This window comes from Photobacterium sp. GB-210, assembly GCF_003026075.1.
Lineage (GTDB): Bacteria > Pseudomonadota > Gammaproteobacteria > Enterobacterales > Vibrionaceae > Photobacterium.
The window spans coordinates 1-57,671 of record NZ_PYNU01000009.1 but is presented as its reverse complement, the minus strand read 5'-3'; the positions used below and the strand labels follow the sequence as shown (position 1 = coordinate 57,671).

The 57,671-nt window shown below is 39.4% G+C and carries 46 protein-coding genes, 2 tRNA genes and 1 pseudogene (1 of these 49 running past the window's edge); 26 read left to right on the top strand and 23 right to left on the bottom strand.

Translation table 11 applies throughout. From position 1 onward, the window contains the following. On the top strand, nt 1–1,176 hold the 3' portion of the coding sequence (locus C9J38_RS12380) for a sodium:alanine symporter family protein (RefSeq protein ID WP_107207366.1). Its footprint begins 354 nt before the window's first position; 1,176 of the gene's 1,530 nt are visible here — the last part of the coding sequence; its start codon lies off the left edge, out of view; its stop codon occupies nt 1,174–1,176. 58 nt (nt 1,177–1,234) lie between these two features. Here the strand turns inward: C9J38_RS12380 and C9J38_RS12375 are convergent, their stop codons facing one another. Further along, a complete protein-coding gene (locus tag C9J38_RS12375) occupies nt 1,235–1,792 on the bottom strand; it encodes a type II secretion system protein (protein WP_045083127.1) in 558 nt (185 codons plus the stop codon). Between the two features lie 386 nt (nt 1,793–2,178). Between C9J38_RS12375 and dbpA the strand changes: the two genes are divergently transcribed. Further along, complete coding sequence (gene dbpA, locus C9J38_RS12370; protein ID WP_107207365.1) at nt 2,179–3,564, top strand: ATP-dependent RNA helicase DbpA; 1,386 nt, start codon at nt 2,179–2,181, stop codon at nt 3,562–3,564. 98 nt (nt 3,565–3,662) lie between these two features. Here the strand turns inward: dbpA and C9J38_RS12365 are convergent, their stop codons facing one another. Together C9J38_RS12365 and C9J38_RS12360 are read right to left on the bottom strand one after the other, a co-directional pair. Further along, complete coding sequence (locus C9J38_RS12365; protein WP_107207364.1) at nt 3,663–3,881, bottom strand: hypothetical protein; 219 nt, start codon at nt 3,879–3,881, stop codon at nt 3,663–3,665. A 274-nt stretch (nt 3,882–4,155) separates the two neighbouring features. Then, the gene (locus C9J38_RS12360; protein WP_107207363.1) at nt 4,156–4,377 is read right to left on the bottom strand and encodes a hypothetical protein; all 222 of its coding nucleotides are present in this window, start codon (nt 4,375–4,377) and stop codon (nt 4,156–4,158) included. A 383-nt stretch (nt 4,378–4,760) separates the two neighbouring features. Between C9J38_RS12360 and C9J38_RS12355 the strand changes: the two genes are divergently transcribed. The 5 genes from C9J38_RS12355 to C9J38_RS12335 all read left to right on the top strand — a co-directional run bounded on the left by C9J38_RS12355 (nt 4,761) and on the right by C9J38_RS12335 (nt 14,106). Further along, nucleotides 4,761–6,587 carry a sodium:proton antiporter gene (locus C9J38_RS12355; protein WP_107207362.1) on the top strand — a complete coding sequence of 609 codons (1,827 nt, stop codon included), beginning with the start codon at nt 4,761–4,763 and terminating at the stop codon, nt 6,585–6,587. Between the two features lie 198 nt (nt 6,588–6,785). Then, nucleotides 6,786–8,189, top strand: a complete 1,404-nt coding sequence (locus C9J38_RS12350) for a phosphoethanolamine transferase (RefSeq protein WP_107207361.1) — start codon at nt 6,786–6,788, stop codon at nt 8,187–8,189. Between the two features lie 751 nt (nt 8,190–8,940). Beyond that, a complete protein-coding gene (ygjK, locus tag C9J38_RS12345) occupies nt 8,941–11,601 on the top strand; it encodes an alpha-glucosidase (protein WP_107207360.1) in 2,661 nt (886 codons plus the stop codon). Nucleotides 11,602–12,068: 467 nt separating this feature from the next. Then, nucleotides 12,069–13,703 carry a phosphoethanolamine transferase EptA gene (gene eptA, locus C9J38_RS12340; RefSeq protein ID WP_107207359.1) on the top strand — a complete coding sequence of 545 codons (1,635 nt, stop codon included), beginning with the start codon at nt 12,069–12,071 and terminating at the stop codon, nt 13,701–13,703. A gap of 43 nt (nt 13,704–13,746) precedes the next feature. Continuing rightward, nucleotides 13,747–14,106 carry a diacylglycerol kinase gene (locus C9J38_RS12335; RefSeq protein ID WP_008988692.1) on the top strand — a complete coding sequence of 120 codons (360 nt, stop codon included), beginning with the start codon at nt 13,747–13,749 and terminating at the stop codon, nt 14,104–14,106. Between the two features lie 91 nt (nt 14,107–14,197). Here the strand turns inward: C9J38_RS12335 and speB are convergent, their stop codons facing one another. Both speB and speA read right to left on the bottom strand, forming a co-directional pair. Then, nucleotides 14,198–15,130 carry an agmatinase gene (speB, locus tag C9J38_RS12330; protein ID WP_107207358.1) on the bottom strand — a complete coding sequence of 311 codons (933 nt, stop codon included), beginning with the start codon at nt 15,128–15,130 and terminating at the stop codon, nt 14,198–14,200. Nucleotides 15,131–15,225: 95 nt separating this feature from the next. After that, entirely contained in the window at nt 15,226–17,145 is a 1,920-nt protein-coding gene (gene speA / locus C9J38_RS12325) for a biosynthetic arginine decarboxylase (protein WP_107207357.1), read from the bottom strand. Between the two features lie 712 nt (nt 17,146–17,857). Here speA and C9J38_RS12320 point away from each other — a divergent pair. Further along, nucleotides 17,858–18,772 (top strand): DUF808 domain-containing protein, encoded by a 915-nt coding sequence (locus tag C9J38_RS12320; protein ID WP_107207356.1) that lies wholly within the window; start codon nt 17,858–17,860, stop codon nt 18,770–18,772. Between the two features lie 190 nt (nt 18,773–18,962). Continuing rightward, a complete protein-coding gene (locus C9J38_RS12315) occupies nt 18,963–19,433 on the top strand; it encodes a glycine zipper 2TM domain-containing protein (RefSeq protein ID WP_107207355.1) in 471 nt (156 codons plus the stop codon). A gap of 345 nt (nt 19,434–19,778) precedes the next feature. Here the strand turns inward: C9J38_RS12315 and C9J38_RS12310 are convergent, their stop codons facing one another. The 3 genes from C9J38_RS12310 to maoP form a co-directional block, all read right to left on the bottom strand. Continuing rightward, nucleotides 19,779–21,758: a flavohemoglobin expression-modulating QEGLA motif protein gene (locus C9J38_RS12310; RefSeq protein WP_107207354.1), complete on the bottom strand. Its 1,980-nt coding sequence runs from the start codon at nt 21,756–21,758 to the stop codon at nt 19,779–19,781. Continuing rightward, nucleotides 21,745–22,770: a glutathione synthase gene (gene gshB / locus C9J38_RS12305; protein WP_107207353.1), complete on the bottom strand. Its 1,026-nt coding sequence runs from the start codon at nt 22,768–22,770 to the stop codon at nt 21,745–21,747. Before gshB ends, C9J38_RS12310 begins: the two co-directional genes overlap by 14 nt. Before the next feature lie 115 nt (nt 22,771–22,885). Then, entirely contained in the window at nt 22,886–23,239 is a 354-nt protein-coding gene (gene maoP, locus C9J38_RS12300; protein ID WP_107207352.1) for a DUF413 domain-containing protein, read from the bottom strand. Between the two features lie 219 nt (nt 23,240–23,458). Here maoP and hdfR point away from each other — a divergent pair, with 219 nt between their 5' ends. Further along, a complete protein-coding gene (gene hdfR, locus C9J38_RS12295) occupies nt 23,459–24,322 on the top strand; it encodes an HTH-type transcriptional regulator HdfR (protein ID WP_107207351.1) in 864 nt (287 codons plus the stop codon). A gap of 224 nt (nt 24,323–24,546) precedes the next feature. Then, nucleotides 24,547–24,708 (top strand): hypothetical protein, encoded by a 162-nt coding sequence (locus tag C9J38_RS21905; protein ID WP_198038485.1) that lies wholly within the window; start codon nt 24,547–24,549, stop codon nt 24,706–24,708. Nucleotides 24,709–24,798: 90 nt separating this feature from the next. Here C9J38_RS21905 and C9J38_RS12290 read toward each other — a convergent pair whose 3' ends face one another. Further along, nucleotides 24,799–25,248 carry an exoribonuclease R gene (locus C9J38_RS12290; RefSeq protein ID WP_107207350.1) on the bottom strand — a complete coding sequence of 150 codons (450 nt, stop codon included), beginning with the start codon at nt 25,246–25,248 and terminating at the stop codon, nt 24,799–24,801. A 430-nt stretch (nt 25,249–25,678) separates the two neighbouring features. Here C9J38_RS12290 and mrcB point away from each other — a divergent pair, with 430 nt between their 5' ends. Next, complete coding sequence (gene mrcB, locus C9J38_RS12285; RefSeq protein WP_107207349.1) at nt 25,679–28,024, top strand: penicillin-binding protein 1B; 2,346 nt, start codon at nt 25,679–25,681, stop codon at nt 28,022–28,024. Nucleotides 28,025–28,135: 111 nt separating this feature from the next. On the opposite strand, the gene C9J38_RS12280 is transcribed toward mrcB, so the two are convergent. The 3 genes from C9J38_RS12280 to C9J38_RS21725 form a co-directional block, all read right to left on the bottom strand. Further along, nucleotides 28,136–29,188, bottom strand: coding sequence for a succinylglutamate desuccinylase/aspartoacylase family protein (locus tag C9J38_RS12280; RefSeq protein ID WP_107207348.1), 1,053 nt, complete (start codon nt 29,186–29,188; stop codon nt 28,136–28,138). A 316-nt stretch (nt 29,189–29,504) separates the two neighbouring features. Further along, on the bottom strand, nt 29,505–30,830 hold the full coding sequence (locus C9J38_RS12275; protein ID WP_107207347.1) for a peptidoglycan DD-metalloendopeptidase family protein: 1,326 nt from the start codon (nt 30,828–30,830) through the stop codon (nt 29,505–29,507). 354 nt (nt 30,831–31,184) lie between these two features. After that, nucleotides 31,185–31,490 (bottom strand): hypothetical protein, encoded by a 306-nt coding sequence (locus tag C9J38_RS21725; RefSeq protein ID WP_146144065.1) that lies wholly within the window; start codon nt 31,488–31,490, stop codon nt 31,185–31,187. A gap of 188 nt (nt 31,491–31,678) precedes the next feature. Between C9J38_RS21725 and C9J38_RS12270 the strand changes: the two genes are divergently transcribed. Then, a complete protein-coding gene (locus C9J38_RS12270; protein WP_107207346.1) occupies nt 31,679–32,119 on the top strand; it encodes a bifunctional diaminohydroxyphosphoribosylaminopyrimidine deaminase/5-amino-6-(5-phosphoribosylamino)uracil reductase RibD in 441 nt (146 codons plus the stop codon). A gap of 110 nt (nt 32,120–32,229) precedes the next feature. Here C9J38_RS12270 and C9J38_RS12265 read toward each other — a convergent pair whose 3' ends face one another. From C9J38_RS12265 to C9J38_RS12245, 4 genes are all read right to left on the bottom strand, one after another. Continuing rightward, nucleotides 32,230–32,544, bottom strand: a complete 315-nt coding sequence (locus C9J38_RS12265) for a hypothetical protein (protein WP_045083097.1) — start codon at nt 32,542–32,544, stop codon at nt 32,230–32,232. A 584-nt stretch (nt 32,545–33,128) separates the two neighbouring features. After that, nucleotides 33,129–35,123: a transketolase gene (gene tkt / locus C9J38_RS12255; RefSeq protein WP_107207344.1), complete on the bottom strand. Its 1,995-nt coding sequence runs from the start codon at nt 35,121–35,123 to the stop codon at nt 33,129–33,131. Nucleotides 35,124–35,200: 77 nt separating this feature from the next. Beyond that, a complete protein-coding gene (tal, locus tag C9J38_RS12250; protein WP_107207343.1) occupies nt 35,201–36,151 on the bottom strand; it encodes a transaldolase in 951 nt (316 codons plus the stop codon). A gap of 470 nt (nt 36,152–36,621) precedes the next feature. Next, on the bottom strand, nt 36,622–37,191 hold the full coding sequence (locus C9J38_RS12245) for an outer membrane protein (RefSeq protein ID WP_107207342.1): 570 nt from the start codon (nt 37,189–37,191) through the stop codon (nt 36,622–36,624). 262 nt (nt 37,192–37,453) lie between these two features. On the opposite strand from C9J38_RS12245, the gene C9J38_RS12240 reads away from it, so the two are divergent. The 3 genes from C9J38_RS12240 (at nt 37,454) to C9J38_RS12230 (ending at nt 38,044) form a co-directional block, all read left to right on the top strand. Continuing rightward, nucleotides 37,454–37,702 (top strand): hypothetical protein, encoded by a 249-nt coding sequence (locus tag C9J38_RS12240; protein WP_233218503.1) that lies wholly within the window; start codon nt 37,454–37,456, stop codon nt 37,700–37,702. 135 nt (nt 37,703–37,837) lie between these two features. Further along, a tRNA-Ser gene (locus C9J38_RS12235) sits at nt 37,838–37,928 on the top strand. Between the two features lie 39 nt (nt 37,929–37,967). After that, nucleotides 37,968–38,044: transfer RNA gene (locus tag C9J38_RS12230), tRNA-Asp, on the top strand. Between the two features lie 158 nt (nt 38,045–38,202). On the opposite strand, the gene C9J38_RS12225 is transcribed toward C9J38_RS12230, so the two are convergent. Beyond that, nucleotides 38,203–38,517, bottom strand: coding sequence for a cupin domain-containing protein (locus C9J38_RS12225; RefSeq protein WP_107207341.1), 315 nt, complete (start codon nt 38,515–38,517; stop codon nt 38,203–38,205). Beyond that, on the bottom strand, nt 38,501–39,976 hold the full coding sequence (locus C9J38_RS12220; protein WP_199195418.1) for a PLP-dependent aminotransferase family protein: 1,476 nt from the start codon (nt 39,974–39,976) through the stop codon (nt 38,501–38,503). Before C9J38_RS12220 ends, C9J38_RS12225 begins: the two co-directional genes overlap by 17 nt. A 91-nt stretch (nt 39,977–40,067) precedes the next feature. On the opposite strand from C9J38_RS12220, the gene C9J38_RS12215 reads away from it, so the two are divergent. Beyond that, nucleotides 40,068–40,724: a pyridoxamine 5'-phosphate oxidase family protein gene (locus C9J38_RS12215; protein WP_107207339.1), complete on the top strand. Its 657-nt coding sequence runs from the start codon at nt 40,068–40,070 to the stop codon at nt 40,722–40,724. Nucleotides 40,725–40,804: 80 nt separating this feature from the next. Here C9J38_RS12215 and C9J38_RS12210 read toward each other — a convergent pair whose 3' ends face one another. From C9J38_RS12210 to C9J38_RS12200, 3 genes are all read right to left on the bottom strand, one after another. Beyond that, nucleotides 40,805–40,909: a 30S ribosomal protein THX gene (locus C9J38_RS12210; protein WP_005366407.1), complete on the bottom strand. Its 105-nt coding sequence runs from the start codon at nt 40,907–40,909 to the stop codon at nt 40,805–40,807. 340 nt (nt 40,910–41,249) lie between these two features. Beyond that, complete coding sequence (locus C9J38_RS12205) at nt 41,250–42,902, bottom strand: AMP-binding protein (protein ID WP_107207338.1); 1,653 nt, start codon at nt 42,900–42,902, stop codon at nt 41,250–41,252. Nucleotides 42,903–43,231: 329 nt separating this feature from the next. Further along, nucleotides 43,232–44,494, bottom strand: coding sequence for a leucine-rich repeat-containing protein kinase family protein (locus C9J38_RS12200; protein ID WP_107207337.1), 1,263 nt, complete (start codon nt 44,492–44,494; stop codon nt 43,232–43,234). Between the two features lie 257 nt (nt 44,495–44,751). On the opposite strand from C9J38_RS12200, the gene C9J38_RS12195 reads away from it, so the two are divergent. From C9J38_RS12195 to C9J38_RS12170, 6 genes are all read left to right on the top strand, one after another. Beyond that, nucleotides 44,752–45,453, top strand: a complete 702-nt coding sequence (locus tag C9J38_RS12195) for a murein L,D-transpeptidase family protein (protein WP_107207336.1) — start codon at nt 44,752–44,754, stop codon at nt 45,451–45,453. A 220-nt stretch (nt 45,454–45,673) separates the two neighbouring features. Further along, nucleotides 45,674–46,135 (top strand): TetR/AcrR family transcriptional regulator, encoded by a 462-nt coding sequence (locus tag C9J38_RS12190; RefSeq protein WP_045083083.1) that lies wholly within the window; start codon nt 45,674–45,676, stop codon nt 46,133–46,135. A 259-nt stretch (nt 46,136–46,394) separates the two neighbouring features. After that, nucleotides 46,395–47,822, top strand: a complete 1,428-nt coding sequence (locus C9J38_RS12185; RefSeq protein WP_107207335.1) for a TolC family protein — start codon at nt 46,395–46,397, stop codon at nt 47,820–47,822. 5 nt (nt 47,823–47,827) lie between these two features. Next, nucleotides 47,828–48,805 (top strand): HlyD family secretion protein, encoded by a 978-nt coding sequence (locus C9J38_RS12180; protein ID WP_107207334.1) that lies wholly within the window; start codon nt 47,828–47,830, stop codon nt 48,803–48,805. Between the two features lies 1 nt (nt 48,806). Then, nucleotides 48,807–49,976 (top strand): ABC transporter permease, encoded by a 1,170-nt coding sequence (locus C9J38_RS12175; protein WP_107207333.1) that lies wholly within the window; start codon nt 48,807–48,809, stop codon nt 49,974–49,976. After that, nucleotides 49,977–51,128 carry an ABC transporter permease gene (locus C9J38_RS12170; protein WP_107207332.1) on the top strand — a complete coding sequence of 384 codons (1,152 nt, stop codon included), beginning with the start codon at nt 49,977–49,979 and terminating at the stop codon, nt 51,126–51,128. Between the two features lie 74 nt (nt 51,129–51,202). Here C9J38_RS12170 and C9J38_RS12165 read toward each other — a convergent pair whose 3' ends face one another. Further along, the gene (locus C9J38_RS12165) at nt 51,203–51,925 is read right to left on the bottom strand and encodes a YebC/PmpR family DNA-binding transcriptional regulator (RefSeq protein WP_005366395.1); all 723 of its coding nucleotides are present in this window, start codon (nt 51,923–51,925) and stop codon (nt 51,203–51,205) included. 366 nt (nt 51,926–52,291) lie between these two features. On the opposite strand from C9J38_RS12165, the gene C9J38_RS12160 reads away from it, so the two are divergent. Beyond that, nucleotides 52,292–53,074: an IclR family transcriptional regulator gene (locus tag C9J38_RS12160; protein ID WP_107207331.1), complete on the top strand. Its 783-nt coding sequence runs from the start codon at nt 52,292–52,294 to the stop codon at nt 53,072–53,074. Between the two features lie 34 nt (nt 53,075–53,108). After that, complete coding sequence (locus C9J38_RS12155) at nt 53,109–54,149, top strand: arginase family protein (protein WP_107207330.1); 1,041 nt, start codon at nt 53,109–53,111, stop codon at nt 54,147–54,149. Between the two features lie 52 nt (nt 54,150–54,201). On the opposite strand, the gene C9J38_RS12150 is transcribed toward C9J38_RS12155, so the two are convergent. Beyond that, nucleotides 54,202–55,803 (bottom strand): bifunctional aspartate transaminase/aspartate 4-decarboxylase, encoded by a 1,602-nt coding sequence (locus C9J38_RS12150; protein WP_107207329.1) that lies wholly within the window; start codon nt 55,801–55,803, stop codon nt 54,202–54,204. 664 nt (nt 55,804–56,467) lie between these two features. Here C9J38_RS12150 and C9J38_RS12145 point away from each other — a divergent pair. After that, nucleotides 56,468–57,671 (top strand): annotated as a pseudogene (locus tag C9J38_RS12145) (hypothetical protein); the annotation flags it as partial.

The window sequence follows — 57,671 nt, the reverse complement described above, 5'->3', positions numbered from 1 at the left end:
ATTGCAGGTGTTGCTGTTGCTGTGACAATTGGTGGTGCTGGTGCAACGTTCTGGATGATCCTTGCAGGCTTACTGGGCATGTCGACTAAGTTTGTTGAGTGTTCACTTGCCGTTAAGTACCGTACTTATAATCCAGATGGCACTGTCTCTGGTGGTCCTATGTACTACCTAAGCCAAGGTTTAGAAAAACGTGGCAATGCAGCATTAGGTCGTACGCTTGCGGTTCTGTTTTCAATCTTTGCGATTGGTGGCGCGTTAGGCGGTGGTAACATGTTCCAAGCCAACCAAGCGTATAAGCAAGTTGTTGGTGTAACGGGTGGCGATTTATCTTTCTTTGCTGATAAAGGTTGGTTGTTTGGCTTGATCCTCGCGCTATTGGTGGCATTCGTTATCATTGGTGGTATTAAGTCGATTGCTAAAGTAACAGCGAAAGTTGTTCCATTCATGGCGATTACTTATGTTGGTGCAGCAGTCGTTATCCTAGTGATGAACTACAATCTGATTGATGATGCCTTTGCCCAAATTATTAATGGTGCATTTACCGGTGAAGGTATTACTGGTGGTGTGATTGGTGTGCTAATCCAAGGCTTTAAACGTGCAGCGTTCTCGAATGAAGCGGGTGTGGGTTCAGCGGCGATTGCTCACTCAGCAGTTAAAACCAAAGAGCCAATTTCTGAAGGTTATGTCTCTCTGTTAGAACCGTTTATCGATACGGTTGTGATTTGTACTATGACTGCCTTGGTTATCATTATTACGGGTCAATTAGGTTCAGGCCTTGCAGGTGTAGAATTAACTTCAGCAGCATTTGGTAGCTCAATTTCTTGGTTCCCATTGGTACTTGCTGTCGCGGTTGTTCTGTTTGCTTTTTCTACCATGATCTCTTGGTCTTACTATGGCCTTAAAGCGTGGACGTACCTATTCGGTGAAAGTAAGAAAGCGGAGATGGCGTTTAAACTGATGTTCTGTACTTTCGTTGTTATCGGTGCATCAATGAACCTAGGTCCTGTTATCGACTTCTCTGATGCAATGATCTTCTCAATGGCACTGGTTAACATTGTCGGTCTATACATCATGGCACCAGAAGTAAAACGTGATTTGAAAGATTACCTACTACGTTTGAAAAACGGTGAGATCAAAGAACAAGGTAAAGCTGCAGCGAAACTTGCTAAGCAATAAGGTATAGCTGTTAAATAGAAAAATGCCGAGCAATATGCTCGGCATTTTTATGTTTGGGCTATTTGCAAGGAGTAAACGTTAGCTTATAACCTGATGCTGTTGATGATGCAGGAGTATAGGTTAGGTAACAGTTATCACGATTCATTTTATAACCGATGAAGTGACCTTCATCATTCTTTGCTTGTTCAGCAAATTGTTTAAAGGTGATTCTGTTTTCTCCTGCATGATTGGTAATACGCCAGTCAGTATTAAAATTATCAATTAAGTTCTTTAATGTGCCGCTATCATTAAGTGGATAGCCATAAGCAAATACACAGTCATGACCAGGTTTACTCGAACAGCCGGGGATTTTTAGATCTGCGGCATAAACTCCCGCACCGTCATAACTACCTTTATTTCGTGTTGCAACGTAAGGCTCATTCTCTAGTCCTGCAACGGCTAGTTTAGAATACGTTGTTCCAAATACGGATTTTAATGATCCTTCAAGCCCTCTTAATGAGGCATCTCTGGCATCATTTTGTAGGTTCATAAACTTAGGCGCAGCGACTACTGCTAAAATACCTAAGATAACAATAACAACGACAAGTTCTATTAACGTAAAACCATTCTTTTTCATCGGGGATAACTCATACATCATTCAATTGAGTGGTGTTTTTTGTGGATTGTATTCTTAATGAGTATTTTGGCAATATATTTATTGATTATAATGGTTTTATTTTGATTTGTTATTCATTTTAAGCGTTATTTGTTGGATTCTAGTGAATACATATTGCTTAACGTTTTAAAAGATAACGTTGATATGACGAAAGTTTGGTTTTGGTCGGTCAATGGAAAGAGATATTAGCGCAGCGCTAAATAAACAAATGGGTTGATCCTGTTGAAGTAGATTGTCAGCATGCCCATTAGCTGTTAGTGTCGCACCCCTTACGCATGCTTGCTAAATCAACATGCTGATATTCTAAAAACACGCTATGGTGTGTTAGTTGTATACAGGAAATAATTTTGAGCCAGACTGCTTTTTCTACGTTAAACCTTAACCCTGATTTGCTCAGTAACTTAACGTCATTAGGTTACGACGCAATGACGCCGATCCAAGCGCAAAGCCTACCTTTAATTCTTGAGGGAAAAGATGTTATTGCTCAAGGTAAAACAGGTTCAGGTAAAACAGCAGCATTTGGCTTGGGATTACTACAGAATCTAAAAGTAAAACGCTTTCGTGTGCAGACGCTAGTATTATGCCCAACGCGTGAGCTTGCCGATCAGGTAGCGAAAGAGATTCGTCGCTTAGCTCGTGCAATTCACAATATTAAAGTTTTAACATTATGTGGCGGTACACCTTTCGGGCCACAGATTGGTTCATTAGAACATGGTGCGCATATTATTGTGGGCACGCCTGGTCGTGTAGAAGAACACGTGCGTAAAGGCTTTCTATGTTTAGATGAGCTAAATACGTTAGTGCTTGATGAAGCTGACCGTATGTTAGAAATGGGGTTTCAAGACTCATTAGATGCCATCATTGATGTTGCGCCAAGCGATCGCCAAACACTGCTGTTTAGTGCAACCTATCCAACTCAAATTGCTTCTATTGCAAAACGTATTATGCGTAACCCTGTTGAAGTGAAAGTTGAATCTAACCACGATAATAGCAGCATCTCTCAGCACTTTTATAAAGTAGAGAGTAATGATGACCGCTTACGTGCTGTACGTTTGTTACTTAGCCAGCATCGCCCTGAGTCATGTGTGATTTTTTGTAATACCAAGCGTGAAGCACAAGAAATTTCTGATGATCTTGAAGATTACGGCTTTAGCTCAATTGCATTACACGGTGATTTAGAGCAGCGTGAACGTGATCGTACTTTAGTATTGTTTGCTAATAAAAGCCGTTCAATTCTAGTGGCAACTGATGTGGCTGCACGTGGCCTTGATATTGATAATCTTGATGCGGTGATTAACTATCACTTAGCACGTGATACTGAAGTGCATGTGCACCGTATTGGTCGTACTGGTCGTGCAGGTAGTAAAGGTATTGCTTGTTCGTTATTTAGCGATAAAGAACATTATAAAATCGCATTACTTGAAGATTACCTAGATCGCCCAATCTCAGGTGAAGCGTTACCAGCCGAGCATCTATTAGATCAACCAACGTTCCGCCCTGAAATGGTAACGTTAATGATTGATGGCGGTAAAAAACAGAAAGTCCGTCCGGGGGATATTTTAGGTGCATTGACGGGTGAAAATGGTATCGCTGGTAGTGATGTGGGTAAAATTAATGTCTTTGACTTCTGCGCTTATGTAGCAGTGAAGCGTGAAGTTGCACGTGCTGCATTGAAGAAGTTAGAAAACGGTCGAATTAAAGGTCGTAACTTCCGCTCTCGTCAATTACGCTAACTGCACTTTTAATCAAATAAAAAATCTAAAGAAAAGCCGATAGTAATATCGGCTTTTTTCCAATTCAATAGTAATAAATCACGATATAACAAAGTGTTTTATAAGAAGTAGTGTTGGTATTGAGAGTAAATTAACTCACTAAGGTAGTAAGTCAATTGGAATGAATGTTCATCAATACACAAGGTACAGTCACGCTCATCCTCATCAATGGAGTTGATAGCTATCGCAATTGTTTTCCATAATTGTAATTCACGATTTAGTGGTATATCAGCGATGAGTTTTTCATCACTATTGAAATTTATTGTTAAAATGGCCATGCGGAATAATACAGTGGTAAAGTTGAGCGATGATATGCATAACTATTCCTTTAAGCAATAGTTATGCGGTTTTTATGGCATTAATATCCCAAAATACCGCTTGCTTATCAGAATTTTTTGAATAGTTATTATAAATAAGCTGGTTGAGGTTATGAATATTTAGAGTTAGCTATTAGAGCCGTTTAAATAAGATAAGATGATAGAAAAAAAGCCGATGCAATATCGACTTTTGTAAAACAGGTTGAATAACTTCATTTAGAGATTCAGGAAAAGGCTATAAAAAATAATGTTGGTACTGAACATAAATGGTTTCACCTAGGTGTTGAGGCACTTTAAAAGAGTGATCATCAATACTTAAAAAGCTGTAGATGTCATTAGCTTCATCTTCTTCTTTTAAAGAAATTGCAACCATCTTCCAAAGTTGCAGTTCGTGAGTTGGAGGGATCTTAGCAATGAACTTTTCATTTGCAGCGAATGTAATATTTAATGTAGCCATACTGATAACCTTATAATCTTCCTGTGCAAGAAGAATAGCCCTAAGATACCCACAGGCAATTATTTATGCTTATAGCGTTATTGAGATCTCATTTTTTACTTTTGGTTGTTTGTTTCTAAGTGACTTATTTGCGTAAAAATGGCAACAAATAGTCTCGTCTCTTTATCTTATCCTTGTTTTGAAATCCTCATTTTTGTCATCTATTTGTTCTAAATATGAGCAACAAAATGATAAGGTTGAACTCAGCACCCATTTATTAGTCAGGTAGTGGCAAACAATAGCTTTAGTTATATTGGGCAGATAAGAATATAGCGAGCTATATTCGTTATATTTTAAAATCACATAAATAATGTGATGTGTATTAAGCTATAGAGTATGACCTCATGCATGAAGAAATGATTGGCCTAACTATCGCGGGATTAGGTGTTTTAGGCCTGAGCTGTCAATGGTTAGCATGGCGAATGAAATTGCCAGCTATTTTATTATTATTGATGGCTGGATTAATAATAGGGCCTGTGACAGGAGTATTTAACCCTAATATTTTATTTGGTGATTTACTGTTTCCATTAATTTCATTATCAGTTGCTGTGATTCTATTTGAAGGCAGCTTGACCCTAAATTTTGATGAAATTAAAAATGTAAGGCGTAATGTAAAATCTATTGTCACTGTTGGGGCAATCATTACATGGATGATCACCAGTGTCGCTACTCATTACTTATTGGATTTTAGTTGGCCATTAGCCTTGCTGTTTGGTTCTATGACAGTTGTAACAGGGCCGACGGTGATTGTGCCGCTATTACGTACCGTTAGGCCACAAGCCAAACTTGCTAATATTTTACGGTGGGAAGGGATTTTAATTGATCCCATTGGTGCAATTTTCGTTGTTATTGTTTATGAGTTTATCGTCTCTAGTAGCACCATCCATAGTGTTGAAGTTTTTGGTCTTATGTTGCTGGTGGGTCTGGTGCTCGGTGGTGTTGCAGGTTGGCTATTAGCGCATGTATTACGTCGTCATTTACTGCCAGAATATCTCCAACCGTTTGCTGTTTTAGCATTAGTACTTGGAGTATTTTCAGCGGCTAATGCGTTAGAGCCAGAAGCTGGATTATTGGCTGTTACAGTGATGGGCATGTGGCTGGCGAATGCGAAAGACGTCAATATTCAGCATATTTTGCACTTTAAAGAAAACTTAACAATCTTACTGATTTCTGGTTTGTTCTTGATCCTAGCATCACGCATTCAAATGTCTGATTTCCATGCATTAGGTTGGGGAGCTATCGCTGTATTTGTGGTGATTCAACTGGTGTCACGCCCAGTATCTATTTTCATTTCCACTATGTTTAGTCAGTTAGCCTTTAAAGAAAAACTGTTTTTAGCTTGGGTAGCGCCACGAGGTATTGTTGCGGCAGCTATTTCAGCGTTGTTTGCGTTAAAGCTTTCAAACGATGGGGTAGCAGGTGCAGAACTATTAGTCCCACTAACCTTTATGGTGATTATTGGCACAGTGGTCTTGCAAAGTTTAACTGCGCGACCAATGGCTAAGTTACTGGGCGTTGCGGAGCCTTCACCTAAAGGCTTTATAATTGTTGGTGCGAATGACGTTGCGCGCACTATTGCGTTAGCATTAAAAAAATATGATTGCCGTGTCGTGGTGACAGATTCTAATTGGGATTATATTCGTGCCGCACGTATGGCTGGGCTTGAAACCTATTACGGTAATGCCGTATCAAGCCATGCTGATGAGTATTTAGATGTGATTGGTATTGGCCATTTATTAGCGTTAACACCAGATAAGCATTTTAATGCAGTAGCAGCTATGCACTTTGAAAGTGACTTTGGTAGCCGTAATGTGTTCCGTTTGAACGGGCGTCGGCATAATAGTGGTTTAGAGAAACACTCAGCATCTCAAGCGCATAATGGTGCTGCTTTATTTGGTGAAGATATTAGCTATAAGAAATTAGCGAGTTTGATTAACCAAGGTGGTGAGATTAAACATACTAAGTTGAGTGATAACTTTACGTTAGAAGATTACTACGCGCAGTATAAAGCAAGTCAACTTATTCCAATGTTTGCGATTGATCCTAAAGGTTATATTTATACATATACGGTTAACGATGAATTTGCTGTGAAGGCGGGATGGACGATAGTTTCTTTAATTAAAGAATTAAAAGTTTCAGAAGAAGTTAAAGATATAAAAACAGAAGTTTAGCTCTTCTAGCTATCATCATAATGATAAAGGCACGTTAAACGTGCCTTTTTCTTTTTCTTATATGTTAATATCTTCCACTTAGTTTTTAGAATATCGTGGCTTACCGTGAAACAAAAAATAAGAATGCTTATAAAAAATAAGCGCTTTCTCTTTGATCTTATAATATCAATTTTTCTTGTTGTATTATCGACCACTGCAATGGGAGCAAAGCACCACAATTACTTGTTATCATTATTGGTGTATTGTGTTGGTGTTATGATCCTCGCTGGATATAAGCAAGTAAAATACTGCTTGTTATTACCATTGTTTATTATAAGTTGGCTTTATTTACCAGTAGGTATGATTTATGGTTCACCTAATATTGGATCTGTTGCGTCATTATTAGATACGAACAAGCAAGAAGCATTAGAGTTTATTTCAAATATTCCATCGGATATTATTCCTTGGTCAGCCAGTTTATTTATTTTAATTCTTGTCTTTGCATTTAAGAAAACATCTTATCAACTTAAACATGATATTCCGTTAGTCATTGGATTGGTACTTCTCTATTTTTCACCTTATAACCATCTTTTTGTACGCGGCTATCAATCTGTTACTGATTACTTTGTGCAAGAAAAGGCACTTGAGGCTGCTTTCTCGCATAAAGTGAATTTGGATATTCAGCAGGTTACACCTCAATATCAAAACTATATTGTTGTTATTGGTGAGAGTATGCGTCGTGACTATATGTCATTATATGGTTATCCAGCGAAGACAACCCCGTACTTAGATACTGCCAATGGCTTGTTTTTAAATGGCTATATTTCAACGGCACCAAATACAACAACTTCATTACCACGTACGCTTTCTTTAAGCCAAGGGATAACGTTCAAGCCTAATATTAACTTTATTAATCTTGCTAATAGCGCAGGGTTTAAAACGTACTGGTTATCTAATCAAGGAAAAATAGGACGTTATGATACGCCTATTTCAAAATTTGCAATTTTAAGTAATGAAACGCATTTTTTGAAAAATGGCAGTTTTAATGGTTCAATTAATTATCAAGACTCCGATTTGTTACCTTTATTTAAACAGGCTTTGCTGGAACCAACGAAGCAGCATAAGTTGATTGTTGTGCATTTAATGGGATCACACGCAAAATTTTGTCGTCGAATAAAGCATGATGATTATCATTTAAAAGATAAACAACTGTCTTGTTATTTATCAACATATCGAGAATTTGATGCGCTAATGAAAAATATGGTAGGGATATTAAAAAATAGTCAGCAATCATATTCATTAATGTATTTCTCTGATCATGGCTTAAGCGATAAAAATAACAAAGGTAAAGATGTTTATTTAGTACACGGAGAGGATCATAAATCAAATTATGAAGTGCCATTCTTTATTTTATCAAGTGATAGCAAGCAACATGAGATGTTGAAAAAGCAAGTTAGTGCTTATCACTTTTTATCGTTATTTTCAGATTGGACTGGGATTGAATCAAAAAAAGTAATGCCATTAACTTTAGATCAGATACACGATAAAAATATTCGTGTGTTTAATTACAGCAAAATGGTTGATTTCAATCATCTAGCCCCCGATCCTGCGGTGAAAATATAAAGTAAACATTCGCTTATGTTTCGTTCTTTAATAGGTTAATGATTTTAATGAAGGCCAAGTGGGTAACACTTGGCCTTTTTCATACGCTTGATTAGGGTTTTTATCGTCAAATATAAATGGTGATGTATGTTGTTATAAATGTAGTCTATTTATCAACGAGGTTATTTTTGAGCATTAATGCAATAAAAAGGAAGAATTTTTTGTACATCAATAGTTAATTTTTGCTGCTTTTTCCGAAAAATTAAAGGATTGGATAGTTAATGGAAAAGAATTAAGGAAGTATATTTATATTATGTAAGTAAATGACTGTGATATTTATCAAGAAATAAAACAAAAAATAGTAATTTCAATTGTTACTTTACACCTTGTTCTTGTTACTAATGTTACATAACTTATTTTTAATAAGGGATGTTTGTAGAACAAATATCATAGTTAACATGATTATTTGAGGAGAAGATCTAATTTTTATTTATCGTTTTTATTCAGATTAAAAGATAATCAACCTATATAAATTAATAGTGTGAATTTACTTCAAAAATATAATGGATTTTATTTCTTATACTTGTATATGATTGTTACATTCCATACTTAAGCTGAATTTAAGTAGGTTTATTTATGTGATTTACTTCAATTTTAGTGTTTTTATTTGTCTTTAATATTCCCTCCGCTTATAGCGCAATACCAAAATACTCTACCCATAAAAATAATATTAATTCCATGTGGAATGTCTCTTTATATTGAAGGTGTAACAATGACGAATAATCCAATAGTAACTAAGAAAACATTACTTGCCGCAGTGATCGGCTCTTTATTATTGACTGCTGGCTGTAATAGTGATGATTCGTCTAGTTCATCGTCTGAAGAGAAAAAGAAACCAGAATTAGCCCTGCAGTTTAAAGACATTATTGATCGCACAGGTACACCAAAACACCTTGCAGAAGTTGGAGCGGGTAATCACATGGCTTATACGCCATTACATGATGACGGCGCGTGGCATGGTCACCTATTACCAGATTTAAAAGCAAATCCAGAAAATAAAGGTGGCTTTGGTGTGACGGCTATCGCTGAAGAATATAATACTTCGGTAGCAGAGTATTTCGATAAATTATCTATTTTAAAAGATGGTCAGCCTGTTGATTTTAAAGCTGTTGCTTACAGTATTCCGGGCGCATTAATTCAAACATTAACCGCCGATGATATTCGTGTTGAGATGACATTGCAGTTTGTTTCTTCTCGTTCCTCATTGGTTGAGACGGCCGTTACTAATAATAGTGGTCAAGATCTTACGTTATTGTGGGACGGCAAATTAGTTGAACGTTTCTACGCCCTAGATGGTGTTGAAAAGCCAGTATGCAGTGAATTAGATAAAGATGATAAGCAAGAATGTTATGAAGCAACAGTCGCTGAACAATTACCTGATTTAACGCGTACTTTAACAACGGATAATCATGGGAATATTACTCTACAGTTTGGTAAAGAGCGTGACTCATGGTGGGTGAGAACCCGTGGTGATTCAGCTTTTTATATTGATCGCAGTATTGCCGCTAAAACAACAGTAAAGGGTTTGGAATATCAATCAACGTCAGATATTGGTAATGAAAAAGAAACCAAGATCTATACCGTCTTTAGTCATACTTTAACGGCGGATGAGTGGAAACAAGAGCAGCCAGTTGTGGCTGATATTTTGAAAAATCCTATTAAATATATGAATGCGACCACTAGTCGTTGGGAAAGTTACTTAAGTCATGGTTTAGTAAATGACAATGCAACGACAGAACAAGAGCGGGTTGCAGTGAAAGCGATTGAAACCTTAACTGGTAACTGGCGCAGCCCCGCTGGTATGGTAAGCCATGATACAGTAACGCCATCGGTAACCGCACGTTGGTTCTCTGGTAACTTAACGTGGCCGTGGGATACGTGGAAACAAGCGTATGCAATGGCGCATTTCAATCCTGATCTTGCGATGGAAAACATTCGCACAGTGTTTGAACACCAAGTGAAAGCTGACGATGTGTTACGTCCATATGATAAAGGCTATTTGCTTGATGTGGTGGGTATGAACATGTCTCAGCAACGTGGAGATGCATTGGGTATAACCGAATTTAATGATGCACAAACATGGAATGAGCGTAATACCAAACCATCACTGGCGTCATGGGCGGTATGGGAAGTCTACACAGCGCTGAAAGATAAATATAACCGTCCAAGTGATGCCAAAGCATGGCTTGAAGAGATGTACCCACAGTTAGTGGCATACCATGATTGGTGGTTAACTGCACGTGATACTAATAAGAACGGTATTCCTGAATACGGTGCGGCAGTGGATCCTGAGCACACGAAAGATGGCCAGCTTATTTACAAATATAAGTTAGAAGGCGATACAGAATGGCAAGTGGCTTATGGTATTGATAATTACAATGCACTGTTAGAGTCGGGCAATTACGTTGATATTAGCAGCCCTGCACAGACTGCAGCGTCTTGGGAGTCAGGTCGTGATGATGCCGCGGTATTTGGTTTTATCGACACTATTGCTGATGCGCAAGGGCTGACTGATTCTGACGAAATTGCTACCATCGATCAGCTAGGTCGTTATGCGAAAAAGAAGTACGAGTTTGATAATAGTTATAATATCAATGCTAAGACTGTGACTTACCGTAATACTGATGCGGTTAATACTGCAAAACTGAATCTGGCGAAAAAAGATTGGCAGGTGAAGTTCAGTGAGAACAAAGACGCATCTGGTGAAGTGATTGGTTACTCACTGATGCAAGAATCGGTCGACCAAGCTTCATACTGGTACAGCGATAACAAATATCTTGCTCAAATTGCTGAGGTATTAGGTCATAGCGATGCCGCAGAAACCTTTACGCAAAAAGCAGTAGAGACTAGGGACTACATTAATAAATGTATGTTTGATACTGACACTGGTTTCTACTACGACATCAATATTGATAGTTCTGAAGCGAAAGAATTAAATAATGGTTGCGCGGGTAAGCCAATTGTAAAACGAGGCATGGGTGCTGAAGGTTGGTCACCGCTGTTTAATGGTGCTGCAACAGAAGTGACAGCTAAAGCGGTCGTTGCAAACATGATGGATACCAGAAAGTTTAATACGACAGTGCCACTGGGGACTGCATCGGCTGATAACCCAGCTTATGGTGCCGATATTTACTGGCGTGGTCGAGTATGGATTGATCAGTTTTATTTTGGTGTGAAGGGGATGGCGAATTATGGCTATACCAAAGAAGCGCATGAGATGGTAAATAAACTTTTTACTAATGCAGAAGGTTTAACTAAGCAGCTTCCGATTCAGGAAAATTACAACCCTGAAACAGGGGCGGTGCAGGGCGCAAATAACTTCTCATGGAGTTCTGCTCACCTTTACATGCTATACAACGACTTTTTGAAATAAGTCGTTCAGTGAAAAGTTAATTTGATTCAGCATTAATCCCCCTAATGTTGATAACTCCAACGCCAATACAGAGAACGTATTGGCGTTTTTTATATCAAAGCGGTGAAAACTGTATCTTGTTCTATCTCCTGTCAGGATGTAAACAGCTTATTTATTCATAATTCAACGCGTGAATATATTGCTTTGACCTTTTTTCGACATGGGTGCAGTTATCGTACATCTTCTATATTTACTAAAAGGTGAAAAGAAGATGGTATGAAAACGTCACTATCCATTAGCTGAATCTTTGTTTGCATTTAAGATATAAAGCAATTTATATAGTTATTGGTTAATTGTATGAATTTATAGATATAATTCGCCGCCAAAATGGAACAGATTCGCCAAGGTTGGCATGACGTTAATTGTGAACTGGAATGCCAATGTTCACGCCATACCAAATGATGATAAATACTCTTGGGAATAGACACATGAAATTTCGTTTAACGAGTGTGCTATATACGCTTTTAATCGCACTGTTTTTTACGGCGATACAAAATATTGCGTTATGGCGACATATCACTGAATTATTTGAAGCCAATCCGCCAAATAGTCTTATTTTTGCCATATCCATACCGATCTTTATTTGTGCGGCATTAAATATCATCTTTACCTTACTTATTTGGCCGAAGATATATCGTGTTTTGATCCCTGTACTGATTATTCTGTCGGCACTAGCAACCTATGGTATGTACAGCTATGGCGTATTTTTCGATTACGGTATGATCGTTAATATTTTTGAGACGAATACCGGTGAAGCGACCAGTTATCTATCGCTCGGTGGTGGGATATGGTTATTGGTTATCGGGATTATTCCTGCCATCATCTTTACGTCGATGAAAGTACAATTTAAGCCCTTTTTTAAAGAATTACTGTCAAAATTAGGATCGATTGTTGTCTCGTTGCTAGTGATTGGCTTGATTGCTGCTGGGTATTATAAAGATTATGCGTCTTTGGTTCGTAACCACTCTGAAATTAAGGCGCTGATTAACCCAACTAACTATTTGTCAGCCACTTATCGTTATGCGCAGTACCAGTTAATTGAAGCGAAGATGCCGTTTAAACACATTGGCACTGATGCGGTAAATGAACACGCTGTTATCTCTGAAAAAACAGGTAAACCGAATGTGGTGGTGATGGTATTAGGTGAAGCATCACGTTCGATGAACTATTCACTCAATGGTTACGATCGTGATACCAACCCTGAGCTGGCAAAATTGAATGTGATCAGCTTTAAAGATGTTAAATCTTGCGGTACGGCAACGGCAGCTTCTGTGCCTTGTATGTTCTCTGATATGACTAAAGCGAACTACAACCCAATGACCGCACGTCACCAAGATGGCGTATTAGATGTGATGCACCACGCGGGGATTGATGTGTTATGGAAAGATAATGATGGTGGTTGTAAAGGGGCATGTGATCGCATTAAACATGTTGAGATGAGTGCTGAAATTGATCCTAGCTTGTGCCATAACGGCTCGTGCTACGATCAAATCTTATTGAAAGGCCTGCAGCAATACATTGATGATGCGAAGCAAGATACCTTTATTGTGCTGCATATTATAGGTAGTCATGGGCCAACCTATGACGATCGTTATCCTGCTAAATTTAAAGTGTTTACCCCTACCTGTGATACCAGCGATTTGCAAAACTGTACTCAGCAGCAGGTAAAGAATACCTACGATAACACCATTGTTTATACCGACTATATCTTGAGCCAAGTGATTGATATGTTGAAGCAAGATGATCATCATGCCAATACAGCGATGTTCTATATGGCCGATCACGGTGAATCTTTGGGTGAAGATGGCGTGTACTTGCATGGTTTACCTTATGCTATTGCACCGAAAGAGCAAACCACTGTGCCACTGATATTATGGTTATCACCTGAATACCAAAAAAATCAGCACATTAACCGTGCTTGCTTAGAAAAAGAAGCACAAGCCGGTGGATATTCACAAGATTATCTGTTCCATTCACTACTTGGCATGATGGACGTAAAAACCAACGTTTATGAACCTAAACTAGATATATTTTCACAATGTCGTAGTATTAGCGCCCATTAATGCAATGCTAGCTAACTGATTATAAATAGAGAGAAAAATAATAATGAAACCGGGTGCGACGGGAATAACTCGAATTATTAATGCCGCAGGCTATTCTGTTCAAGGATTGAAAGCTGCATGGAAGAACGAAGCGGCATTTCGCCAAGAGTCAGTGCTACTGGTGCTAATGACTGTGATTAGCTTTTTCTTACCGGTGACTGGGGTAGAGCGAGCAATCATGATTGCTTCATTGTTGTTAGTGATGATTGTTGAGTTGATTAACTCAGCCATTGAGGCAGTGGTTGATCGTATCGGTCCTGAACACCATGAGTTGAGTGGCCGAGCGAAAGACATTGGTTCGGCAGCGGTATTTGTTGCGATGGCACTGGTTGTTGTTGTGTGGGGCGGGATCTTAATTAGCTAGCGACGACACAAAATAATAAAACAGCACACTTAAAGAAATGCCAGAGTGAAAGCTCTGGCATTTTTGTATTTCTAGGTATGTGCTTTATCGTTTATTTAATATCTGCTTTCTTATGAGTTAATGCCCATAGGTGCAGCATATCGGTTGCAATTGTTGCTGCTGCAAGGGATGTCATATCAGCGTGATCGTAAGACGGTGCTACTTCAACCACGTCCATACCAACTAAGTTAATACCTTCTAGCGCACGGATAATTTTCAGTGCTTTATCTGATGTTAAACCACCACACACAGGAGTACCTGTACCCGGTGCGAACGCAGGATCTAAACAGTCAATATCAAAGGTTAAGTACACAGGCATATCACCCACTTTTTCTTTGATAGTTGAAACGATTTGCTCAACCGACCAATCATTAGCAGTGCCAGCATCAATCACGTTAAAGCCTAAGCTGTCGCAGTGATCGGTACGAATACCAATTTGTACCGAGTGGTGAGGGTCAATTAACCCTTCTTTCGGTGCATGGTAGAACATGGTGCCGTGATCAAACTTACTGCCTTGATCATAAGTGTCAGTGTGGGCATCAAAGTGGATCAATGCCATTTTACCGAACTGCTTAGCGTGAGCACGAAGCAGCGGCAGGGTCACAAAGTGATCGCCACCAAAGCTTAACATTGCCTTACCTTGTTCTAATAGGCCGGTTGCGTGTGCTTCTAGACGCTCACACATTTGTGCGGCATCACCACAATCAAATACCAGATCACCACAGTCAGCAATCTTGATAGTTTTAAATAAGTTAAATGTCCATGGCCAACGTTTACCTTCCCATGCTAGGTTGGTTGAAATTTGGCGAATCGCGCCAGGTCCCATGCGACTCCCAGAACGACCCGTGGTTGCCATATCAAATGGAATACCAGTGATCACCACATCAGCATCAGACTCCATTGGTGAGAAGTTGAGTGGTTGACGCAAAAAACCAAACGCATTTGCGTATAGTGAGTAATCTGGGTAGTTAGCTAATGTTGCCATGGTTCTCTCCAACAACAATCTTGGGCAAAGCCCTGTTAAGACATCCTATCACACAGGATTGACGTGATAGGGACCTTATTTAGTCTATAAATTAATTAGATAGCACGAACATCTTCGAGGTAAGTGTAACCTTCTAGACCTTCAGCCAACTCTTGTAAAATCGCATCACGCTCGTGAGCAGTTAAATGTTGCTCAGCCATTGTTTGGTATTGGCGTAAAAACTCTTTCGAGTCTAAATGCACGTAGCGCAATACATCGCCAACACTGTCACCGCGATCAATTTTTTCTATTTCATAACCACCGTCAGCACGAGTACGAACAACAGCGGTGTCGGTATCACCAAAGAGGTTATGCATATCACCTAAAATTTCTTGATAAGCACCGACCATAAAGAAACCAATACGGTAAGGCTCTTCAGCTGACCATGTTGGAACCGGTAGTGTGGTTTCAATACCCTGGCTTTCAACATATTGATCAATGGCACCATCTGAATCACAGGTGATATCTAAAATAATCGCACGACGTTCAGGGGCTTTATCCAAATTGCTTAAAGGCAATACAGGGAAGATTTGATCAATACCCCATGCATCTGGCAATGATTGGAATAAAGAGAAGTTCACAAAGAACTTATCCGCTAAACGCTCATGCAACTCATCTAAAATCGGGCGGTGAGCTCGGTTTTTATCTGAGAGTTTTTTCTGTAATTCGTAACATAGGCGTAAGCTAACTTGCTCTGCCCATGCACGGTCGATAAAGCTGATCATCCCAACCCCAAATAGGGCGTGAACTTCGGCTAAATCGCTTTGGTTATCATGGTAGATCTCAACTAACGAGCGTTGATCGGAATGCTCAGAGAGCTCTTTCCACGACATCCACATGTTCTGTAGCACTTGTGGTGCATCTTCAGTAGGTGCACTAATGCTTTCTGGTTTGTAGCTTTCTACACCCACAACATCGGTGATTAAGACTGCGTGATGCGCCGTTAAGTTACGCCCAGATTCTGAAATAATGCGTGGCATAGCAATATCATATTCAGTACAAATATCACCTAATACATAAACAATGTTGTTTGCATATTCGTTAATACTGTAGTTCATTGAACAACTGCTCTGGCAACGGGTACCTTCATAGTCCACGGCCAAACCACCACCAACATCTATAGTTGTAATACCAACACCGATTTTTTTCAATTCTGCGTAAACTCGGCCGGCTTCACCCACACCATTTCTTACATCACGAATGTTGGCGATTTGCGATCCTAAGTGGAAATGCAACAATTGCAGACAATCTAGCATATCGCGCTGGCGCAGTTCATCTACCACAGTTAAAACCTGAGATGCCGATAATCCAAACTTAGACTTCTCACCACCACTGGCTTGCCACTTACCTTTCCCTTGCGAGGCTAAACGAACGCGTAAACCAAGACGAGGAGTAACGCCAAGCTCTTTTGCTTGCTCTAAGATAATGCGTAGTTCTGATAGTTTTTCTAGGACGATATACACTTCGTGTCCTAGCTTTTCACCTATGAGTGCAAGGCGAATGTATTCTTTATCTTTATAGCCATTACAAACAATGACTGAGCTCGCCTCTTGCGCCATAGCCAGCACAGCCATGAGTTCTGGTTTACTGCCCGCTTCTAAACCTAACTGACGTTGTTGCTTAGCGTATTGGCTTTTAAGAATTTCGCTAACGACTTCTTGCTGTTGGTTGACTTTGATGGGATAAACCGCAAGGTAGTCACCAGTATAGCCATAATTCTCAATAGCTTGGTTAAACACACTACATAAGCTATCGACACGGTGATGCATAATTTCTGGAAAACGCACCAATACCGGTAATGAGGCACCAGCGGCAATCAGTTCATCAGCAAGTTGCGATAAACCTATGGTATTGCCGGGAGCCTGTAAATTAGGACGTGCAACCACGGAACCATCTTGTGCAATATCAAAATAGTTTTGGCTCCAGTAAGGCGTATTATAAACGTCACGTGCGTTATTAATTGTCCACTCACTCATAGTCTTAATCCTTGCAAAGTACGCGTCAGTTTTTTAAGGCGAACAAAAGCCCTACAGAACTGCAGAAAATATAAATAAAATAGAAGGTTATGATTACTGACGTAATAAAAGTCAGGATCTAAAGGTTACCTTAATAAAAAAGCAATCCACATCTAACAGTAGTGTGTTGCAATTAATTACACGTAACTGGGACTATCCGAATTCGTTTCATCATTACTATTAATGAACATACGTGTCGATCGTCTAGATTGGGGTGGTCTGATGCTGTTGGCTGCGTTGTCGCATACTTTATTTAGACAAGAAAATGCCTGTAGGTATAGTGCTGCGAATAATTTCATTGTCATTTCCGAACAGGTCGTGCTGCTACTAGCACGGTATGACATAACGTAAAGAGAGGAATTCCAATCTCAGTCTACACCTCAAACCAAAAAGAGGGTGCTTGGCGATTAGACAATTGAATGAGGCTAACTGCAATCAAAAAAGATTTATCGTTATGATAAGAAAGATTAGCAATTAGGCTTTATACCGACTTTAATTGAGAAGAGCGCTAAAGTGCGGTAAAAAAAACACTGATTTTTATTTTTATTGTATAGGCAGTATAATGCTTAACTGTATGTTGAATGCAGTCAGTATTAACAGTTTAGTATTAACATCTTATTGTTAGTTTGTGTATTTAAGAGCAATGAGCTCTTAATGGAAGGAGTAGTAACCTGTGGCAGGTGCAAGTTTATTAACTTTGTTAGATGATATCGCGACCGTATTAGACGATGTTGCTGTAATGACAAAAGTAGCAGCACGAAAAACAGCGGGTGTGTTAGGCGATGATTTAGCATTGAATGCCCAACAGGTAACGGGGGTACGTGCTGAACGCGAAATTCCTGTTGTATGGGGTGTCGCAAAAGGCTCATTTAAAAATAAGCTGATCTTGGTTCCCGCAGCGTTATTGATCAGCGTAATAGCCCCATGGCTGATTCAACCAATGCTGTTATTAGGCGGTTTATTCTTATGCTTTGAAGGTGTTGAAAAAATCGTTGAGAAATTATTTCATTCAGAGGCAAACACGGAAGATAAAGTTGATGTGTTAGCGCAAAGTGATGTTGATATCGCAGAGTATGAAAAAGAGAAAATAAAAGGGGCTATTCGTACTGATTTTGTTCTTTCTGCTGAAATTATTGTGATTTCTTTAGGGGTTGTACAAGATCATCCATTTTTAACTCAAGCCATTGTTGTCAGCGTAATTGCCGCGGTTATGACGGCAGGTGTTTATGGCTTGGTTGCAGGTATTGTGAAGCTAGATGATGCGGGTTTATATCTTGTAAATCATAGCGAACAAGCGAGTTTGAAAAACCGTTTTGGCTCGCTATTGGTGAACATAGCACCTTATCTTATGAAGGCTCTGGCGTTTGTCGGCACAATTGCGATGTTTCTTGTCGGTGGCGGTATCGTTGTACATACATTGCCGCATTCCCATGAAATTGTGGAGAACATTGTACAAGCTGTCAATTTGCCTGGTTCAGCGTCTATTCTACCACCATTAATGAACGGTATTGTGGGTGTTATTGCGGGAGCCGCGGTGGTTGCTGTGGTGACGTTGATTAATAAAATTCGCGGTAAAAAAACACACTAGATTGAGTATTTTTTACCTTTTAAAAGAGAAACTAATTGTAAAGCTTTGCTTCTTCTTACGCGAATAAATTGTAACATATTGTTTTTATTAGTCCATTCAGTGTAAATACAGGATTTGTGAGCAAAATGTTAATTTAACGTCCAAACTTATATCGTTGTAATAGCAGATTGCTTTATTGACGGAGGTTATATTGAAAAAGTATACAGTAGCATCTTTATGTCTAGTCGCAGCACTTGGTGTATCAGGTTGTGCGCAAAATCCATATGGTAATGCTTATGATGTCGGTGAGGCACGCACAGTACAAAATGTATTAACCGGTACGATCATCAAATTAGATGCCGTAACCATGAGCGGTGGCGGTGAAAATATGATTGGTACTATTGCTGGTGGTGCCATTGGTGCCATTCTGGGTTCGAAAGTTGGTGGCGGTAGTGGTTCTGATATTGCGGCTATTGGCGGCGGTTTAGCTGGCGCAGCTTTAGGTAATAAAGCGGGTGATGCAATTAGTCAGCGTAATGGCGTTAATATCGTGATTAAACTTGATAGCGGTAGAACCATTGCGGTTGTGCAGGAAGTCGATCCAAATATGATTTTCCGTGTAGGCCAACGTGTTGATATTTATCAGCAGGGTAATACGACACGCGTTGTGCCTGGCAACTAATCGCTAAAAATGAAATGTTTATCAATTTGAAAGGCAGTCTATCAGGCTGCCTTTTTTATATGTTGTGAAATTATAGTTGGATAAATATTTATATCGCTTACACGAGAAATAGACGCTACGCATTCTACATCCCTGCTGTTATTACCGTGGTATAGGCCATTATCGCGGCTGTACTGATGCGTGGTAAGCCTAAAAACGACTGATTACCTAATGTTGGTGTTATTGATTTGTACGATTATCTGGGGTGATCGTAATTACATTACCAATGTAACGTTAATGCGTTAATAACGTATAAAAAAAGCGACCGATTAGTCGCTTTTTGTTTAGGGTTGATGTGCTTGTCGATTAACGAATCGAGTTAAGCATAAACTCCATCACTGGATCGATATCCGCATCTATCTCTAGTGCTTTAGGTAAGTAATCGGGTTGTTTTAAGATCCCGCGCTCGATGAGTTCATCAAGCAGGGGCTTAAATTCAAAGCCAGTCTTACCAATAAATAATGATGTTAAATCTTCATTCTTATACGCTTGAATCGCATCTTTTAAGCCACGAAGATATAAGAAATCTTTAGTGAAACCACCACCACGATACACACGTGCCGTTACGGTAAATGCTTCATCATTACTGATGCCATACTCATGTTTTAAACTATTAAAACAATCGTTAAAGCTATCACCATTGACCATCATCTCTACAGCGACAACACGCAACGCCAATGTTTTTAGGCGGTGTAGTGGGAAGCTACCTGATAAGTGCTCACAAAGAATCGCAAGGCCTTCTTGTGTATGCGTATTACCAGGTAAACCCAGTTGTAGGATCTTCAATGGTTGACGTTCAGCATTGACTGACGTGACTAAGTGCACTCCCAGTTCGTGATGAATTAACGCATCTAAATCACCTTGTGTAAAACGACTGTTTGGGTTCACCTTGATCGTTTTACCACTGACCATTGCACGTGCAATTAGCTGTTTAGAAGAAACGATTTTACAAGGAATGTCGTACTCTTGCGCCGCTTCTTTAAACGCTTCTATTGCTTCATTGGCTGTGATTGTGGCAGGTTGCTGCTCTTTGTATTCACAAGCATGAAGAATAAATTTTGCATTAGCAATATCACGTTCATCAGGCTGACCGTAGTAACGTAATGAATTATATAAGAACTCATCAGTACCAATACTACAAAGTAGATCAATACGTACCGCTAATTGGTCGATAACTTTGCGATACATTTTTTGTACGTCAGCATCACGGATACCTTCTACGGGTAGTCGGTAAAGTTGCTCACGGAACTTGTATGGGTCTAAATCAAGTTGGCGATAAGTGAACTGTGGCTGATAGCTATGCGGCTTACTTAAAAAGCGTCGCTTTTCTTGCTTAAGGTTCGTTGGGTTGATGTAGCTAAGCGTATTGATACCACGAGCAATACGATATAGCTGTCGATCCAGTTTGACTACTTCTTTGGATAAGTTCGAAGCAAGCAGATCATTACCTGTTAAACCTTTGGCTTTTGTGCGTTTAGTGATAGTGAAAGCAGCATGTTCCGTTATCACGGTTTTCATGGATTCTTTCAACTTTTCAATCACTAATGGATACGCTTCGCCGCCTTCCTCATTCATGAATACTTTTTTTACTTCAATCGGTAGGATTAATGTGTTTTTAAAGTTTTCTTTAATGAAAGTAGCTTGGTAACCCATGCCTTTAAAGACATCGTTTTCTAATGCTGTTACTTCAAGGTTAGGTAGCTCTATGCTATTTAAACCTTCAAGCATGGCATCAATCTCTTTCCGCCAACGACGACAGTTAATTTGCTTAGTACCGACATTGAATGTTGGTGTTTTCTCGTCAATACGTTGGTAGTTATATGAATGGATGTCATATAACAAACATAACCCAAATTCTTTTTCTAATGTTTCAATAAGACATTTAAGAATACGATAGTAGCGGTTATGTTTTTCATGTGTTTCCGCACGCTCTTCTACCGTTAATGGCTCAAGCCATACTTTTTTACCCCACGCATCGTCATAGATGCAATTGCTTGGGTCACGGTTAAGATCGTATTCGTAACGTGAATCTTCACCCTGAAGAATGATTGGCAGAGATGAAATAAAATCGCCAGTAAATGGATCTTCTTCAAAGTAGCGCTCTTCTTCTGTTAGCGCACATTTTTCTTTTAACTCGCCACGAAGGTTGTGTCCATGATGAATGGCTGTAGCAATATAAGGCTGATATTCGCTAACACGAATTATCAAGCTGCCATCATCAAGTTCCGCTTCAAAGGGAGTCAGGCTGCGGATTTTCTCCAGAACCTCTAACTCAGTATGCAGCATCAGCAATCACCTTTCGAAAATCATTTTTACGTGCAATGCCGACTTCTTTCGCCATTACTACGCTCTCAGCAAAATCCAGGACATTACGTTGAAGTTTCACACGGTTAAGACGATTGATACGGGTAATACCGCCAGGGCTTAATACATTTACTTCAACCAGTTTGCCGTTAATAACGTCTAGTCCAACAAAGAACAGGCCGTCGCGCACAAGCTTAGGGCCAATGTGTTTACATAGGTTAAGTTCTTGCTTTGTTAGTACGTGTTTTACTTCACGGCCACCGGCATGAATGTTTGAACGTACATCGCCTTCTGCTGGTACACGGCGCATTGCACCAATAGGTTCACCATTAAGCAGTAGAATGCGAACATCGCCTTGTTCTGCACCTTCAATGTAATCTTGTAAGATCACATAGTTTTCATCGTCACCAATGTAGAAATCAAGTAATGATTTAACGCTTGATTTTGCACTCTTTTCAACCAAGATAACGCCTTTACCACCGTAACCATTTAGTGGTTTTAGGATCATGCGATCTTGCGTTGATTCGTCTAATACACGCTCTAAGTATTCACGGTTCTTTGATACGTGTGTTGCTGGAATATATTCATGGTTTGGATCGGGTAGCGATGCTGTATATAGCTTGTTATTAGCCACACGCAGACCATCAATATCATTGATAATGAAAGTATGTTCACGCACAGAATCTAAGAAATTAAGTGCCATGGTATCTAGAGGTGGGTTAGCACGCATAAAAATAACATCAAAGCCCGCTAATGGTAGCTCGGCTTTGTTAAATTCAGCTTTGCGGTAAAAGCTTGGAATATTGTTTGATACATCACCTTTTTTTAATACGTTACAGAATGCAATAGCCATGCTGTCACGCATAGTTAAGTTACTTGGTGTTGTTATAGCAACCGTGTGACCGCGGCTTGCGGCTTCATGGATAAGACGTAGTGTGGAGTCGTTTTCGGCTTCAACTTTGTCCCACGGATACATAACAAAACAAATTTTCATAGCTCTACCAAGAAAGTGCCTGTTTTACAGGCTATTAAAAAGAAATAAGCCATCGCACGAGAGTGGGATGGCTTCATTGTTACTCGATAAACAGAGGTGAGCCCTCTGATAGTAATTAATAGTCTAAATCGCTATCACTACCACTATCGGCATCATCATCGTCGCCGTATACGCCATTGTTGGGACGTTGCGACACGCATAAGGTATAACTGCGTGCTTTATGAGTGGTGTGGTTCAGGTATTTTAACCAACACTTACCAAATTCAGACACTGCTGCTTGCTGACCTAACACTTCAGCAAGGAACTGAGTTTCAGACTCATCGATTGGTTGAGTAGTCCCTTCATGTAAGGCACGCATAATACGTCCGTAATTTTCTAAGACGCTGGCTTCACTAATTGTAAAAACCCCCGAGCGATTAAAGCCACGTGGGAAATTTTTATCGTCGTAAAATTTACCTTCACTTCTCATTCATAAAGTCCTTGATGTGATTTGCGGTGATATTTATCCAGACTTGGTGAGTTGTAAATCAAACATTTTTTATCGTTCTAATGAATTTTTTTAATGATTTGATACCATAAATCATCATATCGTTTAAGATCTAGATTAAGCTCTTGCTTATTAGATATATAATGCTTAAATAGCACGATAATCACGCAACTTATCCTTCTTATTCTTGAGAATTTCGCTGTGGATACAGAATTACTAAAAACATTTTTAGAAGTAACTAAGACTCGTCACTTTGGCCGTGCAGCTGATAATTTATATTTAACGCAGTCTGCCGTCAGCTTTCGTATTCGACAGCTTGAGTCTCAGCTAGGTAACCCGTTGTTTTCTCGTCAACGAGGTAATGTCCATCTAACTGCAGCTGGTGAGCGTTTACAGCCTTATGCTGAAGCTATTTTGCAAACATGGGGGCGTGCGAAGCAGGATGTTGCATTAACAGATAGCCTCAATACCCAATTAGCCATTGGTGCATCTCCTTTATTCTGGGAGTTTGATGGGATTTCTGATTGGATTAACCATATCTATGCCAATATGCCTGGGCTAGCATTACGCTTAGAGTCGGTTAAACGTGAAGGGATGGCAAAACGCTTGTTTGATCAGAGCATCGATCTCTTTATTACCAGCGAACCACCGAAAATTGAAAATCTCAATGTACGTAAAGTTCGAGATTACCAATTACAGTTAGTGACTAATAAAAGTAATTGTTGCTTACATGATACGCGTGATATTCCACTTGTCTTTTTAGATTGGGGCACACGATTTTCTGTTGAGCACAGTCGTATTGCTGAGCTTCAGCGTACACCAATTATGCATACACATTCTGTTAAAATGGCGCTTGATTATATTTTAGCGAATGCTGGAGTTGGTTATCTGCCATCGCCTGTTGTCGAAAGTGCTAAGAAAAAAGGCTTACTTCATGTCGTAAAAGACGCGCCAGTTATGGATCAAAGCTTATATTTAGTATGGCGAGAAGATAACGAAAAAGAGGACTTGATCAACGCTTTGGTCGAAGTTCCTTTTAAGAATGTGACCGAAAACAATGGATAAGTTTTTTTGCTGATAAGCAGTAAAATATCTTGTTGTACAGAGAGCGAGTTCCTGAATTAGTCTTAGAAAAAATACGAATTAAGCAAAAAATCAAGTGGAAAACAAACAAGGCAGTTGTCACTGATTTTACAAAAAAGCGACGTATTTTTGTCACAATAGAGCATTAATATTGCCTGTGTTCTATTTATTAATTACTTACTCTGGATGTAGTTCAGGAATCGCAAATGGCTAAGTTAGACCAAAAGTTTCACAAGGGCAGCAAATCAAAATTCAACTCTGAATTTAATGATGATTTTCAAGATTTGAATCAATCTCGTAACAAAAAGAAACGTCGTATGACACGTTCACGTTTTGAGAGTCCGGAGTACAGCGATTTCGATTATTAATAGTATTTAGTATCGGCAATAAAAAATTTAAAAAAAGGCGTATCCTAAGGGTACGCCTTTTTATTTAACTATTAATGATGCGAGGAATGGTTATTTTTCTTCGCTTAATGCTGCGTAACGATGAAGTAATTCTGTCAGTACACTTATCCAACCAAATGCGTTGTCAGGAGGCGCATTGGCTAAAATCTTTTCAACTTCAGCACAGTGCTGCTCTAATGTGACAGCTTCCTCTAGCTGGAATGAGATAGCGTAAAAATGCCAAAGAATTAAGCGTGTCATACGTTCAATATTTTGCTTAGCGTTATCCGATTCTGAAAATGCTTCCTTGACTTCACCCAAAGCAACCGCTGTCATGCGTAGCATTGCATCAAATTGTGCTGACTTAAGGCGTTCTTCACTATCCACTTCTTCTTGTTCAAAAGTGAATATTTCCTGCATTACATCTTCCGGCACCATGCGGCTGATTACGCGTAAGCTAAATTCTTCAAGCTCATGGCGAGGCATTGTTAATAGGCAGTTTAAAGTATAATCACGTTGCATAGCTATCTCATGGTACCTGTGCCCGATCGGAATTGATCGCTGGCTTTCTTAAAGGCGTTATTGTGGATGATTTGCGAATAAATTGCGACCCAAAGCCAGATGAATTAACCGCTTATTACGCCACAAAGCATTTGTCATGCCTAATGATACGAAATCAAACGCTGTCTTTTGAGGATAGGTTAATCTCATTATTACAGAGATAGATGTTCAACGAACGCGCCATATAAAATAATGTTTTTTGCCAGCCTTGATAAAAAAGTCATACAATATAGAACTGACACTAGGATGACATGATCATTGATAATTAGGATTATGTTTAGCCCAACTATATTGATTTTATATAAGGTAGTAATTTAACAGCCATCTTATTTATCTTATTGTTTGATAATTATTTTTTAGTAAAGTCGTAGTTGTTAAATTGGAAAAATGAATGACATCAAATAAACATCAGCCTGATAATCAACAGGATAAGCCACAGCCATCATCAACGCGTAAATTAATTAAGCGTAGTATTCTTACTGTTGCCATTATTGGTGGCTTGGGCATGGCTTATCTTGGGAATAACTTAAACAAAACCATCAGTGAGAAGTTTTCAGGTCAACTGTGGCAATTACCTTCGGTGGTTTATGCTCGCGAGCTTGCCCTTCAACCAGGAGCGCCAGTTAGCTATAACTCGTTAGTGAATGAGTTAAAAGTATTGGGTTATCAAAAGGTCGCGAAGCCTGATCAAAGTGGTGAATATAAAGCGAATGGCTGGTCTGTTGAATTTGTTCGTCGACCATTTAACTTTAAAGAGGGTGCAGAAGGTGCTCGTCATGTTGTTGTGACATTCAACAGCGAAGGGATCAGCCAAATCAAGGATCTTGATACAAATAAAGAGCTTGGTTTCCTTCATATTGATCCTAAAATGTTGGGCATGTTAGAAGCGAAAAATGACCAGCAACGAATTTATCTCCCTGAAGATAAAATGCCTAAGTTATTAGTCGAAGGTCTGATTGATACTGAAGATCGTCACTTTTATGAGCATGATGGTATTTCTTTAGTGGGTATTGCTCGTGCTTTTGTCGCTAATATCAAAGCTGGGCACACAGTTCAAGGTGGTAGTACGCTAACACAGCAACTTGCTAAAAATATGTTTTTATCGAGTGAGCGCAGTTTATGGCGTAAATTTAAAGAAGCCTATATGGCGATTATCATCGATTATAAATATGGTAAAGAAGAAGTACTTGATGCTTACATGAACCAAGTTTATCTCGCTCAATATGGTGGACGTGGTATTCATGGCTTTGCTTTGGCATCTCGTTATTACTTTGATCGCCCATTGTCGGAATTGCGTCCTGATCAATTAGCACTGTTAATTGGTTTGGTAAAAGGTCCGTCTTACTACAACCCTTGGCGCAACCCTGAGCGCGCGAAAGATCGTCGTAACGTGGTATTAAAAATCATGTTAGACAATAAATTGTTAACGGATAAAGAATATCAAGCAGCAATAAAATTACCGTTGGATGTTCAATCAAAAGGACAACTTGCGAAACGTCAGCCTGCGTACTTTGATCAACTTAAACGTGAGTTAGAGCAAAAAGTAGGTGATGCTTTTGAAGAAGGTAAAGGCTTACGTCTGTTTACTTCACTCGATCCTCAATCGCAAAAGTTGGCTGAAGAATCTGTCGAGAAAATGATCCCGTTAGTGGAAAAACGTTCGGGTAAAAACTTACAAACCGCGATGGTGATTGCTGACCGTACAACAGGTGAAATTCGCGCTATGATTGGAGGAAGTAACCCTAATTTCCCTGGTTATAATCGTGCAATAAATGCACAACGTCAAATTGGCTCGGTAGTGAAACCTTCTATTTACTTATCAGCATTAGAAGACCCAGAGCAGTACACGCTTGCAACTTCACTCAAAGATCAGCCTCTTTCTATTAAGATGCAAGATGGTGCGGTATGGAGTCCTCGAAACTATGATCGTAAATATCGTGGTGAAGTGCCTTTATTTGTGGCGTTAGCCAAATCGTACAATGTTCCGACGGTTAATCTAGGTATGGCTTTGGGGGTTGAAAAAGTCTCAAAAACATTAACAAAATTAGGGATTCCGTTTGAAGAGATCCCTCAAGTACCGTCGTTATTTTTAGGTTCGATCGCCTTGTCGCCATTAGAAGTTACTCAGATGTACCAAGCCATTGGTAATAATGGCTATTTAGCGCCATTAACGGCATTAAATGCGGTGGTTAATGAAGATGGCAAAGTACTCTACCAAAATTGGCCTAAAGCTTCATCGGTAGTGCCAAGTCAGGCTGCATGGTTAACTATGTATGCACTGCAAGATACGGTAAAATTTGGTACCGCACATTCATTGAATAAATTGTTCCCAAATAGCCATTTGGCAGGTAAAACGGGCACGACAAACGATGGTAAAGACAGTTGGTATGTCGGTATCGATGGGCGTGAAGTGGTAACAGTATGGATGGGACGTGATGATAATAAAACTGCCCACCTAACGGGTGCGACAGGCGCATTGCGTTTATATACTGATTACATTCAGCATCGTAAACCTGAGCCATTAATCTTAACTCAACCTTCAGAATTGGAAGGAGAGAAATATACGGTAGCGGCGAACGGTACCTATATTGAAGATTGTTCAGGTACAACACGAATGCCTATTTGGGATCCGAATGGTGATCTTAAACAAAACTGTCAGGTACAAGCTGTGAAGCAACAAGCGAAAGAAGTGCAGAAAAAAGTCGAAGGCTTCTTTGATAAGTTGTTTGATTGGTAATGATATTTTTTGTTTTGCCATTATTGGCTTAATATAAAAATGAAAGGCTAAGTGTTCGCACTTAGCCTTTTTTATATCTGTATGTTTTACACTGAAGATCGAACTGCTAAATCAGTTTGTCATACCCCATTTTAGCTCATCATCTAATTCTTCGATGGCATCATCAAGGTAACTTTCCACTTGCTCTTCAACTAAGCCATCGGGCTCTTCAAAGAAAGCAATATGGAAAATAGCATCACCTTCGTTAACTAAAGGCAATGTTTGCTGGCCAATGACGATCCCACCTTGTGGCGCAATAACAGGTGCTTCACTGCTGCCAGCAGGATCGCTAATAGTGGCGATGACTTGATCTTTCGATACCTTCTCCCCCAAGGCCACATGGGATCGAAGCAAGCCATCATAGTCGGCACGAATCCAACGGGTCGCTTTTGGCACCATTGGTTCAATAACTTTTTTGCTACGGCTAGTGCGCAGCATATTTAGATGACGCATTACCTTTAATACGCCTTGAACGCCAGATCCTACTGCATGTGGATCAAGACGTAACGCCTCACCTGCCTCAAATGTGATCACGGGTATGTTAAATGCTTCAGCAGCTGCTCGTAATGAGCCCTCGCGCAGACTTGCGTCAACGACAACTGGCGAGCCAAATGCCATTGCCATCTCTTTAGCTAATGGATTTTCAAGGTTAGCTCTAATTTGAGGTAAGTTAGTACGGTAAATTGCAGCGGTATGTAGATCGATAACATGCGATGCACGACGAACCACTTGATTAAAATATTGGTAAGCCATGCGTCCTGCAATTGAGCCCCGTTCAGAGCCAGGGAAACAACGGTTCAAATCTCGACGATCGGGTAAGTAGCGAGATTTATGAATAAAGCCAAAAACGTTAACCACAGGTACCGCAATAATCGTTCCGTGAAGTTTGTTTAAATCTATTTTTTCAATAACTTGACGTACAACCTCAATACCATTTAATTCATCACCATGAATCGCCGCATTGATTAATAATACGGGACCTGGGTGTTTACCATGAAGAATATCAACAGAAACCGAAAGAGGTGAATGAGTATAAAGACGAGCAATTTCTAATTCACAATTAATGTGTTTACCCGCGTCAATCGATAAGCCGGCAAATTCAAAAGGTGGCGTTTTCTTAGCCATAGATACTTCCTGTATTCGGTAGTGTATATAAGAATAGAAAATTGTTGGATGCCGATAACACAAGGAGGTCAATCATGGCGCATACAATGGCAAAAGAATAAGCGTAAATTCATTTTATAAATAGATAACATTGTCACAAAAATAGTGATGTTTACCGAGTAAAATGTTTCTAAATGTATCTTTGTTGTTATATTAAATTGTTATTATCGTAATAGATACTTGTTGCGAGTTGTTATGTTTGAGCTGAAATAAAAGCACTTCTATTTAAGAAGTGCTTTTCGTGTGTTTTATGATGATTGAACTAAAGCTTGGTGTATTATTTATTCACACTTGCGATTTGGTTTTTATCTTGTTCGACCGATTGTTTAATTAAGCTATTATATTTAGCGACCTCGCTTTCAAACTCTTTCTTTTCTTTACGAGGAACAGACGCTGCCAATGGAATTTTTGCTGTCATTGGATTTACTGCTTTTCCTCGAATTAAGAATTCATAGTGAATGTGTGGGCCTGTTACACGGCCTGTGCTTCCTGATAGCGCAATTTCTTGACCACGTTTAACATGTTGACCTTTCTTAACCAAAATACGGCTGTTATGTAAGTAACGAGTGCTGTAGTTAGCACTGTGTTTAATGACGACATAACGTCCCGCATAAGGGTGGTTAGTCACTAACGTTACAACGCCATCACCTGTTGCGAGTACTGGTGTACCTGATGGTGTCGCAAAATCCACACCATTATGTGGTTGGCGACGGCCTGTAACTGGGTGAATACGGTTTGGGTTAAATGGCGAACTGATACGGAAATGCTTCGACGCCGGATAAGGGTAACGAAGGAATGCACGTTGTAAGCTATCACCATTTTGGTCATAAAAATTTCCATCAGTGTGTAAATAGGCTGAAATTAAACGTTTACCTGAATAAATGCGGATCGCTTGTAATTCACTATCATTGGTGGCTTGGTTTTTAATATATTTCCGTTTAGTGACAACTTCAAAGGTATCACCTGCTTTTAAGTCTTTATTAAAATTCATTTTATCTTTTAATAAAGACATGATTTCTAGAGTCTCACTGTGTGATAACCCAGCTTTACGAGTTGATGCGCTAAAGCTGCCATGAATTGTTCCAGTCGCAACTGTTTCACGCCATACCCCAGGTAATGTGATCTCTTTTACATCGAAATCGCCATCTTTAGTACGAATGTAATCAATTCGCTGCGCTAAACTGAACTCAAGCTCTAATTTATTCAGCTGGTGATCACTTTCATTAATCCAAAAACGTAATATATCGCCGGGTTTTAACTTATCAATTTGAAGCGTGTTTAAATCGGCTTCCATAATCGATTGGACATTAGAATAGGGGATCGACAGTCGTGAAAAAATCTCACTTAAGGTATCGCCTTTTTTGATCTTATATTCATAACTCGGCGGTATGTCGACTGTCTTTTGCATTGCTTTTGGTGATAATGCTGGGAGAACAACTTCAGGTGTGGTTGAAATGGGTAGCTGTACTTCCGTCTGTTTATGAGGGGTTGATGTTGTATTAATAGATAAAACTGCAGCTACAGTAATGAGAGAAATACCTGCAAGGCTAATATAGCGAAAATTAATAAATTTGCTCAAGATTGTCGTTTTTAACGTAGACATAAATCTGGAATGCTCGTCAGTTTTTTATTTTTAGTGAGTGCAATCGGCACTAGCTTATTTTTGCGATGGAGTATAAAAACATAGCTTTTCTGAACCGTAAATGAACTAATGTTGTGATTAGTAATTCTACGGTGTATTTTTATTAAAAGTAGATAATATCTTACATAAGTTAGTTATTTTACAATGTTTTATATTTTTACTGTTTAAATGATAGACATTGTTCCGATGATTTATTGACAATTGTTATGGGCCTAAAACCATTCTTGTGTTGGTGTTGATATAATATTCGTTACGTTATTGACTAAAAGCCCAAGGCTGAACTGAATGATTCAAAACTTGGGCTGAAGAATGAGATTATTTATTTCTATGTTCTTCTCGATAGCGGTTGTTGCTTCGGCTTATACGGGTTTCTTCCCACCGGTTTCTTTCTAAATGCCCTTCCTTATGCCCTGTGGTTGATAAGTAATTATTGTTATTTATTGTCGTCAACACATGGCTTTGTTGTTGCTGATTGGAATTTAATTGTTGAGTATGGTCCAGATACTTAATCGTACTATCTGTGATCTGTTGGGTATATTGTGGAGAACTGGCGGTCATGGCAAAAGCTGATAACGAATGCAGTGTTAATGATAAGACTAGAGTCGTGATAACGCGTTTCATGGTTGTCTCTCTATATTAAGAAGGACACAGTAAACGATATTTCCTCTGAATTAAGCATGATGCAAGTATTCATATTTCATTCATAATTCAGTGACATTTTATTAAAAATAAATACGTTATTATTCACAAATGCTTTTTTTTATGATTCAGCATACACTAGATGTTTTATTCGAAGGTGTATTGAAACCATGAACCACGATTTTCAAGAACAAGCATTTATGATGCGTGCACTTTTATTATCTCATCAATCATTACCAGCCTGTCGCCCGAATCCTCCTGTTGGATGTGTATTAGTTAAAGATGGTGAGGTTGTGAGTGAAGGATTTACTCAGCCGCCAGGGCAACACCATGCTGAAGCGATGGCGCTAGCTAATTATGATGGTCCTTTAACGGATGTTACTGCTTATGTGACATTAGAACCGTGCTCATTCGTCGGACGTACCCCTTCTTGTGCACATACATTGGTTGAACGAGGTATTAAGAAAGTTGTTGTTGCAACACTGGATCCAGACAGTCGCAATAGTGGTAAAGGTATCGCGGTTTTAAAAGAGGCGGGTATCGAGGTTGAAGTTGGGCTTTGTGAAAATGAAGTGTTAGATTTTATTGAGCCTTACTTAATTAGAAATTGATAACATAAATAGAAAAACCCAATTAATAAAAATAGACTTTCATTAATTGGGCTCTTAATCTTTTTATATTATTCTTATTTAAATAAGAACGTTATCTCAACTAAATAGTCTTATTTAGTTGATGTTTTGTGGTGTAAACGAGATGACTCTTTATGGTCATGCTCTTTAGTTTTATGATGACGATGCTCATCATGTTCATGACGATCGCCATGAGTTTGTTCTGGGTGCTTATGACCTACAGGATCACCACCATGTTGTGTATGTGGGTGACTTTTCTCATGATCACGCATTTCATGATGATCACGGTTATGTTTATGCTCAGCACCGTCATCGTAACGACGTTCCATTTTTTCATGCTCGAACTCAGCGCCATGTTGATGACCGCCTTGTGAACCTTTGTGCTCTTGACTATTAAAATGTGCCATAACTAAATCCTTTGATAAACAGCGTTAAAAATAAGTTGGTGTCTGTCTATGGATTTAAATTTACGCTTAATTTAAATATTGAACAATACACGTTTTTATAATCAAAAGTTTTGTTTTTGGTAATTGCTGATATAACGAAATAGGTCTATTAATTAAGGTTTATTCATTTTAAGTGTTAAATGTTCTACGTAAGAAATTAATTAATCTTTACATGTATAAACAAAAATAAAATTGTCAAAATATGCAACTTGACATAGGGTGATTAAATGTCTGAACAGAGCTTAAATTATGTTTTTTAACACCTATAAAGTCACATCACAATCAGTGTTATCTAATGAAGATAAGGTTAATTTAATCAATGATATACATGAACTAATAAGCCAGAGATTTGCTGGTAAAGGGATTAAATTAATTAAAGACTTATCAACTGAAGGGCACTTAAAGTTGCGTTTTGAAGTGAATGGGGAAGAGCTATTACAACTTAATGTCTCTAATCAGTCGCTTTGAATATGTAACATTTAGTACATTTTATGAAAGTAAAAAGCCGAGCTTTAAAGCTCGGCTTTTTCATGATTATTAAGCGATTATGCTAATAATTCTTTTGCTGTTTCAACAATATTATCTGTTGTAAAGCCAAACATTTTAAATAGCTCTTCAGCTGGTGCTGATTCACCAAATGTTGTCATACCGATGATACGGCCATCGAAACCAACATACTTGTACCAGAAATCAGCAATACCAGCTTCAATAGCAATACGTGCTGTTACATCTGAAGGTAATACGCTTTCACGGTATGCGGCATCTTGCTTGTCAAATAGATCTGTTGCAGGCATAGAAACAAGGCGTACCTTACGACCTTCAGCCGTTAGTTGCGCGTAAGCTTCGGCTGCAATACCGACTTCTGAACCTGTTGCAATTAAAATTAGCTCAGGTTGACCTTCACAGTCTTTAAGGATGTAACCACCCTTAGCGATGTTAGCTACTTGTGCAGCATCACGATCTTGTTGTGTTAGGTTTTGACGAGAGAAGATTAGCGATGTTGGGCCATCTTTACGCTCGATTGCGTATTTCCAAGCCACTGCTGATTCAACTTGGTCACATGGACGCCATGTGCTCATGTTTGGTGTTAGGCGTAGAGAAGCAATCTGCTCTACAGGTTGGTGTGTAGGACCATCTTCACCTAAACCGATGGAATCGTGCGTGTAAACTTGAATGTTCTGAATTTTCATCAGTGCAGCCATACGCATTGCATTACGTGCATATTCCATAAACATTAGGAATGTTGCACCGTAAGGAACAAAACCACCGTGTAGTGCCATACCATTGATGATTGCAGTCATACCAAATTCACGTACACCGTAGTGAATGTAGTTACCAGAAGCATCTGTTGGAGTGATTGACTTAGAGCCAGACCACATGGTTAGGTTTGATGGTGCAAGGTCTGCAGAACCGCCCATGAATTCAGGTAAAATTTTACCGAATGCTTCAAGTGCGTTTTGTGATGCTTTACGAGAAGCAATATTTGCAGGGTTTGCTTGAAGATCTGCAATAACTTCCGATGTCACTTGTTCCCAGTTTGCTGGTAGCTCGCCGTTCATACGACGTTTGAATTCAGCAGCTAATTCAGGGTAAGCAGCAGCGTATGCGGCAAACTTCTCATCCCATGCAGCTTCTTTCACTTTACCTGCTTCTTTCGCATCCCATTCAGCGTAGATTTCTGCCGGGATTTCAAATGCGCCGTAAGTCCAACCTAGGAATTCACGTGCTGCTTTAATTTCATCAGCGCCTAGTGGAGCACCGTGACAGTCGTGAGAGCCAGATTTGTTTGGAGAACCAAAACCAATGATTGTTTTGCAACAAATAAGTGTTGGCTTACCTGTTTCAGCTTTAGCTGCTTCAATTGCTGCATTAATTGCTGCTGCATCGTGACCATCAACAGCAGGGATGACATGCCAGCCGTAAGATTCAAAACGCTCTGGCGTATTATCAGTGAACCAACCTTCAACGTGACCATCGATAGAAATACCGTTGTCATCCCAGAATGCGATCAGTTTACCAAGACCTAATGTACCTGCTAGTGAACATGCTTCGTGAGAAACACCTTCCATTAGACAGCCATCACCAAGGAAAGAGTATGTGTAGTGATCAACAACGTCATGACCTTCACGGTTAAATTGTGCAGCCATTGCTTTTTCAGCAAGTGCCATACCAACCGCATTAGTAATACCTTGGCCTAAAGGACCTGTTGTTGTTTCAACACCTGGCGCGTAACCGTATTCTGGGTGACCCGGTGTTTTAGAGTGAAGTTGACGGAAATTCTTCAGATCATCGATAGAAAGATCGTAACCTGTAAGGTGAAGTAGCGAATAGATAAGCATTGAACCGTGGCCGTTTGATAATACAAAACGGTCGCGATCAGCCCACTGTGGGTTTTGTGGGTTGTGATTCATGTGACCACGCCAAAGTACTTCAGCGATATCTGCCATACCCATAGGTGCGCCAGGGTGACCAGAATTTGCTTGTTGAACACCATCCATGCTTAGAGCACGAATCGCATTCGCTAACATTTTATGTTCCATAGTGTTTCCACCAAATATATGAGATTTAAACTTAAGAAAGCGGCAAAGGCCGCTTTCTGGAATACTTAATTAAGCGATTAAAGACGCTCTGCAATCATAGCTTCAAGTTTACCTTGGTCAATTGCGAAGTTACGGATACCTTCCGCTAGTTTCTCAACGGCCATTGGATCTTGATTATGTTCCCATAGGAACTCAGCATGTGTCATTGCTGCCGGACGATCTTTCAGATCAGTTGTTGCTTTTAGTTTCTCAACAACCTCACCTTGTGCTTCTTCTAGTTCTTGAAGAAGTTGTGGACTAATCGTTAAACGGTCACAACCTGCTAGTTCAAGAATTTCACCAGTATTACGGAAGCTTGCGCCCATAACTACGGTATTGTAACCGTGTTCTTTGTAGTAGTTATAGATATTCGTTACAGAAATCACACCTGGATCTTCTTGTGGTGCAAAATCACGACCTTCTTTCGCTTTGTACCAGTCCATAATACGACCAACGAATGGCGAAATAAGGAATACGCCAGCTTCAGCACAAGCACGAGCCTGCGCAAAAGAGAATAGAAGCGTTAGGTTACAGTTGATACCTTCTTTTTCTAGGATTTCCGCTGCACGGATACCTTCCCAAGTAGAAGCTAGTTTGATTAGGATACGATCGTTGCTGATACCAGCATCGTTGTACATTTTGATAAGTTGACGTGCTTTAGTAACACTGCCTTCTGTATCGTAAGAAAGGCGCGCATCAACTTCAGTTGAAATACGACCTGGTACAACGTTAAGAATTTCTTTACCAATGTTTACTGCAAGCATGTCGCAAGTATCTTGTACTTGTTGTGCTTTATCATCACCTTGCGCTTTTGCGTAAGCGATAGAAGCATCGATAAGTGGTGCGTATTCAGCGATTTGTGCCGCTTTTAAGATCAAAGATGGGTTAGTTGTCGCGTCTTCTGGTTGGTATTTTTTTATGTCTTTAATATCGCCAGTATCTGCCACAACAGTAGTTAGTGCGCGTAGTTGTTCTAATTTTGTGCTCATATCTATTGACCTTATCTATAGGGCTCATGCCATGCCAGCCACTATTTATAACGTGAAATGCTGTCATGCTCAAAAGAATTTATTACTTATTCTTAACCTGTTCATACAAAGCCATTTACACACACTGTGAGCGAATGGTTTATGTAAGAGCATTTGATAAATCGATAATTGACTTTTTCCGTGTTTTTGTCAATTCAAAATGCGAATAAATCCTGTTTGGATCCCAATAAAAGTGGGGCTAATTTAAGTTAGCCGCGAGATATTGCTCCCGACTACGATTACTTTAGTTTTTAATGCTGATCATATGATCGTTAAGTTGAGCATGTGCTCATTCTTGAGAAGGTAAACGAATAAAAATTCTACAAAAACAAATAGGGTAAAAACATCTAACGTGTTCTAAAGCGATAATAAAAAAGCCATTAACACTGAGTTAATGGCTTTTTTTACTTAGAGATGATCAAAAAACGACATTAGAAATTGTAGTTAACACCGACATAATACATCGTTGTTTCTGAATCGATGTTTAAATCTTTATCATTGTCCGCTTTTTCAAGATCTGTTGATAAGTAGTCAATACCTGCACGAAGATCGATATGTTCAGCAACGGCAAAGTTAACACCCGCACCCGCAGTCCAGCCAAAACCATCAACATCAATATCGTGACGGTTCATATTGCCGATGCCATCGTAATCGCCATCCACAGCAACGTAAGCAACACCAGCTTTCGCAAATAGGGATAACTGATCATTAATTGGCATCATTACGCGAGGAGTCAGAGTCGCGTAACCTTTTTTAATGTTATCTTGTTCGCCAGTTTGGCCTAATGTTGCTTCTAGACCAAGATTTTCAGTGAAGTTGTAACCACCGTATAAGCCGTATGCAACTACATTTTCGTCGTAGTTATGTTCCCAATGGTCAGCTTTAAGATCCGTTGTTGCATTACCAAGGCTTGCACCTACGTATGGACCAGTCTGATCGGCAAGTGCTACGCCAGATGCTGTTGTAAGAACAAGTGCTAATGGTAATAGAATCTTTTTCATCATAATTTCCTTTATGTTTTTATTGGTTTTTCAAGAGTTAATACTCTAACTCTTGAGTGTCACTAACTGCTGATGGGGAGAATATGATGCATTCACAAGCTAAATGTCATGGAATTGAAAGGTGTTTTATTGTACGGATTGATTTGACGTTGAGTTAACAATATACGGACATGACTCACACAAAACGCACAACAATTGCCTTGGTGGTGAATGAATGACATTAAAATACACATTTATAAGCAAGTTTAATTGCTTTTGGTGAGTGAGTATTCAATGCACGTTATCTAGAAAAACTGACTGTCAGCCATTAGATACCATTAATTGTGCAGAGCTGATGGATTTAAGTTTAAAAGAAGCGCGTCAGCGAGTTGGGATAGAACCTGATTTACTGGCGGCTTATTATCAGATTGAAAGTCAGCGTTTTAGTCAATTTGAAGAATGTTTACGTATAACGCCTCAAGGTCGAGAAAAACTTGATGCACAGATTAATGCTGAAAAATTAGCAGGATAAATAAAATTAAAACTTTTTGCGTATGATATTTAAGTAAAAATGCGCGCTAAAGCCTGTTTTTTAAACGAATGGTGGATTTGTTTAAAAATAGGCTTTACAGGTGAGTGATTGCTAGGTATTATTCGCCGCACTTACGGAGAGATGGCTGAGTGGTTGAAAGCACCGGTCTTGAAAACCGGCATACGTTTATAGCGTATCTAGGGTTCAAATCCCTATCTCTCCGCCATATTCTAGAGATTCGATTTATCGGGTTTCATAAAGAATTGGAGCGGTAGTTCAGTTGGTTAGAATACCGGCCTGTCACGCCGGGGGTCGCGGGTTCGAGTCCCGTCCGCTCCGCCAATACAACGAAGCCCCGTCAGAAATGACGGGGCTTTTTTGTATCTAAAATTTAAGCTGTTGTTGGCATGTATTGATGCACCTAGCCGAGGTCGAGAGTCCCGCAGGAATGTCCGCACTGCTTTTCGCTAACATAATGCTGTCTTAGTGTGGTGATCTTGTTAATTAAAAAATACCGCTAACCAAATCGTCAGTTTATTTGGTTCTGTCCAACTTACGCGGTGCTTTTGGTGAGCTGGAATATAAAGGTGATCGCCTTTTTCTATACGTTTAATTTCACCATTGGTAAAACTCACTTCAGCTCTTCCTTCTAATACGATAACCCATTCATTTTCAGATTGATCGTACCATTCATCTACTGGTGTTATATGTCCTTGCGAGACAATGCGCTCAATTCGTACCGAATCGGTTTTAAGTAAGTCGGTAAACTCTTCATTATCAAGTTTAGCGGGTAATTGACTAAAAATATTCATCATGTCTGTTTTCCGTTAACAGGTGGTTGAAGCAAGTTTTCAAGTTCTCAATCAATACTGGTATGTCATCAATGGAGGTATTACCAAAGCCAAGTACAATACCCTGCCAGTTTCGAATAGTATTCGGCAGCTCATAATAACTCAGTGGTCGTACAATAATATTGTGCTGAAAAGCCTCTTCACAAAATTGTTTTTCACAGACGTTCTGGTGCCATCTTACGGTAATATGAAGCCCCGCAGCTTGACTGATCACTTCCCATTGCTGGCCAAAACCGTCTTTAATACTTTGGAGCATTTGTTGATGTTTTGCTTGGTATAGCCGGCGCATTTTCCGAATGTGACGAAGCAAGTGTCCGTGATGAATAAACTCCGTCATTGCTAATTGAAGCTGGGCTTGCGTTTCACCGCTGAGAGCATCTTTTATCTCAAGGTAACGAGGAAGAAGAGCTTGAGGGACGACCATATAACCAAGACGAATACTGTTGCACATCACTTTACTAAAAGTACCAATATAGATGATATTCACATTGATATTGGTTTGAGCTGCAAGTCCTTGTAAGGAAGGATAAGGGCGGTGAGCATATTGAAATTCACTGTCGTAATCATCTTCAATAATGATCACATTATGTTGGCTTGCCCACTTTAGTAATTGGATCCGTTGAGAGATATTAAGTGTTGTGCCTAATGGATATTGGTTGCTGGGGGTAATGTAAATGGCTTTCGCTTTTGTTTTCGATAACTGTTGAAGGTTAATTCCATCGAATGGAGTCACTGAAAGCGGTGCTATTTTTACATTGCATAAGTTAACCACTTTACGCATTTGAGCATAACCGGGATTTTCAACAAGGACTATATCGTTAGGCTGAGTGCTTGCCATTATTGCCATGATTAATGCTTGTTGTGCCCCCGATGTTGAAATGATCCTATCGGCGGTGACATCGACAGAGCGTGATGTTTTCAAGTAATGCGTTAATACTTCTCTAAACTCCCACTCACCTTGTAGATCGTTACAACCAAGAAACTGTGTTCGATCAAACTGTTGTAGATAAAGACGTTGCCACTTTTTTCTAGGAAATGCGGCAAGATCTGGTACGCCAGGAGCAAAGGCATTATTCGTTGTGTTTATTTGTTGTTTGATTGTGGGTTGTTTAAATGAATCTTCATTGCTCGTTGTCGTGAGGTAATGATCTGGTAGGGTGGCAGCGACATAAAAACCGCTACCTGCTTGGCTACGAATATAACCTTCAGCAACAAGTTGGTCGTATGTGGCAATAATCGTATTACGACTGACATCGAGTATTTGTGCTAGATGACGAGTTGATGGCAACTTACTGTTCTTCGGCCAATATCCTTGGGTGATTTTATCGCGAATAGCATTAAACAAACTCTGCTGGCGCGAGCCTTGATGATGGCAAAGGGTTAAATCTCCGGTATCAATTAATGTCAAACTGGATCCATCCACTATTCAAAACTGGCTCTTACCTACAGTACCAAAGTTTGATGTTATGTCTATCAGAAGGAAGTGTAATTGTGGAACAATAGGAGAGATTGCGATGTTATCAAGCACAAATAGAACGACGATAAAGAAAAATCCGAATAAAGCCGTTTTCGAGACAGAAAAGCTCTATCAAATAATTGACGAAAGCTTACTTGCACATATTGCTATTGAGCAAAATGAGCAACCTATTGTTATTCCGATGCTGGTATGGCGAGTTGATAATAATATCTATGTCCATGGGGCTAAAAATAGCCGTTTAATTCGCGCGTTAAAAATGGGGAAATCTTGCTGTTTAACATTTACGTTATTTGATGGTTGGGTACTTGCACGTTCTGCATTTCATCATAGTGCCCATTATCGCTCAGCAATGGTCTTTGGACAGTTTGATGCTATTGATGATAACCAATATAAAAATGCGTTACTGAACCACTTTATTGAGCAAATCGCACCGGGACGAAGTGAATGTGTACGACAAGGTAATGAAAAAGAACTTACTGCGACGGAATTACTCATGATGCCATTAACAGAGGCGTCAGTAAAAATTGGCTGTAATGGAGTAAATGATGATGAACGAGATATGGATTTATCCGTTTGGGCAGGAATTATTCCTTATAAAACGGTGATTGGCCCATTACAAGATGATGAGAAAATGGCCAGTGGAATCGATCAACCTGATTATTCTTTAGCGTATGGAAATCGATGGTATAAATAAACACGATCAGAAAAACTAAGTCCAGATATAGATTACTGGACTTAGTTTTCGGAGTATTAGCAAGATCGATTTAGGTCAAATTATGCTTGATGATGCTTTCTTTGACCTTCTGTCGTTAAACGTGCATTACCATGTGAATGTGCACGACGTTTGCCTTTACATGTTTTCATATCGCCCTTAGCCATTGTAAATCCTTAATTATTAATAGAACAAAGAAGATATTTGTATGATAAATATTTTCTTTATTAGTGCAAGTGACAGCTTTGCAGCTAAGTTATTGATACTGTAAATTAAATTATACAAAGTTCGCGTCTTTAATAAGAAATAATGGCAATTGTTTTCGCTATTTAATAAGCAACAAAAGAGAATTAAGGAATGTGCTCATTAGATTGAAAATAACGCTAGCGAGGAGATGAAAACTAGCGCTAATTATTTTAAGTCATTTCTTAACGAGTAAGAAAAAAAGCCTGATAACTTAATGCTGGAAGGCGTTATCAGGCTTTTGTTACTCTATTCTATATAAATTTATTCCTCCCAGCGTACCAATGTATCGCTAGGCCAATCATGTCCAATATCCGAGTATTTTTGCTCGAGTACATGACGTTTAATTTTAAGGGTTGGTGTTAAAATACCATTCTCAATTGACCAAGGCTCTTTGATCATTAACACACCTTTGATCTTTGCGTGAGACTCTAGCTCGCGATTAATCGTTTCTATTACATGATGAACGCGTTTCTCGTAACGTTTACGATCAAAGTTAGGGAAGTGATGCGGGAGTGCTAATAAAATAGGGGCTGGCATTCCAGAACCGACTAAACACATCATCTCGACGTTACTAAGTTCAAACAGACGTTTCTCAATCGGTACGGGCGAGACGAATTTCCCTTTAGCCGTTTTGAAGGTATCTTTTTTACGACCTTGGATGGTGAGGTAACCATCTTCATCAATAAAACCGATATCACCAGTATGTAACCAGCCTTCGCTATCAAAGCTTTCTTTGGTTGCAGCATCATTATTGTAATAACCGGCAAATAGGCCTTTACTACGTACTAATATCTCATCATCTGCGGCAATTTTCAGTTCAACGCCTGGGCCTGCATTACCAACACTACCGACTTTGTCACTACGGTATGGGTGGTTTAATGTGCTATAGGCAAAAGATTCTGTCATACCCCAAGCTTCGGTAATATTGAGGCCAATACTTTCATACCAACGTAATAAACCCGCAGAAACGGGAGCAGAACCACAGCCTAATACTCGCGCTTCGTTAAGCCCTAAACCATCAGCGAGCTTGCGCTTTATTAAGCCAGAAATAAATGGAATCTTAAGTAACAGATTCAGTTTGGCTGGTGGTAGTTTCTCTTGAATTCGTTGTTGGAAAAGCGTCCATAAACGCGGGACAGAAACAAAAATAGTAGGGCGGTGCATTTTTACATCATCGATAAAGGTATCAAGAGACTCAGGAAATGCCACTTGAAGACCAGACATGATGGATGAACCAAAAATGTAAACCCGCTCAGTTATGTGTGCGAGTGGGAGATAAGAAAATAACCGCTCTGTTTCACCTAATCCAATATGATTAATTATTTGATGTGATGCCCAAGCAAAAGCGCCATAGGTCAGCATCGCGCCTTTAGGAAGCCCTGATGTGCCCGATGTATAAACAATCGACATTAATTCATCATCAGTATGTGCTGGACGTTCCTTGCTTGGGGCATGTTGTTCAATCAGCGTAGAAAAATTATATTTCCCTTCAGGTGTTCCTGGGTAGCTAAAAGAGATCGTCGGTATATCGGATAGCTTTTGTGTCACGCTATTAATGGCATCAGGGCTATCAAGTTTACCGATAATCACTAATTTACTGTCACTATGAGTAATGCAATGCTCAATGGTATCAGCCCCAGCTGTTGGGAAAATAGGAACACTGATATAACTACCTAGCATCATGGCCAAATCACAAATAAACCATTCCGCACAGTTTTTAGAGACGAGAGCAATACGCTCGCCCGGTTGGATCCCCAGTGCACGAAAGGCGCTGACTAGGCGTAAAGCCTTATCTGCAACATCTGCATAGGTGTAGTCAACAAATTCACGGTTGATAATTTGGCGAAGATAGATATCAGTAGGACGTTCTTCTGCCCATTGTAGGATCATGTCATTGGGTAGCAGTTGAGCCATATTAGTTTCCCTTAAATGGTTTGCTACAAGGATGAAATCGTTCGATGACATCGTTTGTTATTATAATGTTAAATTTAAAGCGTATTTTAGGTGCTAGTCAAGGTGTTGCGTAAGGAAAATCAGTGAGCTAAACAGACAATATTTTAAGTTCTGGTGAGTGACTCGGGTATTTATTATTATAAAATCAATCAATTATTTAAAACGCTTGTATGAAAACAATTCTGATTATTTATAGAATAAATTAATGACTTTGTATCAGATTTGTTAACACGATCATGTTTGTTTTGTTGTTGATAAAGGCGACAATAAAAAAGTACTTTTATTGTCGCTTAAAAAGATGACAACTGAATGTAATTTTGCGCCTTTTGGTAGAGTGTTTGATAACGCGATGACGTGCGATCTTGTGATTCACAAATACTGAGTAAATCTTCAATGAAATAACCTAATGCTCGGTTTTCGATGGTTTTGATTTGTTGCTGTATTACTAGAGGTAAATCATCGTAAATGGAAGCGGCACCAAAATCGCCAACCAGAATATTGGCATGCTCATCAAAGAGGACGTTATGGGCATAAATATCACCATGAGCCACACCTTGGTTTTGCATATGTTCAATCACGTTTGTCATTTGTGACACTATTTTTGTGATTTGCTCAATGGTTAACGTAAAGCCGTTAGGAAAGGTATCGCGCGTGCAGGTTTCAAATGTTGGTGGTAAGCCTAAGTTTTTAAAGTGCGCAGGGATTAATGCCATAACCAGCGCTAAATGTTTAGGGTCTGTAACGTGTGCTAATGACTCTACAAGGTTTGGGTGACGGCCTGTTTTGAGACAAGCGTTTAATTCATCTTGCGGGTAACCGTCAGACGTCACCTCACCTTTAAAAACTTTAACTGCGATATCTGCTGCCAGTTGATGGGTATTATTTTTCCATTCGGCTAATGAAATAACGCCAGATGCGCCTTGCCCTAGCACTGATCGTAACGTGTAATCATTCGGTACCACTTCAGGCAATGTATTGTTTACCTGCTGATGGCGATTAAAATCATTACCAGAAAAGGCCAGCCACGCGAGTTTTGGCAAATTAAGCAGTTGAGTTGGAAATGTTTGTAAGCGGTTAGCAGATAAACGGATCAACTCTAAATTATGTAGTTGATCCATTGTGGTTGGCAATTCTGTGAGTTGATTACCTGCTAATGCAAGTTTCTGCAGGCGGGGGCGTAATCCTAAACTTTGTGGTAATTGAGCGATATTATTATCGGTTAAAATCAGCCACCGCAGTTTTTGAGGTAACGATGTTTCATCAACGGTAGTGATCTGGTTTGATTTAAACCCGATCATTTCTAAGTTTGGGCAAGCCCCTAAGACCTTCGGTAACTCGGTAAAGCAGTTATTTGACATAAACACAATGCGCAGCTTGGTTAGCTTGGCAAAGTCGTCAGGTAACTGGCTCAGTTTGTTATCCGTTAAATCTAGGATTTCCAAACTATTTGCTAGCGAAAGAATTTCGAGAGGAAATGTGGTTAATTGCTGCGAAATTTTTAGTCGGGAAATATGCGCCAGTTCACCAGAGCGTAGTTGTTCTAACGTATGCAAAATCTGTATACCTAATTATATGAAGAGTATTGTCTCTATTGTACCTTGTGTAGTGTGAATGCCAATTAACGAAATAGCGATAGGTATTTTAATGACTTATCTAGAAGTGTAAATAATGTGCAATATTTTGTTGTAAAAATGTCCACACTATCGGTTGCGCCACGGCAAAACGGCAGTACACTAGCGCCTACTTTTGATGATATCTGTTACTGATTTCGTTTATTTCCAAAGATGACACTGCAAGTACCGAGGGTTTTGTGTTTAAAATAGCGTTATTGCCATTATTGGTTATGTTCACTGCTGTTACTGATGTTCAAGCAGCTTATTCGTACTCAACTTACCCTCCTGCAGGTACACGAACCGTTGATGATGTAATGAAGCGTTACTCTCCTTTCGTTGAGCCAAGGATGAAACGTTATTTTGAACAAGCAGGTTTATCTTACCCTCCGAAAAATATTGCACTCTTTGCGATGAAAGAAGAGATGTCAGTAGAACTTTGGGCAGAAGAGAAAGGTAAGTGGTCTTACGTTAAGCGTTACAATATCGAGAAAATAAGCGGTAAAAAAGGACCTAAACTACGGGAAGGTGATAAACAAGTTCCTGAAGGTATTTATCGTGTTTCTTTATTGAATCCCAATAGTCGCTTTCATCTTTCGATGAAGCTAGATTACCCGAATGCTTTTGATCGTAAATACGCAAAATTAGAAGGCAGAACGTCTCCAGGTAGTAATATTTTCATTCATGGTAAACAAGCATCGACAGGCTGTTTAGCCATGGGCGATTATAGTATTGAAGAACTATTTTTACTCGCCCAAAGAACAGGGCTTGAGAATATTGAGGTGGTTATTAGCCCACACGACCCGAAAAAAGGGAAGTTGCTGGCGTCAGTGAATCAACCGTTTTGGACCCAGATCCTTTATCGTAATATTGAACAACAAGCGAAAAAGTTTGGTCGCTAATTGGTGGACTGTTCTATTTAGTAAATGGCTTGTAAAGTAAATAATTACATTTGATTTGGCGCTTTTTAACCAGATACAACATGATGTCGCTAAAAATGTGAGTTAGCGCTAGTTAAGGGAATCACATTTTGTAATACTAATACTAGCCACTGATTTCAATGAAGGATAATTATTGAAATCGTACTGTTGCATAAAATGATTACAATAGAGTCAACTCATTATGCCAAAGCGAAGTAAAGAAGATACAGAGATAACCATTCAAACGATTATGGATGCTGTAATTGATCAAATTCTTACCTTAGGTTACGACAAAATGTCATACACCACGTTAAGTAATCAAACAGGGATCTCTCGTACCGGTATTAGCCATCATTTCCCAAAGAAACAAGACTTTGCGCATGCACTTGATGGGCGTATCTATCAGCTGTTTGTAGATAAGCTTGATTTAACAGACGATTTAGCAGCATTTTCTGCAAGCTGGTCAGTTGCGCTTGATGATGAAAAATTCCGTGCAATTTTACGCTTACTCTTCCATCATATTTCTTCTGCAGAAACATCACATGAGTTTGCCCACCGTGGAATTGAACGCTTATTTACTCTTTGTGAGCAGCGTTATGGTCAGCAAAGTATTGATGAATTAGAACGCTTATTAGGGCGCTCGTTGATTCGTTTAGCTCGATAGATCATTATTTGGGTATTTGTTTAATCAATACTATGATGTGATCCCATATTAAACCCGCTTGACAGTGGGTTTTTTTATATCTTTAGTAATAACAATAACGCAATAAGAGTATGCTGTTATTATTCGCATTATCTGAATAATATTCATACAGTTTATCGATAAAGCAAGATGGCTCTATACATAAAAAATTGTTTTGTTTTAGAGTTATTGCTCTAGAATAAAAAAGCATTAAGAAAAACTGGTATCAAAGGGTTACCTTATGAGAATAAAACCATTTATGGTTAAACCACTGGCTATCGCTTTGCTAGCGATCACACCGAGTATTTATGCATCACCCATTGCGTTTAGTGATGCGTGGCATACTGTCGTGACGAAGAATGATGGTTTGGCGGCCGGACGTTCAAGTGTTGAGCAAGCAGAGTACATGCAAGATGCGGCAAGTGACTTATATTTGCCAACTGTGACGATTGGTGCAAATTACACCCGTTTGGATCAAGATGTAAAACTGTCACCTTCAGATTTATTTGGCAGTATGCCTGCATCATCCACAGCAGCGGGGCAAGAATTAACAAAAATTATTGCCGAGCTTACTAAAGTGACAGGCCTAGACCTTAATTCTGCACTAACGTCAACGATTGCAGATCGTGATGTGCTAACCAGTTCTGTTCGTGCTATTTGGCCTATTTTCACTGGTGGTCGTATTAGTGCGGCACAAGATATTGCTAAAGGACAAACAGAAGAAGCGAAATACATGCTTGCCATGATGCAACAGGCTAAATTTGAAGATTTATCCCGCTTTTACTTTGGTGTTGTTTTAGCAAAAAATGTTGTCGAAACACGTAAAGAGGTTGAAGCAGGGCTAAAACGTCATTACGAACATGCGCTTAAACTAGAGCAGCAAGGTCAAATTGCAAAAGTTGAACGTCTACAAGCAGAAGCGGCTTACGATAAAGCAAAAGTTGACGCACAAAAATCAGTGCGTGATTTAGAAATTGCGCAAGTTGCGCTAACAAGACTACTGCAGCAATCGAGTACCACTGTACCTACTACTAATTTGTTTATTAATAGTTCTTTACCGCCCATGTCGGCGTTTATAAATAAAACGTTAGCAAGTTACCCTGGTTTACATATTTTGGATGCTAAGCGTAAACAGGCTGATGGCTTAATTGATGTAGAGAAAGGCAAGTATTATCCAGAAGTCTATTTGTACGGTGATTATAACCTTTACGAAAGCGACTCTCTTGCCGCTAAAATGGCACCTGATTGGGCTGTAGGTATTGGTGTTAGTGTTCCGCTTCTCGACAGCTCTGGCCGTTCAGGTAAGGTAAAAGCGGCGCATTCGATGGTGACACAAGTGAATCATTTACGTGCGCAAGCAGAGCAAGATCTGACTGTGTTAGTTGAGAAAACCTATCGAGAAGCTAATCAAGCAGTCGAAGAATATAACGGTTTACAATCGAGTCTTGCATTAGCAAAAGAAAATATTCGTCTACGAGAAAAAGCGTTTAGCCAAGGGTTATCAACGTCACTGGATGTGGTTGACGCTGAACTGTATTTATCCGCCGTTAAAACCCAGCGACTTGCTGCGGCCTATCAATATGTTATGTGTTTAACTCGTTTACTTGCGGTAAGCGGTGAAATGAACACCTTTAATAATTATCAGAAATATCAAGGTATAGAGGTTTAATTGTTATGAGTAAGTTGAAGTCTATAGCAGTAGCGGTTCCTGTAATTGCTGTTGTGGGTTGGTTGGGTTACACCTTCTGGCATGCTTACCAGCCTCAACCTGAACGTATGCAAGGTCAGATTGAAGCGCAGCAATATAATATTTCCTCAAAAGTACCGGGGCGTATTGACCAAGTACTTGTTCGTAAAGGCGATGAAGTTAAACCGGGACAACTTATTTTTACCATTTTAAGTCCGGAAATTGATGCCAAGTTAGAACAAGCGAAAGCAGGTGAGCAAGCGGCTGGTGCGTTGGCAGAAGAAGCGGAAAAAGGCGCGCGACGTCAGCAAATTGCAGCTGCGGAAGATCAGTGGCGTAAAGCGACGGCGGCGGCGAAATTGATGAAAACGACTTATGTCCGTGTCAATAACCTTTATAAAGATGGCGTGATTGCAGAGCAAAAACGCGATGAAGCTTTCACACAATGGCAAGCGGCACAATATACCGAAAGTGCAGCATACCAGATGTATGAGATGGCCAAAGAAGGTGCACGCGTAGAAACGAAGCGTGCAGCACAAGAGAAAGTGAAAATGGCTGCAGGAGCAGTGGCCGAAGTAGAAGCGTATGTTGCTGATACCAAGATCTCTAGTTGGCACCAAGGGGAAGTTTCACAGGTGCTGCTGCATGATGGTGAACTAGCACCACAAGGTTTTCCTGTGGTGAATATTATTGATATTAACGATGCGTGGGCTGTCTTTAATGTGCGAGAAGATAAGCTAAAAGATTACCAAGAAGGTAAAGAGTTTAACGTAACCATTCCTGCATTAGGTGATAAAACCTATTCATTTAAAGTAACACACGTTGCGGTAATGGGGGATTTTGCTACGTGGCGTGCAACAGATACGGCGAAAGGTTTTGATATGCGTACGTTTGAAGTGGAAGCACGTCCAACACAACCAATTGATGGCTTGCGCGTAGGCATGAGCGTGATTGTAGAGCAGTAATATGAATAGCTTTCAGTATGTGAAGCAAGAATGGCGAAACATATGGAAAGATGGCTGGTTACGAGCATTAACACTGTGGTTACCTGCGGTGCTATTTCTCACTATGTGGGCTATTTTTTCTACGGGTATAGCGCATAACTTACCTGTTGGTGTTGTCGATCTTGATCATAGCCAGTTGTCTCGTCATTTTACTCGTTATGTGGATGCCAGCCCGACAATGGCTGTTACACGTCAATTCACGAGCCCAGATCAGGGCAGTGAAGCGATGCGAGCCAATGAAATCTATGCCATGGTGGTGATCCCAGATAATTTTGAAAAAGACACCAAGCTTGGTTTTTCGCCACAGATCACCACGTTTTATAATGGACAATTTATTTTAATAGGTAAATTGATCAACTCTGCAATGCTGCTGGCTGAAGGCACATTCAATGCAGGGGTTGAAACCGTTAAGAATATGGCGACAGGGGCACCAGTGCCGTTGCAAGCGATGGGGCAAGCGGTGCCTATTCGTGGGCAAATTACACCGTTATTTAACAGTAATAGCCATTATGGACAATTTTTGGTTTCTGCCATTATCCCGTCTATCTGGCAGATCTTGATTGTGGCCACAACGGTATTAGCTATTGCCTATGAAGCGAGAACACAAGGACTATGGAAGTGGTTACAAACGTCACCTGTTTCTAAGTTACTGGGTAAATTAGCTGCTTATACTGGGTTATTTTTGATCCAAGGCTTGCTGTTCTTGTGGTGGATGTACGTAGCATTGGATTGGCCGATGCATGGTGATTGGCATATCTTGATTGTCGCGCAATTGCTAATGGTGCTGGCGTGTCAAAGTATGGGGGCTTTTATCTATTTCCTTGCGATGGAAGTACCACGTGCCATGAGTTTTGCCGCGGCATTTACAGCCCCTGCCTTTGCCTTTATGGGGATCACTTTCCCTGCCACTGATATGCCTGTAATTGCCAAAATGTGGCGTAGCTTACTACCTGTAAGTCATTATATTGAAGTGCAATTACAGCAAGTTGATTATGGGACGGGGTGGTATCAGGCATCTCATCAATTGTTTGTTTTGTCGTGTTTTATGGTTGCAATGGTATTAGCAGTGATGTTGATGTTATTCCATCGCCGTAAAGCATTAAGTGGCGATGCTGTAAAAGGGGATGCCTAGATGAGCTGGTTAAATTTATTTAAGCATGAACTAAAAGCCATTTTTACGAATGTTTCTTTGGTGTTTACAGTATTTGGCGGCGTAGTTTTTTACTCGTTCTTATATCCGCTACCTTATAGCAATGAGATCCCTCGCGATCAGAAGGTTGCCGTGGTTGATCTTGATCAAACCCAGATGAGTCGTGAATTGATCCGTATGGCTGATGCCACACCCCAGGTTCATATTACTCAGCACTTAGGCAGTATTGATGCGGCAAAACAAGCGTTACTTGATCGTCAAGTAGAAGGGATTTTAGTGATCCCTCATGATTTCTACAAAGACGTGATGTTAGGGACTAGCCCAACACTGGCATATGCAGGTAATGCGGCATTGTTCTTGGTATACGGTACCATTGTGGAAGGATTAAGCGCTGCAGGCACTGATTTAGGTGTAAAGGCGAAGATAAACCATCTTGTTTTAAAGGGGGATAACTTCGTTCAAGCGACCGAACAGTACAGTGCAATGAAGTTAAACATGCGTCCGGTGTTTAATGTCACGATGGGCTACATTAACTATGTTGTTCCTGCTGTTTTTGTATTGATCTTACATCAGACATTGTTAATTGGTGTCGGTATGGTGGGCGCATCAGAAAATGAAGCGCGAGCGGCAGGTAAAAGTGGTTATTGGTCTGAATATCCAGTATGGATGATTATGGCGGTAAGGGCGTTTATCTTTGTCGTGATTTATTTGGTTTTAGCCGCGTACTATTTCGGTTTTACCTTCACCTATTATGGAGTAAATCGACTGGCGTCTATTCCTGATCTTCTTGCCATGACGATTGCCTTTTTGTTAGCGGTAATCATGTTGGGAATGGTATTAGGACAGTTGATTCCACGTTCTGAGTTAGTCACGCTGGTGGTGTTATTAAGCTCATTACCTTTAGTGTTTACCGCAGGCTTTATTTGGCCAACCTCTGAATTGCCAACATTACTACGAGAGTTAACCCAGTTAGCACCGTCAACGGCTGCTATTAATGGTTTTCTTGGTTTAAATCAGATGGGCGCAAGCTTTGCTCAAATGATTGGTTGGTGGCAGCAATTATGGTTACAAGCATTAGGTTTTGGTGCTTTAGCCTTTTGGTTAATGTCACGAGCACGAAAGGCAAGTCGTTAAGCCAATAATAATTCAGCAGAAACAAAAAAGGTCACCATTAGGTGACCTTTTTTATATCAACAGCAAACTAAATATTAGTCAGCCATTTCTGCATTGTGGTAAACGTTTTGTACGTCATCACAATCATTCAATGCATCAAGGAATTTCTCGAACATTGCGATGTCGTCGCCAGCCAATTCAGTCATTGTCTGTGGAACGAAAGAAATTTCTTCAACATCTAATGTTACTTCTGGCATTGTTGCTGCAAGTGCATTTTTAATTTTGAAGAATTCTGTGTGAGGAGCGTAAACAGTGATCACGCCATCTTCACATGTGATGTCAGTCACATCAGCATCTTCCATCATTAGATTCTCAAGAACAGCTTCTTCATCTGTGCCTTTGAATTCAAATACTGCTTGGTGTTCAAACATGTGGCCAACAGTACCTGGGCTACCAATTTTTGCATTGTTTTTAACGAATGCTTGGCGAACGTCCATGAAAGTACGGTTGTTGTTGTCAGTTAGACAGTCAACGATAACCATGCAGTTGCCAGGACCAAAACCTTCGTAACGTGCTGTTGAGTAATCTTCACCGCCGCCACCTTTAGCCTTATCAATTGCTTTTTCGATAACGTGGCTTGGCACCTGATCTTTCTTCGCTTTTTCAATAAGACGGCGAAGTGCTAGGTTAGCATCTGGATCAGGGCTACCGTTCTTAGCACAAACGTAGATCTCTTTACCGTACTTTGAGTAAACTTTGATCTTAGCGCCTTGGGTTTTTGCCATAGACAATTTGCGTACTTCGAACTTTCTTCCCATGAGGAATCACTCTCTTTTACTATGTGTGACGGTCAATTTTGCAAGGATTTTACCAGTAACCCTCCTATTATTACTAGCGTGATCTGCTATTTAGCATAGAAAAGCGTCTTTTTTCTCACTTGATTGACGGTGAGGATCTCGGAAAAGTTACATCTTTTTTATTACTGTGATAATGCGTTGATCTTTAATTAACAAATTGAAACGCTATTTAAATGTTTATTAGACAGATAAATCCCATAGGGTAAGAAAGTTTCTTGATAGTAATTCAGTAAATATAAAGTGTTTAATATTAGGTTTCTTATATTGCGGTAATTAATTGAGTATTATTTCATATAATTCTCATCATGTAAGAATTTAATTTGCAGTATGGTTTTTTATTGGTTAAAAGTAATTATCATACAAAAAGAAGAAGCCAACACCGTGACAAATTCACTCAGTGCTAATGAAAAGCTGTTGCAAGTATTAATTCACATTGCAGCTTCACCTTTCCCTCTGCAAGCTCAGCAGTTAAGTGTCGAAATGAATATGCCTATTAGTAGTTTATACCGCTACTTAGCATTACTAAGAGATTGGAATTTAATCGAAGAAAATCACGGTCAGAATACATACAGTGCTGGGCCTGCAGCATTGCAATTACAACGTAATTTTCAGATTAACTCACCATTACCAGATGGTGTTCGACCGATATTGAAACGTTTGCAGCAACAAACGGGTGAGATGTCGGCATACATGGTGCCTGTTGGCTTTAATGCTTTGTGTGTCGATAGCATTGATAGTCCATACACTTTACGTTGTAGCTATGAAAAAGGGCAGAGCCAACCTCTTATCCGTGGTGCTTCATCAAAAGTTATTTTGGCGCATTTACCCCTTTCTCGCCAATTACGTATTTTGAAGCATTACGAGATCACAGAGAAAGAGCAATTAGACGCATGGTTAACAGAGCTTGATCTGATTAAACAAGATGGTTTTGCTATTAGTACGTCTGAAATTGACCAAGGTGTTTCTGGTGTGAGTGCGCCCGTTTTTATCGGTAATAAAGTGGCTGGCGCAGTGAGTGTCATGGCACCAGCTGAACGTATCAATAGCCGTAAAAATAAAATTGTTATGTGTGTCTTACAGGCTGCTCGCGCTCTACCACCACAACATTAAATTACAACGTTTTTGATCAAAGGAAGATAAACGTATGTTTGTAGATCATTTAAAAAAATTATTTAAAACTGATGATGTTAAGTCTCGTATTCCACATCGATCACATACGTTAATTTCTCCTTATATTGATCAACGAGAACAAGGGATTGTTTTACTCGGTATTATTTCTGATCTTAGTATTGGCTGGAATCGAGGTCGACAAGGGGCGAAGGAAGGACCTGCAAGTATTCGACGTATTCTTCCCAGTACACATTCGCATTCAAAGCTGCCCTTTTATGATGCTGGTGATATAGAACTGGTTGATGACGATACAAATTTCTCATCATTAAGTGATAAGCAAGCGCAAGTTGTACATGGTTTACTCCATTCTGGGCATTTCCCTATAGTGTTAGGGGGCGGTCATGAAATATCTATTGCAAGTTATCAAGCGTTATCTGATTTTGCCGATGATAAAGCAAAAATACATACCGAATGGCAAGTAGCTAAATCGATACCTGATAATGTTGTTGCTTTATCGGCTACGCAAGAAGATCCAACGATGAGTTATCAGCCTTGCCAAGCGCGTGTTGGGATCATCAATTTTGATGCACATTTTGAGATGCGACCAACCTTGTCTGTTCGTTCTGGTTCGGCTTTTCATTCTGCATTATGTTATAGCAAGGAGCATCACCGAGATTTTCATTACCTTGGTTTAGGTATATGCGATCGTGCTAATTCACAAGCAATGTTTAAATTGGCTGAAGATTTGGGGTGTGAGTGGTTGCTTGATAACCAAATAACATCACGCAATAAAAAAGCAGTGCAAACCAAAATTGATAAATATATCGATAGTGTTGACGTTATACAGTTAAGTATTGGGCTTGATGTATTTTCTGCATCTATTGCACCTGGTGTGAATATGACCCAAATGCAGGGGGTTGGTTTACCTATGGTCGAATGGGCAATTAAACATATTATGGCAAGCGGAAAAGTAAAGTTAGTTGATATCGCTGAGCTCAATCCTGAATATGATTATGCTAACCAAACCGCGAAATTAGCGGCAAAGTTGATTCAACTTATATCTCGATGCTTATAGTATAATAAGCCACCATATATAACAGATGGTGGCTTATTATTAATGCTGTATGTCAACCATTAAACTCATCGTGATAGCTCATTACCATATTATTAATGTTATCCATTAAGGTATCGTATTTCTCATTATCTAAGTTGGCGAGAGATATACGAATAGACCATTTAGGAGCATCAAAACCAGCTCCTGGCATCACGATGATCGCATTTTCTTGAGCGAGTCGTACAACAAAATCTAGTGCGTTGTACGTTTTGGTTAACCACGTTAAGAATTTCTCACCATAAAGTTCATTAGCAATTCGTGCTATATCAATCTCAACATAATAAAACACGCCATTAGGATTATCTTCTGCAACCACTGGTGTACCTTTCATATGTTCCATTAAATGATGATAGCGGTCGCGAATGATATTTTTAGCGTCTTGTTTGTACTGCTGTTCATTGTCCATGAGTGAGAATACAGCAAAAAGTGACATTTGAATTTGCTGCGGTGTTGATAGCCCAGCAGTATGGTTTAAAGCTACTGCTCGACTATCTGAGACCAAGCGATCAATAAACTTCATACTATTTGGATCTAAATTAATATTTTTGTAGCGTTCAAACAGTGTATGTTTAACTTCATTTGATTGTTTTCTTAGTAACTCATCTAAAATATTATCAGGTTGGATACCGATAACACCTAAACGCCATCCTGTTGCACCAAAATATTTAGAGAATGAATAAACAAGTATCGTATTATGAGGAACGATCATTGCCAGTGAGGTAAAGTTATCGGCAAACGTGCCATAAACATCATCAGTGATAATAATAAGATCTGGACGTTGTTTAACAATATTTGCAATTTTAGTTAGCGTTTCATCACTCAATTTTACTGAGGGTGGATTGCTAGGGTTCGTTACAAAGAACGCTCTAATGTTTGGATCTAGTAATTTATTTAATTCAGTATCGGATATTTGCCAGATAAGATCCTCACTAGCTTCAATCTCAATACGGTTTAGCGCATAGTCTTCAAGATCCGGAATTTCTATATAAGGCGTAAATATCGGTGTTGCAATCGCAATACTATCACCAGCACATAATAAGCGATTACTTTTTAAGGTATTAAAGATATAAACAATCGCCGCAGTACCGCCCTCAACAGCAAATAAATCAAATGGGCTTTGTGGCAAAGTATTTTGATTATCGCAAAGCGCACTACTTAAATATTGTTGTATAATGCATTCTGCGTGTTTAAGCATTCTATCTGGAACAGGGTAATCATCACCTAGTACCCCATTGGTCCATTCAAATACAATCTCGTCAGGATTAATCGCTTGATTCGTCTTAAGATAATCAATAGCATTGAGTAAAAATGTTAACCCATGATTATTTTGATTTTCTGTTTTAAAACAAAATTGCTGTAAACGTTGGAAGATGCCAAGCTTATCTGCTGTTCCGCCAAAGTTATCATAATTTTTAAATTTTAAGTTAGCTTCACTCAGTGCAAATAACCCTAATTGAAAAAAAGCCTCACGAGGTAAGGTTGCTACCCAATTAGGATTGCCACGACCGGCGTCTATTAGGGCAATGTCGGATTGCGATGAAGCCAATGTTAGTAGTGTATTTTTAATTTCAAAAGGACTCAGTTGACTGAGTTTTTGTTCATCTAAGGCATTCATAATTTATATTATTGATCAGTTAGTTAAAGTTAGAAATAACTGGCTTATAAAGAGCCAGCAAAATATTTGTTATACACAGATGACTGTGAGTACGTGTATTGGAACACTATTACCTTTTTCTATCAAAGTGGAAAATCAGGGGTGGCTCTGCGACTACCAGCAATTAACGCTAAGGTTTTATTGGATTTTTCTTTTGTCAATTACAAGACCTAAAGATATTGATAAGGATAGTGAAATTAATGCGTAGGCTTTTTAATTACTCCGTAACTACGTTCATAAATTCATGTTGAATAAATAGCTTATTTAAATTACACCTAAGATTTAAAGTTATATAGCAACAAAAAAAAGAAGTTAAATATCATTAATATTGCGATAGATAATTTTTATACTGTATTCAGTGAATTATTGGCTAGTGATAACCAGTGAGTAACTTATGTCTTTTGCGAATTCTTGGTAGATAATTATGCTGAGATAATGATCTGAAAAACTCGGTCTTGTTATTTATAAAGTGTGAGATTGTTTCAATAAAATTCGTTATGAGTCGCATTTTTTTACTTTTACATGAAAAGATAAAATAAACCCTCTTTTAATGAACTTATCAATGATGAATTATCAATAAGTTTTATCGTGTTGATAAGAAACTTGGCTAGTTAAAGGAGTTAACATGAAATTGAAGCCACTCATTGTAGCAATGGGGTTTGCCACGGTTCCACTTTCAGGGTGTGGTAGTGATTCTGATGGAGAAATATCAAAAACAAAAGATCCAATACCAGAATCAGCTGTAACGTCAGATGTCTATTCTATTAAAGCTGTGGATGGATATTTAAGAAATGCTGAAGTGTGGCTTGATATTAATGGCAACTCTTTACACGATAAAAATGAACCATTCGCAATATCTAAAGATGGCGGTGTCGCTGATTTAGATGTTTCAGGTATAGATAACCCTGAACAATATTCTGTAATGGTTAAAGCAATTGCTGGCAAAACTGTCGATGAAGATACAGTAACCGAGACCAATAAAGCTGGCGTTCCTATTGCAAAACCTTTCGTATTATCAGCACCTGCTGGTGAATCTATTATCTCACCTTTGTCTACGCTTGTTCAGATCAATATGAATAATCAAATGACAAAGGAAGAAGCATTAGCAAAAGTTGCTCAAGATTTAAATATTGAAACAAGCACCATTCTTTCTGATTATGTAGAAAGTAACTTGGGTGACGTTGCATCTAAAGCAAATGCCATTGTTGAGTTAGGTATTGTTCCAGAGTCTGCTGAAGAACTAAAACAAGATATTCAAGAACTTGAGAATAAGCTATCTGAACATGTAGAAACGATAAAACAAGTTGTTGCTGGTCAATTAATTATAAAGGATGAGGACGGTAAAGCAGTTATTGTCCCTAATGCTGATAAAGATGACGATGGCATTATTGATGCTAAAGATGCTTTTCCTGATGATTCATCTGAGTGGTTAGACACTGATAGTGATGGTATTGGTAACAACAAAGATACCGATGATGACGGTGATGGTGTAGCTGATGCTGATGATGTGTTCCCGCTCGATAGCACAGAATCAGTAGATACCGATAGCGATGGTATTGGTAACAACAAAGATACCGATGATGACGGCGATGGTGTAGCTGATGTCGATGATGCTCTCCCTCTAGATAAAACAGAGTCCGTTGATACTGATGGCGATAGCATTGGTAACAACAAAGATACTGATGACGATAATGATGGTATCGCTGATGCTGATGATGTGTTCCCGCTCGATAGCACAGAATCAGTAGATACCGATAGCGATGGTATTGGTAACAACAAAGATACCGATGATGACGGCGATGGTGTAGCTGATGTCGATGATGCTCTCC

What these genes read in the sequence shown, in the direction of transcription:
- C9J38_RS12375 (WP_045083127.1), bottom strand. Translation starts at nt 1,792, where the DNA reads ATGAAAAAGAATGGTTTTACGTTAATAGAACTTGTCGTTGTTATTGTT.
- C9J38_RS12365 (WP_107207364.1), bottom strand. Translation starts at nt 3,881, where the DNA reads ATGGCCATTTTAACAATAAATTTCAATAGTGATGAAAAACTCATCGCT.
- C9J38_RS12360 (WP_107207363.1), bottom strand. Translation starts at nt 4,377, where the DNA reads ATGGCTACATTAAATATTACATTCGCTGCAAATGAAAAGTTCATTGCT.
- C9J38_RS12355 (WP_107207362.1), top strand. Translation starts at nt 4,761, where the DNA reads ATGCATGAAGAAATGATTGGCCTAACTATCGCGGGATTAGGTGTTTTA.
- C9J38_RS12350 (WP_107207361.1), top strand. Translation starts at nt 6,786, where the DNA reads ATGGGAGCAAAGCACCACAATTACTTGTTATCATTATTGGTGTATTGT.
- ygjK (WP_107207360.1), top strand. Translation starts at nt 8,941, where the DNA reads ATGACGAATAATCCAATAGTAACTAAGAAAACATTACTTGCCGCAGTG.
- eptA (WP_107207359.1), top strand. Translation starts at nt 12,069, where the DNA reads ATGAAATTTCGTTTAACGAGTGTGCTATATACGCTTTTAATCGCACTG.
- C9J38_RS12335 (WP_008988692.1), top strand. Translation starts at nt 13,747, where the DNA reads ATGAAACCGGGTGCGACGGGAATAACTCGAATTATTAATGCCGCAGGC.
- speB (WP_107207358.1), bottom strand. Translation starts at nt 15,130, where the DNA reads ATGGCAACATTAGCTAACTACCCAGATTACTCACTATACGCAAATGCG.
- speA (WP_107207357.1), bottom strand. Translation starts at nt 17,145, where the DNA reads ATGAGTGAGTGGACAATTAATAACGCACGTGACGTTTATAATACGCCT.
- C9J38_RS12310 (WP_107207354.1), bottom strand. Translation starts at nt 21,758, where the DNA reads ATGCTGCATACTGAGTTAGAGGTTCTGGAGAAAATCCGCAGCCTGACT.
- gshB (WP_107207353.1), bottom strand. Translation starts at nt 22,770, where the DNA reads ATGAAAATTTGTTTTGTTATGTATCCGTGGGACAAAGTTGAAGCCGAA.
- maoP (WP_107207352.1), bottom strand. Translation starts at nt 23,239, where the DNA reads ATGAGAAGTGAAGGTAAATTTTACGACGATAAAAATTTCCCACGTGGC.
- C9J38_RS21905 (WP_198038485.1), top strand. Translation starts at nt 24,547, where the DNA reads ATGGCTAAGTTAGACCAAAAGTTTCACAAGGGCAGCAAATCAAAATTC.
- C9J38_RS12290 (WP_107207350.1), bottom strand. Translation starts at nt 25,248, where the DNA reads ATGCAACGTGATTATACTTTAAACTGCCTATTAACAATGCCTCGCCAT.
- mrcB (WP_107207349.1), top strand. Translation starts at nt 25,679, where the DNA reads ATGACATCAAATAAACATCAGCCTGATAATCAACAGGATAAGCCACAG.
- C9J38_RS12280 (WP_107207348.1), bottom strand. Translation starts at nt 29,188, where the DNA reads ATGGCTAAGAAAACGCCACCTTTTGAATTTGCCGGCTTATCGATTGAC.
- C9J38_RS12275 (WP_107207347.1), bottom strand. Translation starts at nt 30,830, where the DNA reads ATGTCTACGTTAAAAACGACAATCTTGAGCAAATTTATTAATTTTCGC.
- C9J38_RS21725 (WP_146144065.1), bottom strand. Translation starts at nt 31,490, where the DNA reads ATGAAACGCGTTATCACGACTCTAGTCTTATCATTAACACTGCATTCG.
- C9J38_RS12270 (WP_107207346.1), top strand. Translation starts at nt 31,679, where the DNA reads ATGAACCACGATTTTCAAGAACAAGCATTTATGATGCGTGCACTTTTA.
- C9J38_RS12265 (WP_045083097.1), bottom strand. Translation starts at nt 32,544, where the DNA reads ATGGCACATTTTAATAGTCAAGAGCACAAAGGTTCACAAGGCGGTCAT.
- tkt (WP_107207344.1), bottom strand. Translation starts at nt 35,123, where the DNA reads ATGGAACATAAAATGTTAGCGAATGCGATTCGTGCTCTAAGCATGGAT.
- tal (WP_107207343.1), bottom strand. Translation starts at nt 36,151, where the DNA reads ATGAGCACAAAATTAGAACAACTACGCGCACTAACTACTGTTGTGGCA.
- C9J38_RS12245 (WP_107207342.1), bottom strand. Translation starts at nt 37,191, where the DNA reads ATGAAAAAGATTCTATTACCATTAGCACTTGTTCTTACAACAGCATCT.
- C9J38_RS12225 (WP_107207341.1), bottom strand. Translation starts at nt 38,517, where the DNA reads ATGATGAATATTTTTAGTCAATTACCCGCTAAACTTGATAATGAAGAG.
- C9J38_RS12215 (WP_107207339.1), top strand. Translation starts at nt 40,068, where the DNA reads ATGTTATCAAGCACAAATAGAACGACGATAAAGAAAAATCCGAATAAA.
- C9J38_RS12210 (WP_005366407.1), bottom strand. Translation starts at nt 40,909, where the DNA reads ATGGCTAAGGGCGATATGAAAACATGTAAAGGCAAACGTCGTGCACAT.
- C9J38_RS12205 (WP_107207338.1), bottom strand. Translation starts at nt 42,902, where the DNA reads ATGGCTCAACTGCTACCCAATGACATGATCCTACAATGGGCAGAAGAA.
- C9J38_RS12190 (WP_045083083.1), top strand. Translation starts at nt 45,674, where the DNA reads ATGCCAAAGCGAAGTAAAGAAGATACAGAGATAACCATTCAAACGATT.
- C9J38_RS12185 (WP_107207335.1), top strand. Translation starts at nt 46,395, where the DNA reads ATGAGAATAAAACCATTTATGGTTAAACCACTGGCTATCGCTTTGCTA.
- C9J38_RS12180 (WP_107207334.1), top strand. Translation starts at nt 47,828, where the DNA reads ATGAGTAAGTTGAAGTCTATAGCAGTAGCGGTTCCTGTAATTGCTGTT.
- C9J38_RS12175 (WP_107207333.1), top strand. Translation starts at nt 48,807, where the DNA reads ATGAATAGCTTTCAGTATGTGAAGCAAGAATGGCGAAACATATGGAAA.
- C9J38_RS12170 (WP_107207332.1), top strand. Translation starts at nt 49,977, where the DNA reads ATGAGCTGGTTAAATTTATTTAAGCATGAACTAAAAGCCATTTTTACG.
- C9J38_RS12165 (WP_005366395.1), bottom strand. Translation starts at nt 51,925, where the DNA reads ATGGGAAGAAAGTTCGAAGTACGCAAATTGTCTATGGCAAAAACCCAA.
- C9J38_RS12160 (WP_107207331.1), top strand. Translation starts at nt 52,292, where the DNA reads ATGGTTTTTTATTGGTTAAAAGTAATTATCATACAAAAAGAAGAAGCC.
- C9J38_RS12155 (WP_107207330.1), top strand. Translation starts at nt 53,109, where the DNA reads ATGTTTGTAGATCATTTAAAAAAATTATTTAAAACTGATGATGTTAAG.
- C9J38_RS12150 (WP_107207329.1), bottom strand. Translation starts at nt 55,803, where the DNA reads ATGAATGCCTTAGATGAACAAAAACTCAGTCAACTGAGTCCTTTTGAA.